This is a genomic window from uncultured Porphyromonas sp. (assembly GCF_938023125.1).
Classification (GTDB): domain Bacteria; phylum Bacteroidota; class Bacteroidia; order Bacteroidales; family Porphyromonadaceae; genus Porphyromonas.
In genome coordinates this window covers 57,672-115,342 of record NZ_CALHDW010000018.1, presented here as the reverse complement: position 1 = coordinate 115,342, position 57,671 = coordinate 57,672, and the positions used below count along the sequence as shown (strand labels likewise).

The 57,671-nt window shown below is 50.3% G+C and carries 37 protein-coding genes (2 of these 37 cut by a window edge); 28 read left to right on the top strand and 9 right to left on the bottom strand.

What is annotated here, in order from left to right; translation table 11 throughout:
* From Q0090_RS06610 to nifJ, 3 genes are all read left to right on the top strand, one after another.
* Positions 1-346: the 3' portion of a thioesterase family protein gene (locus Q0090_RS06610; protein ID WP_297948958.1), read on the top strand. The gene continues 29 nt to the left of window position 1, outside the view; only the last 346 of its 375 coding nucleotides appear in the window; the start codon falls outside the window, past its left edge; its stop codon occupies positions 344-346.
* A 262-nt stretch (positions 347-608) separates the two neighbouring features.
* On the top strand, positions 609-1,847 hold the full coding sequence (locus tag Q0090_RS06605; RefSeq protein ID WP_297948956.1) for an AAA family ATPase: 1,239 nt from the start codon (positions 609-611) through the stop codon (positions 1,845-1,847).
* A gap of 76 nt (positions 1,848-1,923) precedes the next feature.
* Positions 1,924-5,469 carry a pyruvate:ferredoxin (flavodoxin) oxidoreductase gene (nifJ, locus tag Q0090_RS06600; protein WP_297948954.1) on the top strand — a complete coding sequence of 1,182 codons (3,546 nt, stop codon included), beginning with the start codon at positions 1,924-1,926 and terminating at the stop codon, positions 5,467-5,469.
* Between the two features lie 209 nt (positions 5,470-5,678).
* Here the strand turns inward: nifJ and Q0090_RS06595 are convergent, their stop codons facing one another.
* Positions 5,679-6,809 (bottom strand): hypothetical protein, encoded by a 1,131-nt coding sequence (locus tag Q0090_RS06595; RefSeq protein ID WP_297948952.1) that lies wholly within the window; start codon positions 6,807-6,809, stop codon positions 5,679-5,681.
* 290 nt (positions 6,810-7,099) lie between these two features.
* Between Q0090_RS06595 and Q0090_RS06590 the strand changes: the two genes are divergently transcribed.
* Entirely contained in the window at positions 7,100-8,860 is a 1,761-nt protein-coding gene (locus Q0090_RS06590; protein WP_297948950.1) for a DEAD/DEAH box helicase, read from the top strand.
* Between the two features lie 181 nt (positions 8,861-9,041).
* Here Q0090_RS06590 and Q0090_RS06585 read toward each other — a convergent pair whose 3' ends face one another.
* Together Q0090_RS06585 and Q0090_RS06580 are read right to left on the bottom strand one after the other, a co-directional pair.
* Positions 9,042-9,737, bottom strand: a complete 696-nt coding sequence (locus Q0090_RS06585) for a hypothetical protein (protein ID WP_297948948.1) — start codon at positions 9,735-9,737, stop codon at positions 9,042-9,044.
* Between the two features lie 14 nt (positions 9,738-9,751).
* The gene (locus Q0090_RS06580) at positions 9,752-13,312 is read right to left on the bottom strand and encodes a leucine-rich repeat protein (protein ID WP_297948946.1); all 3,561 of its coding nucleotides are present in this window, start codon (positions 13,310-13,312) and stop codon (positions 9,752-9,754) included.
* A 350-nt stretch (positions 13,313-13,662) separates the two neighbouring features.
* Between Q0090_RS06580 and Q0090_RS06575 the strand changes: the two genes are divergently transcribed.
* From Q0090_RS06575 to polA, 23 genes are all read left to right on the top strand, one after another.
* Positions 13,663-14,649: a cation diffusion facilitator family transporter gene (locus Q0090_RS06575; protein ID WP_297948943.1), complete on the top strand. Its 987-nt coding sequence runs from the start codon at positions 13,663-13,665 to the stop codon at positions 14,647-14,649.
* Between the two features lie 7 nt (positions 14,650-14,656).
* A complete protein-coding gene (locus Q0090_RS06570) occupies positions 14,657-15,229 on the top strand; it encodes a hypothetical protein (protein WP_297948941.1) in 573 nt (190 codons plus the stop codon).
* A gap of 196 nt (positions 15,230-15,425) precedes the next feature.
* A complete protein-coding gene (locus tag Q0090_RS06565) occupies positions 15,426-15,986 on the top strand; it encodes a hypothetical protein (RefSeq protein ID WP_297948937.1) in 561 nt (186 codons plus the stop codon).
* 142 nt (positions 15,987-16,128) lie between these two features.
* A complete protein-coding gene (locus tag Q0090_RS06560; RefSeq protein WP_297948933.1) occupies positions 16,129-16,521 on the top strand; it encodes a hypothetical protein in 393 nt (130 codons plus the stop codon).
* A gap of 104 nt (positions 16,522-16,625) precedes the next feature.
* Positions 16,626-17,018, top strand: coding sequence for a hypothetical protein (locus Q0090_RS06555; RefSeq protein WP_297948930.1), 393 nt, complete (start codon positions 16,626-16,628; stop codon positions 17,016-17,018).
* Positions 17,019-17,242: 224 nt separating this feature from the next.
* Positions 17,243-18,055, top strand: a complete 813-nt coding sequence (locus Q0090_RS06550) for a glycogen/starch synthase (RefSeq protein WP_297948929.1) — start codon at positions 17,243-17,245, stop codon at positions 18,053-18,055.
* Between the two features lie 103 nt (positions 18,056-18,158).
* Complete coding sequence (locus Q0090_RS06545; protein WP_297948927.1) at positions 18,159-19,559, top strand: DUF4270 domain-containing protein; 1,401 nt, start codon at positions 18,159-18,161, stop codon at positions 19,557-19,559.
* Between the two features lie 150 nt (positions 19,560-19,709).
* On the top strand, positions 19,710-21,008 hold the full coding sequence (locus Q0090_RS06540) for an MFS transporter (protein ID WP_297948923.1): 1,299 nt from the start codon (positions 19,710-19,712) through the stop codon (positions 21,006-21,008).
* A 9-nt stretch (positions 21,009-21,017) separates the two neighbouring features.
* Positions 21,018-21,455: an NfeD family protein gene (locus Q0090_RS06535; RefSeq protein WP_297948921.1), complete on the top strand. Its 438-nt coding sequence runs from the start codon at positions 21,018-21,020 to the stop codon at positions 21,453-21,455.
* 28 nt (positions 21,456-21,483) lie between these two features.
* Positions 21,484-22,563, top strand: coding sequence for an SPFH domain-containing protein (locus Q0090_RS06530; RefSeq protein ID WP_297948919.1), 1,080 nt, complete (start codon positions 21,484-21,486; stop codon positions 22,561-22,563).
* A gap of 97 nt (positions 22,564-22,660) precedes the next feature.
* The gene (locus Q0090_RS06525) at positions 22,661-23,644 is read left to right on the top strand and encodes a glycosyltransferase family 2 protein (RefSeq protein ID WP_297948917.1); all 984 of its coding nucleotides are present in this window, start codon (positions 22,661-22,663) and stop codon (positions 23,642-23,644) included.
* Positions 23,641-24,684, top strand: coding sequence for an FAD:protein FMN transferase (locus Q0090_RS06520; RefSeq protein WP_297948914.1), 1,044 nt, complete (start codon positions 23,641-23,643; stop codon positions 24,682-24,684). Before Q0090_RS06525 ends, Q0090_RS06520 begins: the two co-directional genes overlap by 4 nt.
* A gap of 32 nt (positions 24,685-24,716) precedes the next feature.
* Complete coding sequence (locus Q0090_RS06515; protein ID WP_297948913.1) at positions 24,717-25,340, top strand: hypothetical protein; 624 nt, start codon at positions 24,717-24,719, stop codon at positions 25,338-25,340.
* Positions 25,341-25,357: 17 nt separating this feature from the next.
* On the top strand, positions 25,358-26,665 hold the full coding sequence (locus tag Q0090_RS06510; RefSeq protein WP_297948911.1) for an acetyl-CoA hydrolase/transferase C-terminal domain-containing protein: 1,308 nt from the start codon (positions 25,358-25,360) through the stop codon (positions 26,663-26,665).
* A 707-nt stretch (positions 26,666-27,372) separates the two neighbouring features.
* Complete coding sequence (locus Q0090_RS06505; RefSeq protein WP_297948909.1) at positions 27,373-28,560, top strand: fimbrial protein; 1,188 nt, start codon at positions 27,373-27,375, stop codon at positions 28,558-28,560.
* Positions 28,561-28,694: 134 nt separating this feature from the next.
* Complete coding sequence (locus tag Q0090_RS06500; RefSeq protein ID WP_297948906.1) at positions 28,695-29,630, top strand: FimB/Mfa2 family fimbrial subunit; 936 nt, start codon at positions 28,695-28,697, stop codon at positions 29,628-29,630.
* 53 nt (positions 29,631-29,683) lie between these two features.
* Positions 29,684-31,021, top strand: coding sequence for a FimB/Mfa2 family fimbrial subunit (locus tag Q0090_RS06495; RefSeq protein WP_297948904.1), 1,338 nt, complete (start codon positions 29,684-29,686; stop codon positions 31,019-31,021).
* Positions 31,022-31,032: 11 nt separating this feature from the next.
* Entirely contained in the window at positions 31,033-33,087 is a 2,055-nt protein-coding gene (locus Q0090_RS06490; protein WP_297948902.1) for a fimbrial protein, read from the top strand.
* A gap of 5 nt (positions 33,088-33,092) precedes the next feature.
* Positions 33,093-34,727 carry a hypothetical protein gene (locus Q0090_RS06485; RefSeq protein WP_297948900.1) on the top strand — a complete coding sequence of 545 codons (1,635 nt, stop codon included), beginning with the start codon at positions 33,093-33,095 and terminating at the stop codon, positions 34,725-34,727.
* A 269-nt stretch (positions 34,728-34,996) separates the two neighbouring features.
* Positions 34,997-36,994, top strand: coding sequence for a T9SS type A sorting domain-containing protein (locus Q0090_RS06480; RefSeq protein WP_297948898.1), 1,998 nt, complete (start codon positions 34,997-34,999; stop codon positions 36,992-36,994).
* 147 nt (positions 36,995-37,141) lie between these two features.
* A complete protein-coding gene (gene ruvA / locus Q0090_RS06475; RefSeq protein WP_297948896.1) occupies positions 37,142-37,741 on the top strand; it encodes a Holliday junction branch migration protein RuvA in 600 nt (199 codons plus the stop codon).
* Between the two features lie 29 nt (positions 37,742-37,770).
* A complete protein-coding gene (gene sprA / locus Q0090_RS06470) occupies positions 37,771-45,258 on the top strand; it encodes a cell surface protein SprA (RefSeq protein WP_297948894.1) in 7,488 nt (2,495 codons plus the stop codon).
* A gap of 52 nt (positions 45,259-45,310) precedes the next feature.
* Positions 45,311-48,124, top strand: coding sequence for a DNA polymerase I (gene polA, locus Q0090_RS06465; protein WP_297948892.1), 2,814 nt, complete (start codon positions 45,311-45,313; stop codon positions 48,122-48,124).
* A 287-nt stretch (positions 48,125-48,411) separates the two neighbouring features.
* Here the strand turns inward: polA and Q0090_RS06460 are convergent, their stop codons facing one another.
* From Q0090_RS06460 to Q0090_RS06435, 6 genes are all read right to left on the bottom strand, one after another.
* The gene (locus Q0090_RS06460; protein ID WP_297948890.1) at positions 48,412-49,011 is read right to left on the bottom strand and encodes a sugar transferase; all 600 of its coding nucleotides are present in this window, start codon (positions 49,009-49,011) and stop codon (positions 48,412-48,414) included.
* 795 nt (positions 49,012-49,806) lie between these two features.
* Positions 49,807-50,817 carry a hypothetical protein gene (locus Q0090_RS06455; protein ID WP_297948888.1) on the bottom strand — a complete coding sequence of 337 codons (1,011 nt, stop codon included), beginning with the start codon at positions 50,815-50,817 and terminating at the stop codon, positions 49,807-49,809.
* An 82-nt stretch (positions 50,818-50,899) separates the two neighbouring features.
* Complete coding sequence (locus Q0090_RS06450) at positions 50,900-51,877, bottom strand: hypothetical protein (RefSeq protein ID WP_297948876.1); 978 nt, start codon at positions 51,875-51,877, stop codon at positions 50,900-50,902.
* 36 nt (positions 51,878-51,913) lie between these two features.
* Positions 51,914-52,948, bottom strand: coding sequence for a hypothetical protein (locus Q0090_RS06445; RefSeq protein WP_297948874.1), 1,035 nt, complete (start codon positions 52,946-52,948; stop codon positions 51,914-51,916).
* A 22-nt stretch (positions 52,949-52,970) separates the two neighbouring features.
* Positions 52,971-54,506 carry a hypothetical protein gene (locus Q0090_RS06440; RefSeq protein ID WP_297948872.1) on the bottom strand — a complete coding sequence of 512 codons (1,536 nt, stop codon included), beginning with the start codon at positions 54,504-54,506 and terminating at the stop codon, positions 52,971-52,973.
* Between the two features lie 29 nt (positions 54,507-54,535).
* Positions 54,536-57,007, bottom strand: a complete 2,472-nt coding sequence (locus Q0090_RS06435; RefSeq protein ID WP_297948870.1) for a hypothetical protein — start codon at positions 57,005-57,007, stop codon at positions 54,536-54,538.
* Positions 57,008-57,509: 502 nt separating this feature from the next.
* Here Q0090_RS06435 and Q0090_RS06430 point away from each other — a divergent pair.
* A protein-coding gene (locus Q0090_RS06430) for a hypothetical protein (protein WP_297948868.1) crosses the window boundary here: on the top strand, positions 57,510-57,671 show its beginning. Its footprint extends 351 nt past the window's final position; 162 of the gene's 513 nt are visible here — the first part of the coding sequence; it begins with the start codon at positions 57,510-57,512; its stop codon lies off the right edge, out of view.

Genomic DNA, 57,671 nt, shown 5'->3' with positions numbered 1-57,671 from the left:
GGAGGTAACCCTCCAAGATCACCACTCGGCCATCCATGTAGGCTCGGGAGATTTGCCCGTTTTTGGCACACCGGCCATGATCGCTCTTATGGAAAAGGCCTCAGTGCAACTCGTGGCACCTCATCTAGAAGAAGGGACCTCTACCGTGGGGATTCATCTTGATGTACACCACACTCGTGCCACGGCAATAGGTCAGACGGTGCGTGTGATGGCTACCCTTACCGAGGTGGACGGGCGTAAGCTCATCTTCGATATTAGAGCCGAGGATGCTCAAGGCGAAATAGGACATGGCACGCTCGAGCGTTTCATCGTCTATCGGGAGAAATTCATGGCAAAGCTGGCTTGATAGGAGCTTCTCCCCGAGTGGGATGGCGTAGACCTCCCCTTTTATACTAAGAAGCTAAGGTGTCTATCCCCTCAAAGGGTAGGCACCTCTTTTATTGATTTTGCCTAATTATGGTGGGGATTTTGTCCAATTTTTGAGAGACAATCATGCAGGTTTTTTACATATTCTGCCTAATGGGAGAGCCTCTAATTACCTGCTCCCATACCTAGGAGTAGATCTTTTAGTCTTAATTTGTGCGTTATTGTCATTTGCTTATTGCAATATGGAAAGTATTCCCTATCTTTGTTACCGAAAAATTGGTATCAATGTAATGGAAAGTCTTTTTAGGACACACGATCATTTGTTACGGGCACGCGAAAATACGGTACGACGTACGTTGATGGATGAAATCGACCCCAAAGAGCGTCTGGTTGGGATTGTCGGTGCTCGGGGAGTGGGTAAGACCACTTTCTTACTAGATTGGGCTAATGAAAAATATGGGTCTCTTAATCGTAAGGTTCTCTATGTCAATCTAAACCAATTCCTATTTACGACAAAAACTCTTGTAGAGTTTGCCGGAGAATTTGTGGCGGAAGGGGGTGAAACGCTACTGCTCGACCAGATCTTTAAGTATCCCTCTTGGCGAGAAGAACTGCTCGAGTGCTACGAAAAGTATCCCTCCCTCAAAATCATCTATTCAGGCTCTCCTCTGATCGTGGGATCGGGTGCCAATGGATGGGACTCGGTGGGTAAAACTTATGAGTTGCGCGGCTTCTCTTTGCGCGAGTTTATCTATTCTCAGACGGGTGTAGAGCTGCCCGTTGTTCGGTGGGACGATATTCTTCATCGCCATATCGAGATCTCTCGGGAGATCCAAGGGAAGCTCAATCCGCTACATTGGCTCAACGAGTACTTTCAGTACGGCTACTATCCCTACTTCATGGAGCAGCACAGCTCCTCCGAAGATGTTCTTAAAAATATCAACATGACGCTAGAGGTCGATGTTATGTACATTCGTAATATCGATCAGCGTCTCCTCCCCAAGCTCCGTAAGCTTATCTATCTTATGGCCATGGAGGGCCCCTCTTTGCTCAATGTCTCTCGCCTTGCCAAAGGCATTGACACCTCTAGGGCAACAGTGACCAATTACGTGAATTTCTTACGTGATGCCCACCTCGTCAACTTGGTACACAAGAGTGGATCGGCAGAGGTGAAGGCGCCTACTGTATTCTATTTGCAGAACACCAATCTCGTCTATGCCCTATTGCCTCATACACCCATGGGTACCCATGTGGGTAGCGATGTGTGCCGTACCTTCTTCCTAAACCAGATAAGCCAAGGAAGAAATGTGGAGGCCTCGATACGGGCGAATGTCAATTTCATTATTGATGGTACGCAGGAGTTCCGTGTGGATCGCGAGATAACCGCTCGCTATCATCCCAAGCGTTTCTATGCCGTACATGGCATTAACGTAGGAAGTCGCAACGTGATTCCCTTGTGGCTTTTTGGCTTCCTCTACTAAGTCTTTTTAGAAGACTTCCTTCAAACAAAAAACAAAACGAAAGAGAGAAAATTCTATTATCAAAGTAATACAAGCTATGGCAAAACAAAAGAAAATGATGACGTGCGACGGTAACCAAGCCGCAGCACACATCGCCTATATGTTTAGCGAAGTAGCCGCTATTTACCCCATCACTCCATCATCTACGATGGCTGAGTTTGTGGATGAATGGGCTGCTCAGAAGCGTAAAAACATATTCGGAGAAATTGTAAATGTGGAAGAAATGCAGAGCGAAGGTGGTGCCGTTGCAGCTATGCACGGGGCATTGCAAGCAGGTGCTTTGGCCACTACCTTTACAGCGTCTCAGGGGCTTTTGCTCATGCTCCCCAACATGTACAAGATTGCCGGGGAGTTGCTCCCGGGCGTTTTCCACGTGTCGGCTCGTGCTATCGCAGCGCAAGCTCTTTCTATCTTTGGAGACCACCAAGACGTGATGAGTGCACGTATGACCGGTTTTGCCCAACTCTGTACAGGCTCTGTTCAGGAGGTAATGGACCTTGCAGCTGTAGCTCATCTTACGGCCATTAAGAGTCGAGTACCCTTTATTCACTTCTTCGATGGTTTCCGTACTTCTCACGAAATTCAGAAGATTGAAAGCCTCGACAACGAAGATGTAGCACCTCTAGTGGATCGCGATGCTTTGCTCGCTTTCCGCAACCGTGCACTTACTCCCAATAAGCCCGTAACTCGTGGTACGGCCCAGAATGGGGATATTTACTTCCAAAATAGAGAGGCTGCCAATCCCTTCTACCTCGCTGTGCCCGATATGGTGCAAGAGTATATGGATAAGATGGCAGAGGTTACGGGTCGCAGCTACCATCTCTTCGATTACTATGGAGCCCCCGATGCAGACCGCGTAATTATCGCTATGGGTTCGGTAACGGAAGCGATCCGCGAAACCGTCGATTACCTCCAAGCTAAGGGCGAAAAGGTAGGTCTTCTTGCCGTTCACCTCTATCGTCCGTTTAGCATCAAGCACTTCTTGAAAGCGTTGCCCACTTCGGTAAAACGTATTGCCGTGCTCGATCGTACCAAAGAACCCGGTGCATTGGGCGATCCCCTCTACATGGATGTATGCAACGTATTCAATGGAAAGGAAAACGCTCCTCTCATCGTAGGCGGTCGTTACGGGCTATCTTCTAAGGATACAACTCCTGCTCAGATTGCCTCGGTTTTCGAGAATTTGAGCCTCCCCACTCCCAAGAACCATTTTACCATCGGGATTGTGGATGACGTTACCTTCTCGTCTCTTCCTCAACACGAAGACCTTATCTTTGCGGATGGAACATTCGAAGCAAAGTTCTTCGGTCTTGGTGCCGATGGTACCGTAGGTGCCAATAAAAACTCGGTGAAGATCATCGGGGATAATACCAATAAGTACTGCCAAGCTTACTTCGCTTACGACTCGAAAAAGTCCGGCGGCTTCACAGCTTCGCACCTCCGCTTCGGCGATAAGCCCATTCGTTCTACCTATTTGGTGGTAACTCCGGACTTCGTAGCTTGTCACGTACCGGCCTACCTCCATATGTACGACGTGCTCAAGGGGCTCAAGAAGAACGGAACATTCCTTCTCAACTCTATCTGGGCTCCCGAAGATATTGAGCAACATCTCCCCAACAAGGTAAAGCGTTATCTAGCGAAAAACAATATCCGCTTCTATACGATCAACGCTACGGCTATTGCTCAGGAGATTGGTTTGGGCAACCGCACCAATACGATTTTGCAATCGGCATTCTTTAAGATTGCCAACGTAATCCCCTACGATCTCGCTGTAGAGCAGATGAAGAAATTCATCGTGAAGAGCTACGCTAAGAAGGGCGACGACGTGGTAAACAAGAACTATGCAGCCGTAGACCGTGGTAGTGAGATCATCGAAATCCCTGTAAAGGCTGAGTGGGCAAATCTCGAAGATGACGCTCCCGTTCGCCACACAGACGATACGGACTTTATCCACGATGTAGTGCGCAAGGTCAATGCACAAGCCGGAGACGACCTTCCCGTAAGTGCCTTTATCGGTCGCGAAGATGGTACATGGGATAATGGTACGGCAGCCAGCGAAAAGCGTGGTGTGGCTACCTTCGTTCCCGTTTGGAAGATGGAAAATTGTATCCAATGTAACCAGTGTGCGTTTGTTTGTCCTCACGCTACGATCCGTCCTTTCCTCCTCGATGCTGCCGAAAAGAACACAACCGGTGTTGCAACGCTTGAGGCGATGGGTAAGGGTCTCAAGGAAGCCGGCTTAGGATTCCGCATACAAGTGGATGTGCTCGACTGCTTGGGCTGTGGCAATTGTGCCAACGTTTGTCCGGGTAACAAGGGCGGTAAGGCACTAGAGATGGTGCCCCTTACCACACAATACGACGAGCAGGACAACTGGGATAAGATGGTTAAGCAGGTAACCAATAAGTCTAAATTGGTAGATGTATTGGCCAATGTAAAGAATAGCCAGTTCGCTCAACCTCTCTTTGAGTTCTCCGGAGCTTGTTCGGGTTGTGGTGAGACTCCCTATGTTAAGCTCATCTCACAACTCTTCGGTACCCGTCAGATGGTAGCCAATGCTACGGGTTGTTCGTCAATCTATTCGGCTTCGGCTCCTTCTACTCCTTATACTACAGATGCTTGCGGTCACGGACCTGCATGGGCTAACTCTCTTTTCGAAGACAATGCCGAGTTTGGCTTGGGTATGCGCATTGCAGCCAATACGATGAGAGATCGCTTGTCGCACGTGGTAGAAAAGGCGTTGGCAGACGGTGCGGTTGCAGGTGAGCTGAAAACCCTCCTCGAAGAGTGGACTGCTAACTTCGAAAACTCTGCAGAAACACGTCGTCTCAGCGATGCCATCCTACCTTTGCTAGAGGCTGATAAGGCTCCTGCTTTGGCCGAAATGCGTGAACTTAAGGACTACTTCCTCAAGCATTCGCAATGGATCATCGGTGGGGACGGTTGGGCATATGACATCGGCTTCGGTGGCCTTGACCATGTACTCGCTTCGGGCAAGAACGTGAATGTACTCGTACTCGATACTGAGGTATATTCTAATACAGGTGGACAAAGCTCTAAGAGTACACCATTGGGTGCTATTGCCAAGTTTGCTGCCGGCGGTAAGCGTGTTCGTAAAAAAGACCTCGGGCTTATTGTCACTACATACGGCTACGTATATGTAGCTCAGATCGCCATGGGTGCTAACCAAGCTCAGACGCTTAAGGTAATCCGTGAGGCTGAGGCTTATGATGGCCCCTCGCTCGTTATTGCTTACGCTCCCTGTATCTCTCACGGACTCAAGGGTGGTATGGGTAATGCTCAGAACGAAGAAAAGCGTGCCGTTGAGTGCGGTTACTGGCACCTCTGGCACTACGATCCTACGTTGGCCGAAGAGGGCAAGAACCCCTTCTCATTCGATAGTAAGGAACCGGATTGGAGTAAGTTTAAGGACTTCCTCAAGAGCGAAGTGCGTTACTCTTCTCTCTATAAGCAGTTCCCCGACGAAGCAGAAGAGCTTGCTGAGGCATCTCTCGAAGCTGCCAAGTATCGCTACAATAGCTATCAACGTCTCGTTAAGACCGATTGGAGTGTAGAGGAGTAATCACTCTCTCCTACTTGCTTTTAGCATTTCGTCTCTTTGCCCTCAAGGCAAAACCCTTAGGGCAGGAGGCGACTAATCAAATAGAAAGAGAGGCTGTGTCACGCACCCGGTTTGGGTAGCATGGCGCAGCCCCTCTCGTTGTTTTTTGGGATAAGGGCTCCCTCACTCTTGGGGGGAGCCCTTGTGTTTTTATCGCTGTTTTGGGGGGCTTATGGCACGAGTAGCTTGTGCGTTCTCCCGCCAATAGATACGATGTAAACACCGGTTGCCAAAGGGGTGTTGTGGAGTTGGGCAGCTCCGTTGGCATCCGTTTTCCCATAGGCCATTAGTTCGCCTTCTGTCGAGTAGATGCGTACCGAGGTGTGGGGGGTGGCGTTGTTGATAGAGAGAGTCTTGCTGGATGGGGTTACGTAAAGCTCCGGCGCGGGTTGCCCCATGGCCTCTAGCGAAGATGGCACACCCGGATAGGGAATCCAATCTTCGCCATCGTGCTGGCTTACTTCCCAGTTCTTCTTTCGGGCAATGGCTACATCGTCTGTGGTGCATTGGTTTTGTTCGTTAATATCCCAGCCCGCATACGCTCCAAAAGTTCCGGGAGTGGCGAGTCCTGTTCTGTCGGGCAGTGCATTTACCACATGCGTCATCGCTTCGCCTCTCAGGTGGTTTACGGTAGCCGATAGCGAGGTGAGTTGATCCACTTTCCCCAGTTTGAGTTCTGAGATTTGGTTGAGAGAGCAAATGATGTTTTGCAGATTGGGACTGTCTGTTAGGTCTAGGGTTTGAAGTTGATTCTCGTAGCAAGTCAAGAATGTTAGGAGGGGGCAATTCTTTAGCGAGAGTGTTTTTATAAAGTTCATGGAGCAATCCAAGGAGTTTAGCTGGGTCTGGTTGGATAGGTCTAGAGCCTTGATCTCATTCTCAACGCAGTAGAGTTCTTCGATGTTATTGGTGTTCTTGAGAACAATTTCCGTCAGGTCGTTTTGTCGGCAGTCGAGCTTATACAAGTCGGTGCAGTCCTCCAGCGTGATGGATGTTGCCTTTATGGCAATAAAGCAGAGCTCTTCTATCTTTCCCTTAATCGTGATGGTGGGCTCCGTCAAGGTGTAGGTGGCCCAGCCTTCTCCGTAGGGTTTGGGGTTGGCTTCGGTGCCGGTAATGGTGAATTCATCAAGAGCAACTACTTTGAGGTTGACCTTATCTCCCTTGACCTTGTTGGTCTTAAGGGTGATCGTGCCCTGAGCAAAGCTCTCTACCGAGAGGCTCGAGAATCCTAAAAATAGTGCAGCAGAAAGGAGTGAAAACAGCAACCTCTGCCCTCCAAGAGAAAGACGGGTCTTCATAAGCATATATTACTAAGTTGATACTATATTTCCTTTGATGGTCGCTTTATGTGGGCTCTAAATTTTCTAAATTAATGCTCTGTCGCAAAGATAGAAAACTTTTTGATTATCCGCCGGCTTATAGGTGGAGATACTTTTTTCTCTTTCTTGTTTTTTTTGTGCATCATGGGCCAATCCCTTGTGGAGGCTCTCTTGTAGGGCCTCTTCTCTCCCCTAAGTGGCGGCGAATCAGTACCTAAACTCCTCTCTTATGATGCTTTAGAGGATATTTTAGCGTACCTTTGTAGGCGATGACATTTGACGAACTCAAACTTAGTGCACCCCTGCTGGACGCAGTTAGTGCCTTGGGATTTACAGAGGCAATGCCGGTGCAGGCTGCCGTGATCCCCTATCTATTAGAAGATAATATAGACCTTATAGCATTGGCGCAGACGGGTACGGGCAAAACAGCCGCTTACGGCTTGCCCCTCCTAGAGAAGCTCCAGCCCCAACGCAATGTCCCCCAAGCGTTAGTACTCTCTCCCACACGAGAGCTTTGTTTGCAGATTGCAAGCGACCTGGAGTCTTTTGCCAAATTCTTGCCGGAGGTACGTGTATTGGCCGTCTACGGAGGTAGCTCCATAGAGACGCAGATACGCTCTCTCAAGCGGGGTGTAGACATCGTGGTAGCCACCCCCGGGCGTCTGCTCGACTTGATGCGCCGCCGTGCCATCTCTCTCGAAGAGATCCATACGGTAGTGCTCGATGAGGCAGATGAAATGCTCAATATGGGCTTCAGCGAAGACCTTAAGACTATCCTTTCGGAGATCCCCGAAGAGCGCAATTTGCTCCTTTTCTCGGCTACGATGTCTCGAGAGATCGCGACCATTGCCCACAGCTATCTGCACGACCCCAAAGAGATAACCATTGGGCGTAAGAACGAAGCCAACAGCAATATCCGCCATATCTACTACCTTGTGCCGGCTCGCCAGCGCTATCTTGCCCTCAAGCGGATTGTCGATTTCTATCCCTCTATCTATGGGATTGTCTTCTGCCGCACACGTATGGAGACCAAGGAGATAGCCGAGCATCTGATTGCCGACGGCTATAATGCCGATGCGCTCCATGGGGATTTGAGCCAGGAGCAGCGCGATCGTGTGATGCAACGCTTCCGTAGCGGCCACTTGCAACTGCTTGTGGCTACCGATGTGGCTGCCCGTGGTTTGGATGTGGACAACCTAACGCACGTGATTCACTACGGTCTCCCCGATGACGTAGAGAACTATACACACCGCTCGGGGCGCACCGCTCGTGCCGGCAAAACCGGGCTTTCCATTGCCCTTTGCCACCTCAGAGAGAAGAGCCGCATTCGCAGCATCGAGAAGTTGATTAGTGCCAAAATGGAAGTCGGTACACTCCCCTCGGGGCGTGAGATTTGTAGCAAGCATCTTTTCCATCTTGCCGATCGCTTGGAGCATGTAGACTCTACCCCCCATGCCGAAGAGATTGCTGCCATTTTGCCCGAAGTGAGTCAAAAACTCTCGTGGATTGACCGAGACGAACTGCTCCGCCGCCTCATGACGCTCGAGTTTGAGCGCTTCTTCGCCTACTATAGCACCGCAGAAGAGATAGAGCCCGAGAGCCTAAAGCGGGAGACAAGAGACGAGAAACGTGAGAGACGAAATAGTGCACCTCGTGTGGTCGAGGAGGGGATGACGCGTCTCTTTATCAACTTTGGTAAGACGGATCGCCTCTTCCCAAATAAACTTATCGAGCTGATCAATCGTTGTGTGCCGGGGCGAGTACGCATTGGCAAGATTGACCTGATGCAAAAGTTTTCTTTCTTCGAAGTGGATAGCCACGATGCCCATCGTCTGATCGAAGAGCTCTCTCAATACGAAGTGGAGGGGCGGCGCATTATCGTTGATTATGCCGATGCAGCCGAAGGCTCCGACTCTAAGAGAGAGCCCGCTCGTGGGAGAAAAGACTCGGCCCCTCGGGAGAGGCACTTCCGCAAAGACAAGGCTCCTCGTAAGCCTCTGCCCAAACCCAAAGAGAAGAAGAGACGATAGGCTCTAGTTGCGCCTAGTATGCTATTTCTTAGGAGGTAGTATCCTCCCTCTCGGGAGAGCCTCTCTACCATAAGAAACCCACGGTAGCCGATTGAGACTATCGTGGGTTTTCTCTGTTGGGGAGGCCTCTCTATGGCACTACGTGGGGTAGTTGTAGGCGAGTCTCCCCGGGAGGTGCCCTTTACCAGACTTCGTATTCATCCGAGGAGAAGTGGATGCCGGGAAAGTCGGTCTTGCTATACGGGGTGAAGTGGAGTAGGCACCATATGTTCGTCTTTTCGTTTTTGAAGATGAGGTCGCCATCGGTGCGAGCCTCGCGATACTCATACCCCATCGTTTTGAGCCACGAGCGGATCTGAGGACTCCGCACGAGAGCTGCATTCTCACTCTTGAGCACGGCTTCGTTTATCTTCATGTCCCAACCTCTCATGTATCCGGTCATAAAGAACATCTTTTTTTTCGTGAAAAACGTCCAAAACCCGGGCACTGAGCGAGGGTCTTTTTCGTGCCCCAAGCTTTTTTCGTAGGCCTCCAGGCCTGCAACGTCTTCGGTGCCAAGGGAGGCAATCATAGGTAAGAAGTATTGAGAGACATCGACTAGGAGCGGGTCTTTTGTTTCGCCAAAAATCGCCTCACTGAGGTCTATTTTTTCCAACTTGCCGGCGGAGGCCATGCTGTTAAGTAGGGCGATGTCGCTCTCGTTGATCTCGCCCGTTACTTTGATGGAGGTCAAGCCCTTTGCTTCCTCTAGGGAGAGCCCTTTTTGGAGAGAGCCTGTAGTTGAGAGGTGGATCTCCTTATGGAGCGCATTTTGTGCGGATAAGCTACCCATGCTTAGGATAATAGCGCTGAGTAGTGTAGGATATATCTTTTTCATTTGTCTTGAGTAGGTTAGGGGATGAATACTTTGGAGACCTCTCCTTGAATGGCGAGCACGTAACACCCGCTCTGGGGGAGCGTGAGGCGAATTGCACTATTGCCGGGAAGCGTAGTGCGTGCGATGGAGTGCCCTTGGAGGTCGTAGAGTGCTACCTCTTGGCTCTCTGCTGTGAGAGAAGAGAGTATAAGGGTTGCTCCTTCGAAGGTGAGGTTGTAGGCTCTGCCGGCTGTAATTGTATTGTTTGCCACGGGGGGATTACCTACTACTACCTTTGTTTTTTTGAAATTCCCTATCTTTTCGACGTCGCTCTTGACGGCTTCTGTGGGTACATAGATCACGAGCCCTTCTCTGTCTTCAAAGGCTTTTTCGGAGAGTTTATCCACTTGAGCACCAATCACCACAGCTTGGAGCTTGGGGCAATTGCTGAAGGCTTTGTGACGGATCTCTTTTGTGTTCTTGGGAAGTTTGATCTCGATGAGGTTCTTCGATTCGGCAAATGCATTTTCGTAGATGCCCTCAAACTTTGTGTCGAACTTCGAGGGGTCTAACGGTTCTTCCACATGAATGCGCTTCATGGTGATGAATCCGCTACGGAGCCCCTGGCTCTTTGTGTTAATATCGGGGAACGAAGGGTTTGTCATGAGCACGAAGATTTCGACCTTTTCGCTGCCCTGGGGGAAGAGCGTGTCGTTGAAGGTAAATACTCCATTTTGCTCGGTGTAGGCGGTTTGGGGCACCTCTACTTTCTCTGTCATTGTCTTCTGGATATACCACTTGTAGGAGGTCTGCTCGGGTTGGTCGGTAACGCCTTGTACCCTATACTCGGCAGAGAGGTCGATGGTATAGTCCTTGATCAATTCGCTCGGTATATCGTACCAATATTGGTTATATACATAGGTGGTCATGTTTTTGCGAGGAGGCAGCATTGAGAAGGGCAAGGTGTTGTTGGCAATATCCAAATCGGTCAGTTCGGTTAGCTCTTTGAGGCCGACCACCTTTTCCAATCCATTGAGATTTAGATTTATCTTCCTGAGTTTAGGGCAGGGGGTAAGGTCTATTTCCTTGAGTTTGTTGCTCGGGGCGCTGAGCACTTCGAGGGCACTCATCCCCTTCAGATCGAGCTCTCTTATGTCGTTGGTAGATAGCTTAAGTTCCTGGATTTTTGCACCCTCTTCGGGTAGGGTAATGGTGTTGAGTTTACATCCTGCTAGGTCGATATGAGTGAGGTCATTGTTCTTGCTCAAGTCGACGGATAGGAGGTCGTTGCCGTTGGGGACTGCAAGCTTTTGTAGCGTAGGACAATGCGTTACATCAAGGTTGGTTAGGCCAAGCACGTTGAAGAGGGTAGAGCTAAGGGTAGTAATACTTTTGCCGTAGATCTTTACTTCGTGCTGGGGAGTCGTTGTCTCAAAAGTGTGTTTGAGATTTTTCTGCATTCCCGGGGTTACGGTGGCTCTCTCTAGGTGTGAGCCATCGCCCCAATCAATAGATAGCGTTTCGCTTTGAGCCCCGATTACATTAAAGCTGATGGTCTTATTCGCTGTAAAGAAAGAGATGGCTTCTTGGGTGAGGTCGGGGGTGTCTGTGCCTGTTCCCTCCATATCGGCAACCCAATTTTTACCCTTGAGAAGGCCCGTGTTAGAGGTTTCTGCACCAGGATTGTTCTTGATATAGATCTTCGCCTCATCGGCAGCCTCTCGTTGGGGCAGTGCTTTGTAGATGGCATTGAGTTCGTCTGCCGAGAGCTTGTTGTCGTTGATAAAGACCTCTTTGAGGTCGGGGGCGGAGGGGAAGGTGAGGTGCTCGAGCTCGCACTTGGGGAGCATGATCACTTGTACCCGGGTGAGGGCGCTGAGATCGAGCGATTGTATCTTGGTCATGCTGAGGTCTAGCTCTGTGATTAGGGGCACCTTAGAGAGGTCCCAAGTTGAGAGCTTAGTTTGTGCCGCCTTGAGTGTCGTGAGTTTGGGAGTGGCGGAGAGATCGAGATTTTGGATCTTTTCGGCAAATGAGATGTCGAGGTAGGTCAGCTCGGGATTGTGGGATAGGTTGAGGATCTCTAGGAGTGCATTGTCGTAGATATTGAGCTGGCGCAGTTTAGGCATCTGCGAGAGATCCAACGAGGTGATCTGGCTACCGGTAAGCCAGAGGTAGTCGAGATCCGGAGCGTTAAAGGTGATCTGCTCTATGTCATTGCCATCGAGGTCGTTGATGATCAGGTCGCGTAGTGCGGAGGGCATGGATAGGAGTTCTACCGTTTTCCCTCCATTGGTGCAGTCTACTTGCTTTTTGGCGCTGCTGTATGTGCCGGGAGCTTTTTTGACGATAGAGCCATTGCCCAGATTAAAGGTGAGAGGGAGAGTGGTCCGGATGCCCACTTTGAGACTCTTGCTTGTGCCGCTCTTTTGGTAGATGGTGGCAACTTTTACGCCGTTGTCGCCCAAGGCGAGCTCCTTTACTTGGAAGTTTTTCCATTCATCATGGGCACTATATATGGCACTTTTGCCGTTGGGGATGAGAAGTTCTACGCTACTACAATTAACGCCAGCGAAAGCGGTTGCATTAACCGTAGGTGCCGAGGGGTTGTCTATGCGGAGCGTGGTGAGGGCTGTGCAGTTTTCGAAGGCTTCGGCCCCAACCTCTTTGAGGCCGCTACCCAGCCATACCTCTTTGAGGGCGCCACACCCCGAAAACATCCCCTTGGGGAGCGTCGTAAAGTCGTAGGGCGTGTTGATGTTGACGAGTTTGGGGCAATTGGCAAAGATGTATTCGCCCAATGTTGCAATATTTGCTTTGATGAAAATCATCGAAAGCGAGCTACAGCCATCGAAGGCGTGGTTGCCGAGGTAGGCAACGGTATTGGTAAGGTAAGCGATTTCGAGGCTTTCGCATCCTTGGAATGCCTTGTCGCCGATGTGAGTTACTCCGCCGGGAAGCGTGAATTTGAGGGCTTTACATCCCCGGAAGGCATTGTCTCCCACTTCGGTAATCTTGCTATTCTGCAGGGTGGTGAGCGCAGTACATCCCTCAAAAAGCCCATGGGCAATTTTAGAAAGTTTGGTGTGAAGTTTCGCCTTGGAGAGGGCAACGCATTCGGCAAAGGCTCGCTCTCCCACTGTGGTTACGCTTTCGGGGAGTTGTATGTAGGTGAGGCCACTTGCTCTAAAGGCTCCATCGCCAATCTCCACGAGTCGGGTAGGTAGCAGGATACTTTGGAGCGATTCTTTTCCGGCAAAGAGTGCTTTGGGGAGGGCGTTGGCCTTCTCTACCTGTAGCGTTTGGCCGGGATAGTAACCGGAGGTGTAGCCATCGCCTCCGGGTTCGATCGTGACCTCTCGCATGTCTAAGCGGCTCATTTGAGGGAGGGTGCGCAATACGCTAAGATCGCTGCTGTTGAGTGCCCCTTTTAGGGTTAGGTCGTGAACCTCGTTTTTGTTTGTTGGCAATTTGCTTGCCAGCTCTCCGGCTTGAATCTCTAAGGAGAAGCTTCCCTCATTTTGAGCGCGTAGCGAACTTGTCGATAGCGAATAGAGGAATAGAGCCACGAAGAGTAAGTGAATCTGCTTTCTCATGAATCCTAATATCTATAAATAATAAAACCTTGTCTCTCCTGCTTTGTGACAGCGAAGCCTGCCGAAAACAACGAGCCAAATATACGAGTATTTTCTATACATAGTGTCAAGGAAAGTTGATTTTTTTTGAAGCTTTTGTTGGAATTTGTGTTTTTGTGTACCAAGATGGGCTCTCTTCTCTCTCTCTCTCTCTCTCTCTCTGCCAAATCTCATCTCGCCATCTCTGGTTTTGAGCCTTGGGGAGGGCATTTGGGGGGTGTTTTTACCCAATAGTAGGTAAGAGAGGGGCACGGAGTCTCTAATATTTGTATATTTGTGCCCTATAGAAATCACAGAAAGGAGGATGTAGTATGGACGAACACAAACACATTCATCACGAGTGTCACGAGCATCATCACGAGCACGCTCATGAGCATAAGCACGGCGATCATCATGGGCATCACCATGCCCTCGGGCATCATCACCACTCTGCAACGGGTAACATCAAAGTCGCTTTTTGGCTTAATATATCTTTTGCTCTCTTCGAGCTCGTAGGCGGTTTCTTCACCTCGAGTATCGCGATTCTCTCCGATGCCTTGCACGACTTTGGGGATGCCCTCTCGCTGGGCGTTGCTTGGTATCTGCAGAAGTTGAGCGAGCGAGGACGCGATGCCCGTTTTAGCTATGGCTATAAACGTTTTTCACTTCTGGGTGCCCTCTTTATCTCGGTGGTACTGATTGTGGGCTCTATCTTTGTCTTGACGGCGGCAGCAAAACGCCTGATCGACCCCGGGGAGCCTAAGGCCGGATGGATGCTCCTTATCGCCATTGTTGGTTTGGTGGTAAACGGAGTTGCGGCACTGAGAGTAAGCAAAGGGCATTCGTTTAATGAGCGAGCCGTAATGCTTCACCTCCTAGAGGATGTATTGGGATGGGCTGCTGTCTTGATTGTCAGTGTGGTAATGGTTTTCGTTCACCTGCCGATTCTCGACCCTATTCTCTCTATCGCTATCTCTTGTTGGGTGCTGTTTAATGTGGTTCGCACCCTTATTGGTACGTTCAAAGTGTTCCTACAAGGCGTGCCCACGGACATAGATTTGCCGGCATTGGAGCAGGCTATTGCAGAGATGCCCGAGGTCTTGTCTATTCACGATGTACACCTTTGGAGTATCGATGGCGAGCTGCATGTGCTTACCATCCATGTGGTATTCAATCCCGAGAGCTGTGTCTCGCCTACTGAGATACTTGCCCTCAAAGAGCGTGTGCGTGCGATTGCCAAGGAGGCCGGAGTGCAGCATGCTACCATAGAGATGGACGCTCCGGATACCCCTTGCGGTATGGAGCATTGCTGCGATTGACGCCCGCATGATCACCCCCATAACGCCCAGTGCAACACAGCCTTTGGAGGAAGAAGAGGAGCAAGTGGGCTTCGGTTCGCACAATATATACGCTCCCAACTTTTCTCTCTTTTCGGCTTTGTCTTTCTTCCCATGGCAGGAGTTCTTCGTCGCAAATGGCTTCGACGGAGAGTTCCCTGCCATTATTTATAGTGATGATCGTGGGGAGCAACTGTACCAAGAGGTGATGGGGCAACTCGACCTGCTGGCACAAGACCCCTCGCTTCACTGCACCTTGGGTCTGACGTACCGGAGCGATGAGCAAAATATGGGGCAGGGATTAACCGGTTTGCTCGAGGTCGAATTAACGACCAAAACCCTGCCTGATTTCTTAACTTTTTCTGGGCAGAATGGAACCTCTATTCTGCCCTATATTTTCCAAACAATCAGCCTGTGGGTGGCCAACGAAATACGTGGTTTCGGAGAGCCTTTTCCGCTAGTTTCTGCCACGTCTCTCGCTCCACTTGAAATATCGGACGCCCAAGGCTACCGAGCCACCTACACCCTTCGCCTACCCTCCCTCCCCTCCGAGGAGAGATGAAAAGGCGAGCGAGAAGGTTCGTTCTTTTGCTGCTTTTTAGGGAAGAGTAGCCTCAAAATAATTCTCCTTTTTCTGTTTTTGTTTTTACTTTTGGGTGAAAATGTTTGCTCATTAGGCCGTTTTTTTTACATTTGCGCTGTGGTTGATTTTGAGAACCCGGCTGAAAGGGAGTACTTCTCTGAGGCTGCCAACGTGCGTGGATTCTCGCTTCAAAGAAGAAATAAACAGAATAAAAGATCCTGTGTCTATGGCGAGTTGTAAAAAACGATTCATTCTGCTCCTTTTGGGAGTTTTGTTGCTCTCCTCATGTGTAGACCTTGTGAGACGTCCTAAGGTCCAGAATGGACCTAAAGATCCTGCCCTCTTTGGCGAGTGGTATAATGATGGAGAACTAAAGTCGCTCCTAGAAGATCCCGAGAGTTTTGAGTCATTGGTAAAAACACATACTCGGATTTCTATTGGAACGTGTTATCACCCAAATGGGGTTATGGAAGATATTAGCGTCGTATATGAGAATGGGGAGCTTTATCCTAAGTTGGTGAGGTATAAAGATGGGGTTTATTATGCCAAGGATGGGTTTATATATATGCTTGTCCCCTCCGCCGGGTGGTCTTCTGATAATGCTATAAAGGAGTCCTATGAAGTTCGTGGAGATACGCTTCGGATCGGATTTTATGAAGAGCATCCCGAGGGGCATTTGTATTCCCGTCGAAAGATTCTCCCCTCCGAGTGTCCAAAAAATCCTTTTGTAAAATAATAGAATTGTTGTCCGCTCCTAGGAAAGTGTCTATGTGGATTGTCTTTCTGACAAGGGAGATGAGGCAACGAAATAGTAGCCTCTGACATATGGTAAGAATACGGAAGAATAGAAGAAATAAACAGAATAAAAGAATATAGTTATGGCACAGAAGAAAATTAATTACGAGCTGCTCACTTGGACGCTTATACCCTATTTTATCATTATCTTCTTTATTAAATTCTGGTGCGAGCTTCCCGCAGAAGGTGAGCCAAACCTAATGCCGATAGTGGTAGGGCTCTCTACGCTTCCTATAGTCGCATTCTTGGTGATGAGGCTCTTTGCTCTTATTGCCAAGAAAAGGAAGAAAGAGGTGATTCTTCCCCGTTGGATAGACTTGCTCTTTGTCTATCTGTTGGGCTTTGCTGGGGCGTTGACGTGCTTGTCTCATTCCACACGTGCGTTCTGGGTTGCAGTACCTATTCTGATGCTATTTGCTTGCATTTTCATGCTTATAAAAGCTTTTGTTGCTACTAGACCCGAGCCGAAAGAGTAACCTATTAAAAATAAAGAAGATAAAGAATCAAAAGCGATTTCTTCGTCAAGTAATAAGAATACCAAAGGAGAGTAGTAAAATAAATAGACCAAAAGAATATAGTTATGGCACAGAAGAAAATTAATTACGAGCTGCACACTTGGACATTTCTACCCTATTTCCTTATTGCCCTCTTTATCGGTTTATGGTACAAAGACTCCGCAGAAGGCGAGCCAAACCTAATGCCGATAGTGGTGGGGCTCTCCACGATTCCTATACTCATGTTCTTGGTAGTAAGGCTCTTTGCTCTCATTGATAAGAAAAGGAAGAAAGAGGTGATTCTCCCTCGTTGGAAAGACCTGTTTTTTGTCTATGTGTTGGCCTTTGCCGGGGCGTTCGTGTGCTTGTCTTATTCCACACGTGCGTTCTGGATTGCAGTACCTGTTCTGATGGTATTTGCTTGCATTTTCATGCTTATAAAAGCCTTTGTTGCTACTAGACCCGAGCCGAAAGAGTAACCTAGTAGTATATAAATCTCTGAGGGTGCAGTGTGAGGCAAAGAGAGCCTCCCTGCACCCTTTTTCTTGCTTAAAGGGGAAGGGCGAGGGCGGGGCTAGAATCCGCTTGAGCCGAGGTTTTGTGCTCCATTTTGCCTTTTGGCAGGAGGGGCTCCATGAGGAGGAGAAAGTTTTCCACGTAGGTTTTTCGTATCTTTGCAATAAATCAGATGAGCCTATAGCTTATGGAACAGAAAAAAATACTCTACATAGCTCAGGAGATTACCCCTTACTTAGACGAAACCCCAATGGGATCTTTTGCTCGCTTGCTCCCCCAAATAGTGCAAGAAGCAGGGGACGATGTGCGCGTTTTTATGCCTAAGTATGGAACGATTAATGAGCGTCGCCATCAGTTGCATGAGGTGATTCGGCTTTCGGGTATCAATATTATTGTCAACGATACAGACTGTCAGTTACTCATCAAGGTGGCATCGGTACCTCAAACTCGCATCCAAGTTTATTTCATAGATAATAAGGAGTTTTTCCAACGTAAGAGCCAGTTTGGGATAGAGGAAAAGTATGGCAACGACACCGCAGAGCGCTCTATATTCTTCTTCCGAGGGGTATTTGAGGCTATCAAGAGGTTGCGCTGGATCCCCGATATCATCCATTGTACGGGGTGGTTTGCCGCTCTTGCCCCCTTGTATCTGCACACGCTCTACAAAGACGACCCCGATATTGGCAAGGCTAAAGTGGTTTACACGCCCTTTGATACAGAGGTGACGGGAGATATTACGGAGAAGCTTTTTGAGATATTGGCCTTCGATAATCTCAAAGACGATTGGGTGGCTCCATTGCAGGGGGCCTACGACCCCGAGGCTCTCCGCCGCATTGCCATCCATTACAGCGATGGTGTGATATTACCTGCCGAGGAGGCCGGGAAATGGGCCTCCACCAAGTATGCCGAGCAGCTTGGTAAGCCAATATTGTCGTATCCCGGTATGCAGAAAGAGCAGGCCGATGACTATCGCCAGTTCTATAATAGCCTTTTGCAGTAAGAAATATCTTATCTTAGCAGCCGAAATAGTACCCTCTCTTGGGGTCAATCCCTCTTGTGAAGGGGTGTGCCCTAGGGGTGTGGGTCAGTGATCTATTATATAGATGAGGATAATAAAACAATCATTCTGGGCAGCCTTAGCAGCTGTCGCCATGGGAGCTTTTGTCTTTGCGGGTTGCAACGATAATGCCTCCAAAGTAGGTTTTACTACACAGCCGAAAGACGAAGTGCTTACGGCCAAGGCAGATACATTTCTATTAAGTGCCCAAACGGTGGAGGTGCCGAGCATCTACTCGCGCTCCACTTATACGCTTTTGGGTCAGCTCAGCGATCCTCTTTTTGGGGATCTGCGCTCGTCGTATGTTACGCGTTTGCGTCATGCTCCGGGCTTCAAGTTCGCACATGAGCCGGAGGGTAAGAAAATAGACTCTGCCTTTGTGGAGATTAGTTACTCCTCGTGGGCCGGCGATAGTACTTTGTGGGCAAAGGCCTCTATTTATGAGGTTACCAAGCCCCTTCCCGATAGTCACTACTCCGGAGATATTCGATCCTACCTACAGGGGGCTAAGCACCTCGGTAGTGGTAGCTATAAGGCCGAAAATAAAATGGGAGACCACTTTATTTATATCCCGGTGGATAAGGCAATCGGTCAGCGTTTTTACGATGCCTCGGTGCAGCATCCCGAGTATTTTGAGAGCCAGAAGGCTTTTGAAGAAAACCTCTTGAGGGGGATCTACGTAGAGTCTTCTACGGGGTCGGGATGCATGCTCAGCGTGTATAGTACGGCCTTGCTTATCTATTATACCTATACGGTAAATGGCAAAACGGCAGATGGTAAGGCCGACTCTGTAATTCATAGGCGGGCTTCGTATCGCTTTGCCAATACCAATCAGCTCTATCTCTCGCAGCAATTCGATCATGCCAATAGAGATGAGCTCTTGAAGCCCAATAGTAAATATAGTTTCATTACCTCCCCCCTGGGGTTGGCAACGGAGCTGACTCTCACCAAAGAAGACCTCAACAGAGTGGTGAGATCCGGCTGGAGCCCAAAGACCAAGAGGCTGTTTAATGAAGCCAAACTGACCCTCCCCGTAGACATCCCTGCCCATGGGCGTACCGTATTGCAGCCCCCGAAGTATCTCCTCTTGCTGCCTGCCGACTCGGTAAAGAACTTCTTTGAGACCGGGCAATCGCACCTCACGCAGCCTGATGTTGCCTTCCTATCGTCGGAGTACAGCATCCTATCTCGGGAGTACAACTTCAGTAATATCAGTAAACTTATAACTCAGCATATAGAGAACCATAAGTCGGAGACGAGCTCTTCGATAGAGATAAAGCAACCCCTTCGCTTGCTCCTCGTGCCCGTAAGTCTGGAGGGCGGGAAATCCGGATCTTCGTCTTCCGATGTTACCGGAGTGGCGCATTATCTATTCCCTTCCGGGGCACGTATCAAGTTGGATAATGGCAAGATACGTTTGGGGATTGTCCATACGACCTATGAGTGACCCACCTCTTTGACGAGTCTTCCCTCGATAGCCATTCTAGGCATCGAAGGGAGATTTGCATTTTAGAGAGAGGGGTGTCGCTACCCTTCTGAGTGTGGGAGTTTGAATACAAAAGAGAGTAGCATTTGACAAAATAAGAGATAAAGCACGATGAAAAACGGGACCCTTCGCCTCAAACTTATCGTTATGAATTTCCTCCAATTCGCCGTTTGGGGGGCTTATCTTATCTCTATGGGGCGTTACTTGGGTACGCATGGCCTGGGGGATAAAATCGGTATTTTCTATTCCATCCAAGGCATTGTTTCCCTCTTTATGCCGGCTCTTATGGGGATTGTGGCAGACCGCTGGATCCCTGCCCAACGCCTATTGGGGCTCTGTCACGTCATTGCCGGTGGTGCCATGATTGCCCTCTCTTATGTGGCACAATCGCAGGGGGATGCTCCTACTTTTTCTTCCCTTTTCCCCCTTTATACGCTCAGTGTTGCTTTTTATATGCCTACGTTGGCTCTGAGTAATTCGGTGGCTTACTCCGGTCTGGAGCAGGCGGGCGAAGATATTGTCAAGGCCTTCCCGCCCATTCGTATCTTTGGTACCATCGGTTTTATCGTGAGTATGCTGGCGGTGGACGCTCTCGGCTTCCAAGAGACGCCCCTACAATTCCTCCTCTCGGGCGGGATAGGGATTCTCTTTTTCCTCTATTCTTTCTTCTTGCCCCACTGCCCTACAGCTCCTCGAGGCGAGAAGAAAAGTCTCTCCGAGGCCTTTGGTCTCAAGGCTTTCACGCTCTTCCGTGAGCCTAAGATGGCGCTTTTCTTCCTCTTTTCGATGCTACTCGGGATCAATTTGCAGATCACCAATGGTTTTGCCAACCCCTATCTGGGTGCCTTTGGAGAGCTACCGCAGTATGCCGAGGCTTTTGGAGTAAAGCATTCTAACATGCTTATTTCCCTCTCTCAGATCTCCGAAACTCTTTGTATTCTGCTCATCCCGTTCCTCCTTCGTCGTCTCGGTATCAAGCGAGTGATGCTGATTGCCATGATTTGTTGGGTGCTTCGTTTCTCGCTCCTCGGTGCCGGGAATCCAAGCGGAGGGCTCTGGCTTTTCATCCTCAGTATGATTGTCTACGGGATGGCCTTCGACTTCTTCAACGTATCCGGCTCCCTCTTTGTGGATCGAGAGACGGATAGCAGTATGCGCTCAAGCGCACAGGGCTTGTTTATACTCATGACCAATGGTATTGGAGCCACCATCGGTACGTTGGGGGCGCAGTGGGTCGTTAATTATTTTGTGGAGAGTGAGCACGATGCCGTAGCACGTCTCGAAGGGTGGGCTACCAGCTGGTATTTCTTTGCTGCTTACGCTCTTGTAATCACGATTCTTTTCTGGATATTTTTCCGCTACGAGGGCGATCGCCAGGGAGCGCAGCCCAAGAAGCTAGAACACAAATAGGAGATAACAATGAATGCTGCACTTATTTGGCTTATAGCCTCTATCCTGCTTTTTGCAGCCGAGATCATTACTCCCGGCTTCGTATTGGCTTGCTTTGGTGCCGGTGCTTTGGTGGCGTGTATTCCGGCCTTGCTGGGGTTGGGGATTGTTTGGCAAGTCGTTGTCTTTGCGTTGGGTAGTTTGCTGGCACTTTTTCTGTTGCGTCCTTTGCTCCAGAGGCTATCCAAGAACAAGAAAGCCCCCACTACGGGGATGGATGCGCTTATCGGCAAAAAAGCAAGAGTGGTGCGAGTGGTTTCCGCTCGTCAGGGAGGGCGCGTTGCCATTGATGGAGACGAGTGGCCCGCGGTGGTGCTCGCCGAAGATCTAGAGATCCCCCAAGATGTTTTTGTAAAGGTGGTGAGCTACGATAGTATTGTGCTTGTCGTAGAACCTTTCGAGAGTTAGTTTCATATCCTAATAAATACACACATATATGAGTAGTACGCTTATAGTAGTAGGAGCTATTTTATTGCTCGTTATTTTCTTCATCTCTAAGGGGCTTACTATTGTCCAACAGAGTGAAACGGTGATTATTGAGCGGCTAGGGCGCTATCACAAAACGCTCTCTTCGGGGGTTAATATCATCATGCCTTTTATAGACAAGGCGCGCCCCATGACTTGGCGTTATACGCTACAAAGCTCTAAGGGTACTCCCGTAGTACGCTTTAGCAGCATCACCCATATCGATTTAAGAGAGACCGTGTACGACTTTGCTCGCCAGAGTGTGATCACTCGAGACAATGTGGTAACGGAGATCAATGCCATACTCTACTTCCAGATTGTAGATCCCATGCGAGCTATGTATGAGATTAGCAATTTGCCCGTGGCTATTGAGATGCTTACGCAGACGAGTTTGCGTAATGTTATCGGAGAAATGGACCTCGACGAGACTCTTACCAGTCGAGATACGATCAATAGTAAGCTACGCGATATTCTCGATGAGGCCACCAACAAGTGGGGCGTTAAGGTCAATCGTGTAGAGTTGCAGGATATCAATCCTCCCCGCGACATCCGCGACGCCATGGAGAAGCAGATGCGTGCGGAGCGTGATAAGCGTGCCCAAATCCTTACGGCCGAGGGGCAAAAGGAGGCAGTTATCCGTGAGTCGGAAGGTAAGATGCAGCAGTCTATCAACCATGCCGAGGGTGCTCGCCAAGCAGAGATACTTGCCGCTGAGGCCGAAAAGCAGGCAAAGATACTCCGGGCTGAGGGGGAAGCCGAAGCGATTCGCCGTATCACCTCTGCCGTAGGAGCCTCCGGAGCCGATCCTGCTCAGTATCTTATTGCCATGCGTTATCTCGAAGTCTTGGGCACGATGGGCACCAGCAAGAGCGACAAGGTGGTCTACCTCCCCTTCGAGGCTACGGGTATTCTCTCCGCCATTGGGGGGATTAAAGATATTGCCGGTGGGGTAAAAGGTCCCTTGGCTCCCCTTGCTCAGGAGCTCAGAAGTACGCCGCCTTCCACCCCTAGGACTACGCCTATGCCGGTATCAGACCCACTAGATTTCTAAAAGTATAACCCCATTGCCCACCTCCGAGGTTGGTCTCTTGGCTCTTGCTTGGGAGACCAAATACTCCGGGAGAGTGGGCCTCTTTTTGTTTCATCCTATGCCAGATAAGGAATATCCCGTAGAGGTCTCTTTGGTCATTCCTCTCTACAACGAAGAGGAGTCGCTGCGTGAGTTGCATAGCCGCATTCGCCAGGCGATGATCTCTGCGCACTACAGCTACGAAGTGATTTTTGTGGATGATGGGAGCACCGATGGTTCGTGGCGTGAGATTGAGAGCCTGGCGGCTGAGTTCCCCGAGGTGCGTGCCTTGCGTTTTGCTCGCAACTATGGCAAGTCGCCCGGCCTGCAGTGTGGTTTTGCTCGAGCTCGTGGACGGATTGTCTGCACTCTCGATGCCGATTTACAGGACCAGCCCGAAGAGCTACCCGAGATGTGCCGCCTCATCACCGAGGAGGGCTACGACCTCGTCAGCGGATGGAAGAAAAAACGCTACGACCCGGTGCTGAGCAAAAACCTCCCCAGCAAGTTGTTCAATGCTACGGCACGGCGCGTTTCGGGAATTCACAACCTGCACGACTTCAATTGTGGGCTCAAGGCTTACCGCCACGAGGTGGTAAAGAGTATCGAGCTCTACAACGATATGCACCGCTATATCCCCTATTTGGCAAAGAATGCCGGCTTTACACGCATTACCGAGAAGCCCGTGGTGCACACCAAACGCAAGTATGGGGTCTCTAAGTTCGGCTGGGATCGCTATTTCAATGGCTACCTAGACCTACTTACCCTTTGGTTTACTTCTCGTTTCGGTCGTAAGCCCATGCACTTCTTTGGCTTTTGGGGAAGTTTGGTCTTCTTGGTTGGGATGATTGCGCTCATTGTGGTGCTTGTGACTAAGTTTGTAGCCCTCTCGCGGGGGATCCCGGCACCTCTCGTGACCGATAGAGTCTACTTCTACATCGCCTTGGCTGCCATGATTATTGGTACACAACTCTTCTGCGCCGGCTTTTTGGGAGAGCTGCTAAGCCGGCAATATAGCAACCGCAACGAATACAATATAAGGGAAGAAATTGGTAAGGAATGAAAGCGAATCATTTGCGTTTTGCGCCCTTCCTGGGGCTTCTTTTATTGCTGCATTTACAGGCTTGTAAGCCCTCTCGCCCTGCCTACATCAGTGAGATGGGCGAGGTCTTTCATACACTCTACCACATGAAGTACGCAGCCGACTCCTCGGTGCACCTTGAGGTGGAGCAGGCTTTGAGCGAACTCAACTATGCCGCCAACCCTTTCGACTCCACCTCTTTGCTCTATGCCATTAACAACAACCGTACGGATCTTGTCAACGAGGGCTTTGTGGAATTGCTGACGGCTGCTCAGGAGTATGGACGCCTCTCGGGCGGATTTTATGATGTCACGGTGGCTCCCCTTGTTAATGCGTGGGGCTTTGGCTTTTCTCCTTCGCCTTGGAAGGATGGCAAGGTGCCGGATGCGGCTATCGATAGCATCCTCTCGTTTGTGGGATACGACAAGGTGACGCTCCAGGGGAATACCCTCAAGAAGGCCGATCCCAGAATGCAAATTGACTTCTCTTCCATTGCCAAAGGGATGGCTTCGGACTATGTGGCTCGTGCCCTGCGTGCCAAAGGAATTCGAGATTACATGGTAGAGATTGGGGGTGAGATCGCCTATGGTGGCGTCAATCCCGAGGGGAAGCCCTGGCGTATTGGGATCAATAAACCCATCCTCGATAGCACCGGGCTCGAGCACTACGAGGAGTACGAAATGATTATAGACCTGCCGGGAGAGAGAGGCGGAGTGGCTACTTCGGGTAATTACCGTAACTTCAAAGTGCGCGAAGATGGCTCTCTCTACGCCCATACCATAGACCCGCACACGGGGCGTCCTGCCGAGACCGATGTGCTGAGTGCCACCATCCTGCATCCCGATTGCTACCGAGCTGATGCTTTGGCCACAGCGGCTATGGCTCTAGGGGCAGAGCGTGCCGAGAAGATGCTGCGCACCATCCCCAACGTGGAGTACCTCCTGATTGTAGCCTCCCCCCGAGGGGCAAAGACGCCCTACGAGGTGCGTCGCAGTGCAAACTTCCCGCAGGATCAACAGTAATCCCGACCCTCATTTTTGCATCCATCATTCCTATGAAGAATAAAAAGAATCTATTGCTCCCGATGGCTATGCTCCTCTTGGGGGTAGCCTTGCTAGGGGCATGTTCTACAAAGAAAAAGCAAGAGATGAATCAAAAAGAATCGGAGTCTTCCTCCGCCATCCTCGTTGGGATGCCGCTCGGACCCGGGGAGGGCAATACCCCCGGAGAGGTCCGTCCCGATCGAATTGGTGCCGGACGCCCTATTGCGGCTGCCCTGGCTCCCATCATTATTTACAAAACCCGCGGAGACTATCGCGAGTTGGTCCCTATTCAGTTGTCTAACGATGGTAAAACTATCGTTAGTTACCCCTCTCGCTACGACTTGGGGGAACCCGGAGCTTTTTCTACCCCTTTGCTACTGGATGCCGGCTACCTGGTAGACCGCCGTGGCGTGGGGCCTCACTCCGCCTTCCTCAAGCTCACGTACGACGAGTACTATGCTCTCCCCAATGATCCCTCTATTACCGAATTGCTAGGGTGGGTGATCGATAGAGAGCCTTTTACCTTCTTTGCCGTATGCGATCAGCGCTATTTTAGCGCTAAGAGCAAAGAGGAATTCGAACGCTATATTGCCGAGGGGATGCCCGGAGCAAACGTACTTATCACAACGAAATAAATCTGTTTCCTAACGATATGAATTGGCAAAAACATTACAAAGAACACCTTGTCTCTGCCGAGGAGGCAGTGCGCCGCTCGCTTTTTGAGGGCGCAAATGTAGTAATTGGGAGTGGGGCCGCTCATGTAGACCTCTACATAGAGGCTATGTACGCACAGCGCGAAACCATGCCCCATATCAATCTCTTCCACGTCCTTTACTTTGGGAAGGCTCTCTATCTCCTACCCGAGATGAAAGAGAAGGTCCACCCCATGGTCAACTTTATGGACAAGCAATCGCGTGCAGCCTATAAAGAGGGGTTGCTCGACTTCTTGCCCTGTCACTTCCATGAGGTGCCGGCTCTGCTCAAAGAGGGTTTCTACCCCGTGGACGTAGCTGTGGTACAGCTCTCTCGCCCCAATGCTGAGGGCGTTTGCTCTCTAGGGGTATCGTGCGACTACTCTCGTGCTGCCGTAGATAAGGCACAGGTGGTAGTGGGGATTCTTAATAAACAGATGCCCTTCTTGGGCGGAGATACCGCCGTACCCGTAGAGCGTCTCGATTATATTATCGAAGAAGATGCGCCTCTCGTAACAGTGCCTGGGGGAGCCGTTGGCCCCGTGGAGGCTAAGATTGGGGAGTATTGTGCCTCTCTTATTGGCGATGGAGCTACCCTACAGCTCGGTATTGGAGCTATCCCCGATGCCGTTCTCAACAACCTGCACGACCGCAAAAACTTGGGTATCCACACCGAGATGTTTACCGATGGGGTGATGAGGCTCATGCAGAAGGGTATTATCAATGGTAAGGCAAAAACGCTCTTGCCCGGCAAGGTAGTCTCTTCCTTTACCTTTGGTTCTCAAGAGTTGTATCAGTTCCTCCAAGGGAACGAAGACGTTGCCATGTATCCGGTGGACTACACCAATGATCCCTATGTGATTGGCGAAAACGATAATATCGTCTCCATCAATTCTTGTATCGAAGTGGATCTTACGGGGCAGCTTACAGCGGAGAGCATCGGCTATTCTCTATTCAGTGGATCGGGAGGGCAGGTGGACTTCCTTCGCGGAGCCAAGCGCTCTAAGGGCGGTATCAGCATTATAGCCATGCCCTCAACAGCACGTGGCGGCGAATTGTCACGTATTGTTCCCGTCCTCAAAGAGGGTTCTGTGGTAACGACCGGCCGTAACGAAGTCGATTACATCGTAACGGAGTTTGGTATCGCCCGCCTGCGTGGTAAGACGGTGGCTGAGCGTGCTCTTGCTCTTATTTCCATAGCGCACCCCGACTTCCGTGAGGAGCTGGAAGAGGCTGCTCGTCGCATGTTCCCCTACCTCCGTAAGTAGTCCGCCCGTCGGGCTCTTTCGGTAGATTTGTTGGCTTAGAGCAGAGACGAGGGGCTAGCCGGCTAGGTCGCTTTGGAGTCTCTTGCTCCCGCCAATAAGTTCTTTTCCCCATAATTTATATTCTTGATTGCCCTGCGGCGGAGTCTCTTGTAGCTCTGTCGCAGGGTTCTTTTTGCCCCGTAAGTTGTTAAACCCGCGTCTGTGTGGGGGAAACGGGCCTAGTGACGTGCGAATTGCACACTGTCTGCTTTTTGAGAATTTACTGCCCTGTTTTTGTTCCGTTTTTGGCTGATTTCTCCACCTATTCCTGGGTGGAAAATCTATTTTTTCTGCCCGAAATTCGAAAAAAAATCACTCAAGAGCCGATTTTGTTTTTAGGCAAGAATATGAGGCTGTGACAAGCCGTTCCGAACTACCCTAGTAGTACACTTTGGCTGGAACAGTGAAGAATGTTCGAAAAAGTATCTGCTTATTGGGAATTTAGTTCTATCTTTGCCTCCGAAACAAGACGCCAAAGAGTAACTATTGGAAGAATCTCGGGAGTTATCACACTTCACTTGCTCTAGAAAGGGTGGCGGATAAGTTCTTCTTCGAAAATCGGAAGAATCTTACAAGTCGGCAAGGGGAGGTGATACAAAAAGTAGTTCAGACTACGCATATGACACACATAATCAAAGTTTAATAGTAAAATAAAAAGTATGGTTCAAATGAAAGCGAAAGTTTTAATGACAGGCCTTTTTGCACTTGCACTGATGGCTGTTGGCTGTAAGAGCAACAAGGAAAACGATCCCAAAGAAAACGGGACTGCAAAGATTAGCATCGCAGTAGGTGGTAACACAGAAATGCGTACCTATGGCGATCAAACAGAAGAAAAGAACATCCAAAAGCTTACTGCCATCATCTATAAGGGTGAAGTACAGGAAACAATCAAGGAAGGCGTTGCTGGTGCTTCTGAAGTAAAGGATATCGAGTGTACTGCCGGTGCTCGTACATTGGTGGTTCTTGCTAACGTTCCCGCTACCATGGATCTCGTGGGTAAGACTAAGACCGAACTCGAGAACATGACTTATGAGTTGGCTCAAGATGCTGATACGCACAACAAGCTTCTTATGACCTCTGAGTTTACTGCTGTAACTCTCAAGGCTGGTAAGAACTACTATGGTTATGCTTCTACTGTAGGGTCGGCTTCTGATGAACACATCGCTCCGGGTGCTCCCCTCAAGATTAAGCGCGTACACGCTGCTATCGGCTTCGAAGGTGTAACGGTAGCCTTTAAGCCCGAGTATAAGGACTATACAGTGAAGTTCGATAATGGTGCTGTTTTGGCTTTGATCGCAAAGAAGACCTCTAAGATCTTTGGTGCAAGCCTTTACAACGCTGCAGATCAAGCATTCCTCCGTGGTGAAACAGTTGCTTCTGGTGCATTGACCCCTACCTCTCCTGCTACATATACGGACGCTGCTTGGCTTAAAATTGCTGTTAGTCATGCAGACGTTAAGACTTCTGCTATGGGTAAGGGTTTCTATGTACTTGCAAATGAAAGTACAACGAATCCTACCATCCTCTGCCTCAAGGGTACGCTCCTTCAAAAGAATGGTACTGCTTTGACTCCTGCTCAGATGCAACAAGCTTTTGCTGCCGGATGGATTGTTTCTGCGACAGATGCTACTACCTACTATCCTGTAATCATTAACAGAACATCTAGCAACTACACCTATACCGGTGCTACAGTAGGTCGTGATAAGATCGAACGTAATACCAAGTACAACGTGACTCTCAAGATCACAGGTCCTGGTACGAACAAGCCCGAAGACATCCCCGATGAAAAGGCTAACCTCGACGTTCTTTGTGAGATCGTAGAGTGGGTTGTTGTAAACCAAAACGCTACTTGGTAATCAGAGTCTCTCTGGTTCCCTAATAACCAAAGGGAGAGAAGAGGGGCACTCCCCCTCTTCTCCTCCCATATCCCTCCCTCTCTGTAAAGCTGGAGACACCTTTGATAGATCTCCTTTATTAGTAAAACAATAGTATGCGCAACACAAAGATTTTATTACTAGCCTTCTTTAGTCTCTTTTTGGGTATGACTTGCTTGCTGAGTGGCTGTGTATATGAAGACCTCTCACACTGTCCTCGCCCCTTTTACCTCAAGGTGAAAGCAATAAATGTCGACAATGAAGATATAACCTCCGATGGAGCGGTGCAGAGTGTTGTGCTATTCTTTTTCGATGAGGCGGGTAATCTCCTCCGCACCGAAGAGTTAAATGCCGCACAAATTGCCGCCAGGGAGCCTATTTTGGTAAAGCCTAGTGGCGCATCGAAGATCACTTGTGTGGCTTGGGGTAATCCCTCAGAAAAGGATCGCAGAGATTTTGCTTCGATCACCAAAATAAATGACCTATACGTACGTCTTGTATCTCAGAATGGGATTGCACAATCCCCTACGGACCTATTTGCCGGTAGTATAGCACACGAGATAGAGTACGGCCTTGACAAAGAAAATAGCACCATCACGGTAGAAATCTCACGTCGCACGGGAGAGGTGACCATCACCGTCTTGGGTTATAGAGCTTGGGCAGAGCGCCTCAAGTCGTCTCCGCTACGCGCATCCCAGACCCTTACCGACGCCATTATATTGGGTCCTACGCCCGATACCTATATCATTCATGATAAATTGGACGGACAGCTCGTGTCTTACCAGCCCAAGGGTGAGCTCCAGAGCGATGGCAACCTAATCGTTGCACCGTTCCGTGTATTCCCGACTATAAATGCCCAGACTCCGTTGGTACTCGATTTGTATGCCAATGGCACTAAGCAGCTCTCCTTCACAGAGAGTCGCGACGGCAAAAAATATATACCCCAGGTGGGTCGCATGCTCAATATCCTTATCGACTTGCGCACAGCCGATCTCAATTGCTTGGTAGAGATTACCCCTTGGGATGTTGTGCATCAGTTTGCAATATACTAATGCATACGTAGTACAGACTGTCAAACCCTCATGTCAGAATCAAAACCTAAAAGATGAAACTAAATAGTCCCATAGCCTTCTTGAAGGTCCTGCTGTTGGCCTCAACCCTCTTGCTTGCTGCATGTTCTCGCAAAGGGGGAGGGGATGTTAATAGTGACCAGGAGGCGACCATCAGTTTGTCGCTGCCCGATGCTCAACTTCGTGGAGGTGTTCTTTTCACCGGAGATCAAGAGATTGCCAAAGTGCGTATCCTTGTTTTCAAGGGAGAAGGCCTTGATGTACAGAAGCTGTTTACGGCCAATACCACCGAATTTGTCAATCCGTTTTCTCTGGTAGCCCATGCCGGTCCTCGCAAGATCTACGTGATCGCCAACGAGAGTACAACCCTTGGTGCACGCCTTTCGTCCATCGTTTTTGAGCGTGATCTCAAGGCGGCTTTGTTGGATGATTTGTCGGCTTCGGCCACCTTGCCCCTTGTCTTTACGGGCGAGGCTCAGGCGACCCTCCGCTCCGATCAGACGGTGCAGGCTACAGTTCCACTCCAGAGGGTTGTGGCTAAGGTCACCCTCTCGCTCAAGCATCACTCTGCAGCGGCTTCAGATCAGGTGCAGATCCGCAAGGTGCTCATCAACCGATTGGCCAAAAAAGAGCCTCTTCTCCCCCGTACTACCGGCTTTACGCTAGGTACGCCTTGGGAATGGACGAAGACGGAGACCATGCCCCTCGTTAATAATGATGCCAACTACAAGCCCTATATAAAGGAGGATGCGCCTCTCTATATCTACGAGAATTTGGGTTCGGTGGCAGACACCGCAGGGCGCGCCCCCATCCTCATGGTTGAGGCTCTATACAATGGTATTGCTACGAATTATTACGCTTATGTTAATGACAATAGTAGCTCTGCTGATCACCATTACTCCATCAAACGTAACCACCACTATAAGCTCACGGGCGATATTACGAAGTTGGGAGAATACTCCTTCTTGAAGCTAACAACCCAAGTATTGCCTTGGGATGTGGAGAATTTATCGCACACGATTTTGGAGCCTATACAGAGCAAGCTAGAGCCCCATACGGTTTTTACGGGGCCCAACTACGCCTCTCAAGAAGAGCCTTTTAGGGTTACGATCCGTATTAAAGCTACCGAAGGAGCCCGCTGGAAGGCTACGCTTACCAATGGCTTGGAGTTTGCCCTCGAAGGGGATACCTCCGGAGATGCCAATGCGAATAGAGACTACACGGTGATCATTAAGCCTTTGAAGCGGATGGGTAATAAGCCCCGTAAGACCGAACTCTACTTTATGGTAGATGGAAAAGAGGTTGTTCTCAAAAAAGAGAGTGGGCAACGCTATACCCGTATTGAGATTATACAGAAACCAAGATTTATCTAGTACACGAAACGATGATCCGTAAATACATATTCCCTCTAGTCCTTACTACCATTGCCCTCTTCTGTGCAAGTGTAGGGTGTACCAGAGAGACTCTCAACGATAGAACGTCTCAAGCCGGAAGTGATGCACTATTGCTTCAGCTACAAGTTGCACAGCCCGAAGAGTTGCCTGCAGCGCAGTCGGCTCTGCGTGCCACAGAGGCCGGAGAAGATGCTTACAACGAGAATACGATATCTTCTGTCACAGTGCTTTTCTACAAAGGTGGTCAGCTCTTCTGGCAAAGCAGAGAGAGCGGGCAGGGTGGAATCACCCCAGATGCCGGCGTGACCACCCCAGGGCATCACTATATTATCCCGGTGCCCGATGACAAGAAGGCGCAACTCAACGGGGTAAACAGCTTCAATGTGTACGTTGTATGCAACAAGGGCTCCTTCTCGGCACCTACTACAGAGGTAGATCTTCTCAAGGTGCTCGTGACCAACGATGTTAGTGCAGTAGCTCCCACAAACTTTGTAATGCTAGGGAGCGCATCTAATAAGCAGATCGATATGTCTACCCAAGCCGGGCGGAATCTAGGGTCTATCTCCCTTAAGCGTGTGGCTTCGAAGGTGCGCATCCTACAGCCTGTTTTCGCCATAGAAAACTATGTGCAAGTGGGAGACGTTCAGGTCAAGCTTCGCAACTATGCAAATCAAGGTTACTTGGGCACGGGAGAGAATCTCTCTACAACCCAGTATAATGCAACAGACTATCGCTCCGTAAACGAAGTGATTGCCGGTGGCAAAAAGTCGGCACATTTCTACTCCTATTATAATGAGTGGACGCAGCCTACGGATCTAGCCCATCGCCCCGAATTCGTAGTGATGGCAAGATTGAAGAAGGTAGGCGAAGCCGATAGCCAGGCCAAGGCTTATTACTACAAGGCTCCGATAGAGCCTGCACAGAAAAAGCTCGAGTCTAACAAACTCTATGAACTATCGCTCCGAATCGAGGTTATTGGTTCGCCCACATCCGAAGATCCGGAACCCGTATCAGGGACTGTCTCAATAGAGCCTTGGACCCTCCACGACGATACCTACAACCTCCCCAAGACGGAGTTTCTCGTAGTGGATGAGCACAACATCGTGATGAAGAACGTCACTCAGTATAGCGTTCTCTATCGTTCCTCCAATTTGCCCGTAACCCTTACGATCAAAAAGGTATATTGCACGTTTGTGGATGACCAAGGGGTGCTACGCACTACTAATTATACCCCGGGCCAACCCGAGTATCCTACCATCACTAATGATGCTGAGCTGATCCATATCACCTCCTCTATTCCGGTAAATAATGTGCCTAAGTACATTGAGTTTGAAGTAACCAATGGGGTTGCCGGTCTTGTTGAGAAGGTAACGGTAAAGCAGGTGCCTGCCATTTATATTGAGCACACCATGGGGATAAAATCGAGTATGCGACCCAATGGGACTTTTAATCCGGGTTACGAGAGTCACCTCAATAATAAGGCTATGTATCGGATCCAGGTCTTAGTCCCCCCTGCAGGGATGGTCGTTGGCTACCCTATTATGGCTCCAAAGATTTTTTATGATGGATTGATCAATAAAGGAACCCACGACTTGACCGAGGATAATCTGGAGACTTCTAAGATGCTTTCTCCTTGCTTTGAGCTCGCTTCCCAGTTGGGGGCAAATTGGGCGCAACCCTATATCAGTCATAAAGGGAAATTGGGGATGAACTATCCCAATAAGCCTCAGATCTCCCACCCTAGTGCCATTTATCATTGTGCAACCTATACAGAAACAAGAAGAAGACCCGATGGTAGCGAAGAAGTCCTTGACGATTGGAGACTCCCTACCGAGGCTGAGATTAGGTTGATCGACCAGTTGCAGAATGATGCCCAGAGTGCCGTAAAACGAATCATGACCGGGAGGTACTATTGGGACTGTTATTCGGCAAACAATGCAACACTAATGAGTAATTCCGGAGGGCCGGGGGCTAATTTGACTACTGCAACGAATGCCAGCGTGCGCTGTGTGCGTGATGTAAAAGATAATACGGTTGATAGATGAAGGCAATGAAAAAAATACTCCTCTGCCTGGTGACCCTAGTGGCGCTCTCGGCATGTACATCTAAAGAGACTCCCTCTCTTGTGGGGCGGGAGCCGGTAAACTTCTCCATCGATATGCCCGACTTCTCCGCTATGCGTAGTGGCGCCATAGATGAGAGTGCGATCAACAACCTCGAGTTGTGGGTCTTCGATCAAGATGGGCACTTTGTAGAGAAATCGACAGCAGTCCTAGCCTCTGCTGCCGGGACAACGCGGGCTTATTCCGCTGCTATTGTGCCGAGCTCTGAGCCTCGTATCATCCATTTTGTGGCCAATGCCCCCTTGGGGAATGAGAGCGATTGGCTCGGAAAAGACGAGAAGGAGATGCTCCCCACGGTCAATGCCGCCGTTTCTACAGCCATCCCTATGTGGGCTCGTAAGACCTATCCGAGTGTACAGAAGAACTCCCATTTGGGTTCGGTATCGCTTCTTCGCAACATGGTAAAGTGCAATCTAATTGTACAGACTACCGATGTTAGAGAGGCTTCTTATAGCATCTATAATACGCTAGCGAAGGGTACATTGGCACCTTTCGATCCTACGGCAGCTACTCGAGATCTCACCTTTAGAACTCCCGTTACTACCCCCACCGAGCCCGGTGGTGTGGCTATTGACAACACTAAGCCCTGGCAAACGGCGGATGGAACGGAGCCCTTCTATGTGTACGAGCGTGACAATATGACCTCGTCTACAGTGCCCTGTATCATCCTAAAGGCGAAGTATAAAACAGATAGTTATTTCACCTATTACAAGGTAGACTTTGTAGATAAGAACGATAAAACCATTCGTCACCACCTCCTGCGTAACCACTATCTCAAGGTTACAATTACCGGTGCTATGGTGCGTGGGCATGCTACTCCCGAGTTGGCTCTTGCAGCTGCTGCTGGGAACAATGTTGCGCTCTCAGAGGAAGTACAAGCATACCCCTCTTTCTCCGATGGCGTAGGGCGCCTAGAAGTGGATAAAACCTTCTTTGCTTTTGCCAATGATGAGCGTACGGCTACCTTCAATGCCCGCTATTTCCCCAATCAGGCTTCTACAGTACAAGATAATGGCAAGCTCACGGTGAAGTTCGCCGGAGAGGCAGTGCAAGGTGCTACGGTGAATGCGAGTGGTTTGGTTTCTCTCCAGCTTGCTCCCCAGCCAGCCCTAGGAGACGGGGTACTTACCGGAGAGGTAATCGTAGGAACCACCGGCAATGCCAACCTCAAACGCATTGTGCGCATAGAGGTTCGTAGGAATTACGACTACAAGAACTTTACCGTAAATGGTCAGCTCAATCCCTCAACGCTCTATGTCGCTAACGTGCAAGGAGCTTCTTTGACGCTTGACTTTTACCTCCCCGAAGAGTTTAACGATGCTCTTCTCCCCACTAAATTTAGACTCTATACAGAGAACTTCTATCCGGTCAGTGGGCAAGGTTTCTCTTTCGAACGAGTTGGCGGAAAAACCTGCTATGTATGCACTCTCTCGAAGCCTCTACCTGCCGACCGACACATTACGTGGCAGTTTAAGTCCAATCGCGGAGCCTCGGCGGAGACTATAGAGCTACGTTCTCTCGATGGATGTTTTGCTCCAAGAGTAATTCAAATCACGAACTAATCCAGTTCGCTAAGAGAGTAATATCTAAAGCAACCCCCTCCCTTTTGTTTGATGCAAAGGAGAGGGGCCTCTTTTTTAGAGAAGAGCATTCTGTTCCCTTCTCCCAAGAAGCGAGCACTATCTTAGGGCATTTTGCACTGTAATTCGGTCTATATAGAATCTTTTTGTAACTTTGAGCGAAGGGAGGGATCTCTGTTTGAGGCTCTCTTCTCGAGTGGAAATCTCCCTCCTTATCGCTTTTTGAATATCTAAGAAGTTGCTAGACTCCTATGAAAAGAAGAACTACAATTATGGGCCTCATGGTTGTGATGATGGCTCTTTTTTCCTCTGCTTTTGGGCAGCCGCTTTCCCGGCAGTCTAAAGCCAAAACCCCATTTCTTGTTTCCCTTAGGACGAAGCATCTTCTCCCTACGGACGATAAGAATCTAGCCACTCAGCACACTACCTTACGAGCTTCGGAGCCGGGGGTTATTACGATGGAGCACAACAAGCCCACGGGGCAGACTGTCATTATCTCCACCTCCATCCCAGATAGTCAGATAGAAGGCCTGGAGTTTGATCACAATGAGTGGGATGAGTATCAAATAAACGAGACTCGTTACTACAAATTTACCTCCAATAAGGTCACCTTTAAGGGGTCAGAAGCCTATCCTCTTACCATGCTCTCTGTGGAGAATTGCGCCATCACCAAAATTGACCTTACGCAGTGCCCTGGGTTGGCAGAGCTTTTTATCAATAATAATCCGGAGTTGAAGGAACTAGATCTCAGCAAAAGTACTGAGCTTAGGACCATTGGTGCCGGATTCACCGGGCTTACTTCCGTAAGCGTTGCCAACCTAAAGAATCTGTCGGTAGCCTCTTTTGCCCCTTCGGCTCTTGTGGATGTGGATATTGCGGGCTGCGACGAATTGAAATTCCTTCTCCTCTTTGGAAATAAGATAAAGGGGGTGAAAATGACCAAACTGATGAACGACCTCCCCGATCGCAACAAGGATAGAATGGACGAGGGGTGGCTCTTTATTACGGGCGATAACCCCCGATATACCGAAGGAAATATCTGCTTGGTGAGCGATGTGAAAGTGGCAAGAAAGAAGCACTGGAGGATAAAGGATGAGGATCGCAAAGACTATAAGGGAGCAGACTATATGCCTTCTTATACAGAGGATAAGATCACCTTTACCACCGAGATCCCCGTCCGTAAAGAGATCCATATGCGTATTGAGGGCGTAGATGATGCCGATTTTAAAGTGGAAGGTGCCGAGTTTTGGCAGTATCACTATAGGCGTGATGAGTATATCCTGACAAGCCAGACTGTTACCATAACAGGTAAGGTGGGCTACCTTGATCTCTCCGAGTGCCGCATCTCTTCTCTCGATATCTCCGGTAACAAGGAGTTGGAAGTGTTTCTTTGTACGGATAATTTCAAGATCAAATCGCTCGACCTCTCTCAGCACGTCAAGCTAAAGCGGGTGGATATCTCTCGCTGTCCTATTCGGGAGTTGAACCTCCAGAATGCCAAAGACCTTGAGTCTTTTGTGGCTCTCTCTACTCGTCTCAATAAGATCGATATAGCCCCCTCGGATAAGCTTACAGAGCTACAGTGTAGCAATACCACGCTCTCGGGAGTAGAGCCGTCTAAGTGGAAAAACCTTGAAAACTTGACTTTGGCGGGCTGTGGTTTGACTGAGTTGGATCTCTCCAAGAACGAGAAATTGGAGATGGTGCAGCTACATGCCAATGAATTTGATAAGCTTGTATTTGCAAGCCCGATGCTGTATAGTGCTACTGTATTCCTCAATAAGATACAGGGGGCCGATATGACGCGCATGATGCAGTCGCTCCCTCGCCGTTACGAAGGAGCCCAGCCCCAAGCGGCTATCGTGGTATATGGTATGGGGCAAGAAGACGAGAAAAATGAATGCTTAGATACCGATGTAAAGATCGCTCTCGATGCATTCTGGAAAGTCTATCAGGTAGATGCGGACTTCAACGAGTCCCCCTACAGTGGTGTCCCCACGGCTAATGCTCCTACGATTTCGGGAGAGGCTGCTATTGCAGTTTACCCCAATCCGGCTAGTGATCTCATCTTTATCTCGGGGGTATCGGACCAAGAACCGGTACAATTGTACGGATTGGATGGGCAGATCTTGCTCCAGGTGATACCCATAGAGGGCTTGGCACGCTTAGACGTGAGAGCTATCCCCTCGGGAGCCTACGTTGTGCGTTGTGGCAAAGAGGCCTATCCGGTACAAATCTCACACCGCTAATTGCCTTCGGCTCGAAGACTCAATTGGAAATAGAGAGAGGGGGATGCCCTGTAGGGGAGTCTCCCTCTCTCCTATAAGGAGTGGGGGATGAATGCCTTCTCGTGAGCCTCATCACAATAGGCAGAGCCCCCCGTGCGTTATAATGATATGATTGCCTATATAGAAGGAAAAATAGACCGTCTTACCCCAACAAATGCCCTGCTTGATGTAGGGGGTGTGGGATACGATATAAACATAACACTCACAGACTACACCGCCCTGCAGGGAAAACCCTCTACTCGGCTGTGGATAACCGAGATCATTCGAGAGGATGCCCATCTCCTCTATGGCTTTGTGCGAGAGGAGAGTAGAGCATTTTTTGAGAAACTTTGTTCTGTCTCGGGAGTGGGACCCAGTACGGCCCGCCTCATCCTCTCCTCATATACGCCCAACGAATTGGCGAGCATTATTGGCAATGGAGCCGTAGATCTGCTCAAGAATGTAAAGGGGATTGGTCTCAAGACAGCGCAACGTATTGTAGTAGATCTCAAGGGAAAGATAGACCTGACAGCCTACGATTTTGTGGAGGGAATGCCCGAAGGGGGAGATCCCTCTCAGGTGGCCGCTGTGAGCGACGAGGCTCAACGTGCCCTCAAGATGTTGGGATTCCCCGATCCGGCTATCCGCAAGGCGGTAAAGGCTGTGCTCGATGCGGATGCTCATCTTCCCGTAGAGGAGGTGATCAAGCAGGCTCTAAAGCGTCTTTGATCTCCCCTTCCCTCTAGCCCTTTTCTGATATGTCGCAGCAACAGAGACGTTGGTTTTTGGCACTTCTGGCCGTGGCTCTTCTCGCCTTCTCTTCGTGGTGGGGAGGGGGAGCCTTGGTGCGTTCTTCTCGGGTGCCCTACCGCGTTGCCTCTGTGGCAGACACAACGCATCGTCCGAAAGTACAGAAGACGCATCCCCAAACGGCCGAAGATATTGCCCGTAAGCACCCGATGGATTTGCGTAATCCATCCCAGCTCAAGAGTGAATTTATCTACGATGGCGCCACGGGTTGCTATCTTTATGTGACCACACTCAACGGCAAGCGCATTGGTACTCCCATTATTTATACCACAGAGCAGTACCTGGCTTATCTCAAGAGACGCGATGCCACGAGTTACTTTGCTCAGCGCGACCGAGAGGGTGCCAAGGAGGCAGGGAAGCAGCAGTTCAATCCTTTCGATTTTGGCTTTGAGCTAGGGCCGGCCGAAAAGATCTTCGGTCCCGGAGGGGTAAAGTTGCGCACACAAGGATCGGCAGAGGTGCTCTTTGGAGTAAAGACCAACGCAACGGACAATCCCTCCCTCCCTCAGAATGCGCGCAGTCATACCTTCTTCGACTTCGACGAAAAGATACAAGCCAACGTACAAGCTTCGGTGGGAACCAAGCTTAACTTTGGTTTGAACTACAACACAGAGACAACCTTCGATACCGATGCTCGTAAGCTCAAACTCGCTTACGAAGGGGAGGAAGACGATATCATAAAACTGGTGGAGGCGGGGAGCGTTTCACTACAACCCAAAAACTCGCTCATCCAAGGCGGGGCCTCTCTCTTCGGGATTCATACCAAAATGCAGTTTGGTAAGCTCCAGCTTAGCATGGTGGTGAGCCAACAGGAGGCAGAGACCAAGCGGGTGAGCTCGGAGCGAGGAGCACAGACCACGCCCTTCGAGTTTTCTGCCAACAATTACGACGAAAACCGCCACTTCTTCCTCGGGCATTACTTCCGCGATGGCTACGACCATGCGCTCTCTACCCTCCCATTTATTTCGTCGGGGGTGGTGATCAATCGTGTAGAAGTCTGGATTACCAACAAACGTGCACGCTTTGAGGAGTCGCGCAACATTGTCGCATTTACCGATCTTGGGGAGCCCGATAAGCTCACGGCGCCCGGGGTTACGGCTACGCATCAGACGAACGGAGCCCCCGATAACACGGCCAATTCGCTCTATGCCACCCTTCTTACGATGCCGGATCTCCGCCGCATCGATCGTGTGGGTCAGCTATTGCAGGGGCTGTTTGCAGGAGGAACCGACTACGAGAAGCTCGAGAGTGCTCGCCGCCTGACGCCCAATGAGTACACGCTCAACGCTACGCTCGGTTACATCTCACTCAATACAAGACTGAATGCAGACGAAGTGCTTGGGGTTGCCTACGAGTATACCTACCAAGGGAAGGTCTACCAGGTGGGCGAGTTCAGTACAGACCGCACCGAAAACAGCAGCGACAACCTTTATGTAAAGCTTATCAAGGGGTCGGCCATGACCCCATCGGCCCCCTATTGGTACTTTATGATGCGCAACGTCTATACTCTAGGATCCAACGTGAGTGACCTGCAAAAAGATCGCTTTAAGCTCGATATCTATTATCGTAATGACGAGGCCGGTACCGCTCTTCCCTATCTTGATGAGGGGAATGCCAAGGGCAAACTCCTCCTACAATACCTCGGTATGGATCGTCTCGATAGCCGAGGAGAAGCCTATCCCGATGGGGTTTTCGACTTTGTGGAGGGCTACACCGTACAGGCACGCCGCGGATTGATTTTCTTTACTACGGTAGAGCCTTTTGGTAAGGCACTGCGGAAGCGACTCGGGGATGACGCCATTGCCGATAAGTATGTATACCAAGAGATCTACGACAATACCTCTGTGGTGGCGCGGCAGGCTGCCGAGCGCGATAAGTTTATCCTGCGAGGGGAGTACAAGGCGGCATCTTCGGGGCAGATTAGTCTTGGTGCCGGTATTGCCAACGTAACGCCCGGTTCGGTGCGAGTTACAGCTGGGGGGGCACTCCTTACGGAGAATGTAGATTACACCGTCAACTACGCCATGGGTACCGTGACTATCATCAACGAATCGATCTTGAATAGTGGTACACGCATTGATGTTTCCCTCGAAAATAAGGGACTCATGAACATGCAACGCAAAACGGTGGTGGGCTTCGATGCCAACTATAGCTTCAGCAAAGACCTCACCATTGGAGCCTCTTTTATGCACCTCTCGGAGCTACCTCTTACGACCAAGAGCGCCATAGGGGCGGAGTCGATGCGCAACACCCTCTGGGGAGCCAATCTAAGCTATCGCACCGAGTGGCAGGCGCTCACCAATTGGGTAGACAAATTGCCGTTCCTCGATCTTACAAAGCCGAGCGAACTGAGACTGAATGCCGAATTCGCCCACCTCATCCCGGGGCACTACGAAGGGCGGTATGCCAAGGGTTACAGCTACATAGACGACTTCGAATCCTCCCAAGGGTATATCGATTTGATGAACCCTTATGCTTGGATGCTGGCCTCCACTCCGTATCAAGATGGGGCGTCGGCGCTCTTCCCCGAGGCGGCCCTCAGCAACAACCTGCGCTACGGCAATAGGCGTGCCAGGCTGTCGTGGTTCTACATCGACCCTATGTTCAATCGCTCCAATTCCTCTTTAACGCCGAGTTATATCCGCAATAATCCCGAGTTCCTTAGCAACCACTATGTGCGAGAGGTGAGCATGCAAGAGCTCTTCCCCTACCGCGATTATGGGCAGAGTTACCTGAGCTATTTGCAGACTTTCAGTCTCTCGTACTATCCCCAAGAGCGTGGCCCCTACAACCTCAATGCCGATGCACTCTTGCCCGATGGCACACTCTCCAACCCCCAAGACAACTGGGGCGGGATCATGCGCAAGATAGATCAGAGCGACTTTGAGGCGGCAAACATTGAGTATGTAGAGTTTTGGATGCTCGATCCCTTCATCTATAATAAGACTGCCCAAGGGGGAGATTTGTACATCAACCTGGGAGAGGTGAGCGAAGAGGTGCTCAAAGACGAAAAGAAATTCTTTGAGAACGGGATGCCCATCAACGACGATCCGCAAGCTACGGAGAGTACCATTTGGGGGAAAGTGCCCGTGCGCCAGGGGGCCGGCTATGCCTTCGACAATTCGCCCGGGGCGCGTACAAAGCAGGATGTCGGCTTCAATGGGCTGAATGACGAAGAGGAGAAAACCTGGCCCGCCTACGTAGATTACCTCAATGCTCTCCGCAGTAAGGTGGGAGGCGCCGTATTGGCTCAATGGGAGAGAGACCCCATGAGCCCGCTATCCGACCCCGCAGGAGATAACTTTATGCACTTCCGCAATGCCGCCTTTGATGCCGTACAAGCCCCTATTCTCGACCGCTATAAGTACTATAATGGGGTGCAGGGCAATAGTGCCGAAGCTACCGACGAAAACGATCCCTACAGCACGGCTAGCCGCTCTATTCCCGATGTGGAAGACATAAATCAAGACAATACTCTCAACGAGAATGAGAAGTATTTCGAGTACAAGATTTCGCTCAAACCGGCCGATATGGTGGTGGGCAAAAACTATATTGTAGACGTGCGTCCGGCCACGGTTTCGCTGGCCAATGGCTCCAGAGAGACGGTCAATTGGTACCAGTTTAAGGTGCCGGTGCGTGGCTTCGATCGCAAGGTTGGGGGGATTGCAGACTTCAAGACGGTTCGCTTTATGCGTATGTACCTAACGGGTTTCCACGAAGCTACGTACCTTCGCTTCGGTACACTCAAATTGGTACGGGGGGATTGGCGCCAATACGATAGGGAGCTGCACGACCCCTCGCTACTGCCTGCTACCCGAGCCACGATGGAGGTCAGTGCCGTTAATATCGAAGAAAATGGGGACCGTCAGCCTATTAACTATGTGCTTCCTCCCGGCGTATTGCGCAGTATCGACCCCGCACAGTCCCAGGCTACGCAGCAAAATGAGCAGTCGCTGAGCCTAAAAGTCCGAGACCTCGCTCCCGGGGATGCACGTGCCGTGTACCGCAATACAGGCTTGGATCTTCGCCGATATAAAAAGCTGGAGCTCTTTACACATGCCGAGCGCATACAGGATGCTGTGGATGCTGTTGGGGATGGAGATCTCTCTGTGTTCATCCGATTGGGTAGCGACTATCGTAATAATTACTACGAGTATTCTGTGCCGCTCAAACTCTCTCCCTACGGGCTTTATAGCTCCGATGTAGCGGCAGATAGGCGCACCGTATGGCCGGACGAAAATAAAATGACCATTCTCTTCTCGCGCCTTACCGACCTTAAGGGCGAGCGCAATTTGGAGAAAAGCAAGGGCAATCCTAGGGCCGAGTTCTCCCTGCGGTATGCAACTCCCGACCCCGAGAACCCCCGTAATACCATCACGGTAGTGGGTAATCCCTCGCTCTCCAACGTAAAAACCATCATGATAGGGGTGCGCAACGGCGGCCAAGGTAGCAAGAGTGTGGAGGTATGGGTCAACGAATTGCGATTGAGCGACTACCTAGAGCAGGGCGGCTGGGCTGCCAATGCCGATATGCAGTTGCAGGTAAGCGACTGGGGGAGCGTGACGGCAAGAGGTATGATGCAGACGGCAGGGTTTGGAGCCTTAGACCAGTCTCTCTCTCAGCGTCGCCTCGAAGATTTACAGCAAATCAATATCTCTTCTAACTTCGAGATGGGGCGCTTCTTCCCCGAGAAGGCACACGTATCCATCCCTCTCTACTACGCTTATACCAACGAAGTGGTAACCCCGCGTTATAACCCTCTCGACCAAGATGTTTTGCTCTCGGATGCCCTCAAAGCCACTACCAACAAGGCGGAGCGCGACTCGATACGGCGCCTATCGGTAACGGAGACACACACGCACTCAATCTCTCTGAGCAACATGCGGGTGGACGTGAAGAGCAAAACACCAATGCCCTACGACCCTGCCAACTTCTCGTTTAGCTATAACTATAATCAACGGACTCACCGCACACCCGATCTCGTTTACGACTCAAGTCGAGACTGGCAAGCCGGCATTACCTACGATTATTCGCCCGTAGTGCCTCCGATCAAGCCTTTCGGTTGGATCAAGTCGGGGAGCAATATCCTGGCTCCGCTCAAGAGCTATCAGATCAATTGGTTGCCTTCGAAGATCGCTTTCTCCTCCCAGATGGTGCGCAACTATAGCGAGCAGCAAGTGCGCAACTACATTCCCGGGGTGGCTAATGCCCCCTCTTTGCCGGCTACGTTTGTGCAAAACTTCTTGTGGAATAGAGCCCTTACGCTCAATTGGGCCCCTACTACCAATATTCAGTTCTCCTTCCGCTCGGGTACCAATGCACGCATCGAAGAACCCCATGTACAGGTCAATCGTCAGTTGGAACCCGATCTGTACAAGATTTGGCGCGACTCTGTCAGTCGCAGCATTGCCGAGCTGGGCCGTCCTCTAAGATACGACCAAACAGCTACCCTTACCTGGAAGCTCCCCTTCGCTCTTATCCCATATATGAGCTGGATTAACGGCTCTGTGAGTTATACCGGCACCTACAATTGGGATCTGGGAGCGCAGCGAGCCGATGGCGTTTCCTTTGGTAATATAATTCGCAATGAGGCACGTATCGATGGATCTCTGGCTCTTGGCTTCTTGCAGCTCTATAGACAAATTCCCTTCTTAGCCCAGGCCGAGAAGGCGCTCAACGCTACGCCTACCAATACCGCAACTCGTAGGCGACAGCCCGAGGCCCAAAGGCCCGCAAAGGCTTCGGCTCCCCTTCGTTATACTCAGGATATTACGCTCCGTAGTGATAGTACCATTGTGGTACGCCACAACCTGGGAAGCCGCAACCTCAAGGTATCCGCTCGTACCACTGCCGGCAAAACGTACAAGCTCAAGACGCGTACAATAGACAACAATTCGCTGGAGATCCAAAACCTCGATACCGTACAACTTGCCCTCACGGTAGAGAACGAAAAGGTGCGTAAGAAGGCGGCGGATCCATCCGAAGAGCCCTCTCGCTTTGTACAGCATCTGGCCTATACGCTTATGATGGTGCGCGATGTAAACATCACCTATAACCATACCAATAACCTCAATCTACCGGGCTTCATGCCTCAGATAGGTAGTATCGGGGGGCAGGCACGCCAGGGCGATGTCCTTGCTCCGGGGCTTGCCTTTGCCTTTGGGCTTACCGACAATAGTTTTGTAGAGGAGGCAGCTCAGCGTGGCTGGCTTACCCAATTGCAGGAGAATGTAAGACCCTCGGCCTACTCGCAAACCGATAACCTAGGGGTGCGGGTTACGCTAGAGCCGATCAAAGATCTCCGTGTTACCCTCACCGCCAATCGCAACAGCACGCAGCGTGAGGAGACCCAATTCGTTTTCGATGGTATGCCACGCACTTGGGGCGGCTCCTTTATGATGACAACCATCGGGCTTGGAGACTTTTTTGCCACTCCCAACGCCAATGATGGATATGCCTCTGCAGCCTTTACCCAATTCCTCGCCTTCCGCTCTATTATTGCAGATCGACTACGTGAGCGCTACGGAGCCCATGCCGCCTCTTCCTCCTTTGTGGTGCGAGAGAATAGCGCAGATGTACTCATCCCGGCCTTCCTTGCTGCCTATACGGCGAGCGCTCCGGGTTCTGTCTCTCTCTCCCCCTTCCCCTCCCTCAAGAGCCTGCTCCCCAACTGGAGTATCACCTATACGGGGCTGAATAAAACTCCACTCTTCTCGGAACTCTTCCGCAACTTCTCCCTCTCGCATACCTATACCTCTACCTACACCGTGGGCAACTATGCCTCCCTCCTTGGTTGGAGTGCGGTGGGGGAAGATGAGACTCCCCTCGGATTTTTGCGGAAAACACCGGCCGACGACCCCTCTTCGGGAGTCATTACTGCGGGGCAACGGATTGCCGCCATGCCCTACGATATTCCCTCCGTTGCCATACAAGAGGGCTTTAATCCGCTTATCGGCTTGGAGATTACCTTCAAGAGTGGGATGACGCTCTCCTCACGTTGGAATAAGCGCCGAGCTCTTAACCTTAATATCACGGCCTTCCAGCTAATTGAGTCTGCCTCCGACGAGATCTCGGCAGGGGTTGGTTACAAGGTTGATGACTTCTTTAAGTGGCTAGGGGTTAAGCGCAAGAAACCCTCAGGTCGTAAGGCTAAAGATGCCCTCTTGACCTCGGGCGGCTCTATGACGTTGCGACTAGACTACAGCTATAGCCGTACCTCTATGCTCATTCGTAAGATACAAGAGAACTTCTCGCAAGCCACCAATGGCAATATCGCTCACACCCTCAAGTTTAGTGCGGACTATGCCCTCAGCCGTATGCTTACCCTGCGTGCCTTCTATGATTGGAACATGAATTATCCGCTCGTAAGCACGGCCTCGTTCCCCACTCGCAATAGAAACTTTGGGGTCTCGCTCCGCATCAATCTAACGCAATAGCCCGGTATAATCTCCCCTTCTCCTCGGAGAAGCACAAAAAAAGATCGCCCATATGAATCCCACCTCTAGCGGCAAGAGACTTTTTCTTCTCGATGCCAGTATGCTCATTTATCGAGCTTACTTTGCCTTTATCCGCACCCCCCGATTCGATAGTAAGGGGAACAATACAAGTGCCCTTCTGGGTTTTGCCAATAGCCTCATAGAGATCATTAAAAAGGAGAATCCCGACTATTTGGCTGTAGTTTTTGACCCCCCCGGAGGCTCTTTTCGACACCGAGAGTACGCAGCCTATAAGGCGCAACGCGATGCCACTCCGGAGGGTATCCTCTGGGCTTTCCCCCAGGTGAAACGCCTGCTCGAAGCCCTACGAATCCCTGCCGTTGAGGTGCCGGACTACGAGGCAGACGACGTGGTAGGCACCCTCTCTCAGCGTGCCGAGAAAGAGGGTTTTGAGGTCTATATGGTTACTGCGGACAAGGATTACGGGCAGCTTGTTACCAAGCATTCTCTCATGTATCGCCCGGGGACCAACGGGGCTGAGGTATGGGGCGAGGCCGAAGTCTGCGAGAAGTTTGGCCTTGTGCACTGCTCGCAAATGGTCGATTACCTTGCCTTGGTGGGGGATGCCAGCGACAATATCCCCGGATGTAAGGGGATAGGGCCGAAAAAAGCCTCGGAGCTACTCACGCAGTTTGGCTCTATTGATGGCATTTATGAGCACCTCGAAGAGCTATCCCCTTCCCTCAAAAAGAAACTCGAGGAGGGGCGGGAGAATACCCTTTTATCGCGCTATCTGGCCAAGATTTGTACCGAAGTGCCCATGGAGGTGAAGTGGGAGACCTTCCGCCACTTAGAGCCGAATGTGCCCCAGCTCCAGGCCCTGCTCGCAGAGTTTGAGATGCACACCCTAGCCAAGCGTTTGCTCCCAAGCGAGGGTGAGGCAGCCGATTGGGGAGGGGGGCTCTTCTCCTCTAGCTCTACCAGTCAAGACGAGGGGAAGGAGCCATCAGAGGCTAATTCTCTTTTCTCTCCCAAGCAAACAGCCTCTCTACAAGGGCTTACAACATTGAAGGATACAGCGCACACCTACCACGTGGTACGCACAAAGGAGGAGCAGGAGCAGCTTTGGGCCCGCCTTGCCGAGAGCAAACAATTTGCCTTCGATACTGAGACGGACGGACTTAACCCCCTTACCGCCTCCATTGTGGCAGCCTCCTTTGCCCCCGAAGAGGGCGAAGCCTACTATCTGCCCCTGCCCCAAGACTTTGACAAGGCTTGCGCCATCCTCCAGCCTCTTGATGCCCTCATGCGCAATACCGAGATACTCAAGATGGCTCAGAATGCGAAATTCGACCAAAAACTTTTGGCTCGCTATGGAGTTTCGTCTGCCACTCCACTTTTCGATACGCTTGTGGCGCATTATCTCATCGCTCCCGACCAGAGGCATAATCTAGATACCCTAGCGGAGCAGTACCTAGGCTACCGCACCATTGCGTATAGCGACCTATCGGAGAAAAAGAACTTCGACCTGCGCCGGGATGTCGCAGAGGAGTTTTTGGCAGACTATGCCGCCGAAGATGCCGATGTGGTGCGCAGGCTCTACCCCCTTCTTCGGGAGAAGCTAGAGCAAGAGCAGCAAGAAAAACTCTTTTGGGAGGTGGAGATGCCCCTTGTTGGGGTGCTAGAGAGCATGGAACGTGAGGGCGTACAATTGGATGTACAGCGACTGCATGAGGTCTCCGAGAAGCTCTCGAACGACCTCCGCGAGACGGAGGAGCAGATATTCCACTGGGCAGGGCATCCCTTTAATGTGAGTAGCCCTAAGCAAGTGGGGGTAGTTTTGTTTGAGGAGCTGGGCTTGCAGGCCAAGGGCAAGAAAACAAAGACAAACACCTACTCTACGAGCGAAGAAGTGCTCTCCAAGTGCCTCGATCAGCACCCTATTGTACAGAAGGTGCTGGATTACAGGGGGCTCAAAAAGCTCATTGGTACCTATACGGAGGCTCTTCCTGAATTGGTCTACCCCGATGGCCGCTTGCGTACCTCGTACAACCAAGCCGTGACCGTGACGGGGCGGCTCTCCTCGAGTGACCCTAATCTCCAAAATATCCCCATTCGCTCCTCTATGGGGCAGGAGATCCGCTCCGCTTTCGTGCCTCGCAGCTCGGAGTTTACCTTTTTGAGTGCCGATTATTCGCAAATAGAGCTTCGCCTGATGGCACACTTTAGTCAAGACGAGCATTTGATAAAGGCTTTTGTGGAGGGGGAGGATGTACACCGCTCTACCGCCGCACGGATCTACAACGTGGCTCCCGAGGAGGTGACCTCTCTGCAGCGCTCTCATGCCAAGACTGCCAATTTTGGAATTATCTATGGCATATCGGCCTATGGACTGAGTCAGCGCCTCAATATCGATGCCTCCGAGGCGTCCGCCCTTATTTCTAGCTATTTTGAGAGTTACCCCTCCGTGCGTGCCTATATGGATGAGTGCGTGCAGAAGGCAAGGAAGTTGGGCTATACCGAAACGCTCTTGGGGCGTAGACGCTACCTGCCCGACATCAATAGCCGCTCGGCCACTGTGCGCCAATTCGCAGAGCGCAACGCAGTAAATGCCCCTATCCAAGGGACGGCTGCCGACCTTATTAAGGTGGCTATGATACGTATAGATGCTAAAATGCGTGAGCGAAATATGAGGAGTAAAATGATCATGCAGGTGCACGACGAACTCAACTTCGATGCCTATCTGCCCGAAGTTGACGAGTTGCGAGCCTTAGTGCACCAAGAGATGTGCCAAGCTCTTCCCGGCCTAAGAGTCCCCCTAGAGGTGGAAATCGGAGTGGGGAGTAGTTGGCTCGAAGCTCACTAAAAACTTGTTTTGTATCAGAAAATAGGGAGGAGGGTGCCATGTAGAGGGTGCTCTCCTCTTTTTTGTACCTATCGGCTCCCTTCATTGCCGGCTGGAAAAGAAAAATCTTTAGGGTGGAAATGCTCCCGTTTTAGGGCAAGAAATTTTTTGCCGCTGCCCAAGAAATGAAAAAAAATAGGCTGCCATTCTTTTTATTTCCAGGCAGCCTTTGGGCGAGGGGTTTGCAGAAAAAAAATATCCCCTCCAGCTCTAGGCGGAAGGGAATATATAGGGTCTAAAAAAGGGGCTTAGCGATCGAAGAGGGTGAGGTAGGCTGTGCGGAAAAGAATCTTGATGTCGCCCATAAAAGAATGATGCTTGACGTACTCAAGGTTGAGCTCAATTTTCTTGGGCATGATCACATCCTTGAAGTATTCTTCCGGGTGCTCTTGCTCCCCCAGAATGGCATTCTCGTTGCGGAAGTAAATGGAGGCCGGGCTTGTGATGCCGGGGCGCACGGCTAGGATGGGTAGGTATAGATCGGGGTACAACTCCACCTGCTGGCGAACGAGAGGTCGAGGGCCCACAAGGCTCATATCTCCCTTTAGTACATTGATTAGCTGGGGTATCTCGTCAATCTTTAGTTGGCGAAGCCTGCGACCTAAGCGCGTAATACGTGGGTCATCGTCCCCTACGGTGAGAAGTTGGTCTTTGCCCCAGTCCTGATGGTGCATGGAGCGGAATTTGTAGAGTACGAAGTCTTTGTTGTTGCGCCCTACACGTGCTTGGCGAAAAAAAACCGCCCCCCGAGAGTCGCATTTAATAAGAATGGCTACAATGACGAAAAGGGGGGACAAAAGAATTATCCCAATCAAACTTACGAGTACATCGAGCAGCCTTTTTGCCATGCGTGGGGTGTGTCTCTTATTGTGTGTTGCCTATTTACCTTTCTGCAAAGGTAATAAACCCGAGGGATATTTTAGCTCTTGAGAAAATCTTATTAGGGTGCAGATCCCAGTATCAAGTGCAACGGTATGACAAAAGTAGTGCTAAGACTTCATTCGGAAATTTAAAGTCCAACTTTTTCCTAGGTCTGTTGTTTAGCAGTATCCTGATATTTCGTATTTGCTTGTCATCAATGTCTTTGAAGGAAGTTCCTTTGGATATGTATTGTCGAATGAGTTTGTTGAGCAATTCAACATGGGGCTTGTCGGTCGAACAATAGGGTTTAGCAAAAAAGACAGGAATACGGAGCGCCCTCTCAATAGATCTAAAGCCATAAATTCCGATCCGTTGTCCGTGGTTATGGAATGCAACAACCCACCCTCTTGAAGTAAGCCAAACTCCGATTAACGCCCCAAGCCTGTATTTCCCAGTTGTAAGTGCTAGATGAGCTATAGGGGTACTTCACCAACCATTTTGACCTTTACGCCAAAAAACACGTAAGAGGAGTTGTTCCCAGATCCTCAATTCTGTTAAGTCGCTACCTGTATTGTCTGTTTTATTGTACTGAACGTGTGGTGGATACGAGTTTCAAAAATAGTCTCACTCTTGGAGCTTTTTAGTTCCAAGGGAGGAACTTTCCAATCCCCACGTGGAGAATGAAAAATGGCCACGTAGGAATTTCGAGTTTCCTACGTGGCTATCATCTGTAAGAGCTATTTAACGGTGCAGCCTTTGCAATCAGTGGATCGCTATGCGGGTTAGAGCTTGACGCTCACTCGCTGCCCCTCAGGCGACTGGATCGTGAGGAGGTAGGGTGTAGCAAACTGCTCGGCTGATAGAGGAATCGTAACTGTGCTCGTGGACGTAGAGAACTCTTGCAGCGTGCGACCCTCCATATCGTAGAGTGTGATGGTGCTGTGAGGCTCTAGCGAGTCTAGTCTGATAGCTCCAAACATACGGCTGCAGGTCGGCATGTGAGACGAGATAGATGTGATGCCCACGGGCGACCCTTCGTAATGCTCTCCAATCCAGTCTTTCGTGTCTCCTGCTAGATCGTATACGGCCCAGCCGAGGCTCCTGGCATGAGCTACAGCATCTACATTGCATACGTTGCCCTCATGGTCGCTATGCGTATCGATCACCTGAATGGTCGGCTCGGGGATGTCTAGTTCGGGATCAGCAACGGGTGCTGCGCGCTGCAAGGTGTTAAAGGCCTTGGTCATAGCCTGCTCAAAGATCTGATTGTTGTAGAGCTCGATGAACCATAGCTTGCTACAGTTGGAGAAGTCTATCTCCTGCAACTTGTTGTCTGCCAGCCAGAGATCTTCTAGTGGTAGCCCAGCTGGTATTGTGATCGAGGATATCTCATTGCGGTACGCCTCTAGAGTCTTGAGTGCTGTGGCGTGTGTTAGATCTATATTGGTTATTTTGCGGTCTTGGATGATGAGTTGGTCTATCTTGCCATAGATCGTGATCTGAGGTGATGTAACCTGAAAGGCTACTAGGAATTGTCCTAGCTCATCGAAGTCATCTTCAGGGTTGCTGGCCATCTCTTCTCGCTGAAATTGACCATCGCCATTCTGATCGACCCAGACACCATGCTCTATAGGACGTATGACGAATGTGATTTCATCAGCACGCTCTATGGCGGTGGTTAGGACGATGCGATCGCCATCGGTAGATACGGGTTTGAAGGGATTCTGCCCGAGAGCAGGTAGTGCCAGTAGCGGGAAGAGGCAGATGAGATATGTGATATAATGTCGAGACATAGTTGATATATTAGTGTGTGTAGTGGATGGAGTGGCGTGTCTCCTTGAGGGGAAACGCCACCACGTAGATTACAGCTCTGACCTAGATGTGGTAGATCTTGAAGCTTTCGCCTCCGAGGTTGAGTATATAGGCACCATCGGGATAGGAGGTCATCGCTATCAGGCACTGACCGCTAGCGTCTAGTACCCCCGAGGTCAGCAGCAAGCCGGCCTCTGAGTATAGAGCGTAAGGCGCACCACTGTTTCCAGCCAAGACGAGCGCATGAGTAGCCCCGTCGTAGTAGACGATGGGTGTGTCTGGAAGCAATTCTTGGATTGCTGAGGGTGAGCCTTTGTAAGGTACACCTGTCCAGGACTGCCTGTCCCTGTGGAAGTCGTTGACCTCCCAGTTCTTATCTAGAGCGACCTTGACGGCATCTACAGAGCAGACGTTTTTCTCCTCAGGAATGGTCGTGTCGAGTGCTATGACGAGTCCTTTCTTCTTTGCCGCACGGTCGGGAAGGCTCTTCATCAGCGCATTCATCTGTTCCTCTCCGATTTGATTGTAGAAGCAACGTATGTCGTTTATCTCCTTACATGCAGAGAGGTCTAGCGAGGTGATTTTATTTTGAAAGCAAAAGAGCGTTTGTAGTCCTGTGCTGCCAGAGAGGTCTAGATGGTCTATCCGGTTATTGAAGCACTGGATCTCTTTTAGCTTAGGCATCTTACTGACCTCGAGCCCTGCGAGATCTAGGCCTCCAAAGCGGATCGCATCTATGGGACCATAGATTGTGACGCTCGGCTTGACAAGGACGACGATCATGATGTTTGTCTTGCCGATGTTGCCCTTGGCTCTGCCCTCGCCTCTGTCGCAGATGCCATTGCCATTGACATCTACCCAGACGGTCTCATCGTGTGGTACAAAAGCTATACCTAGACTAGAGCCGGCGGGTAGGTCGGTCGTCAAGGTAACACGAGGTCCATCGATAGGTGCCGGTGTCACTTGGGCACGCAGATGGGTGCTGAGTGGCAGCAGCAAGAGTAGTATGAGGGGTATGAATCGTGTAGCTCGTTTGTTCATAGCTTAGTATATGCTTGATTGTTGTGAGAGATAAACTTATAGTACTTGCAGTGTGGTTGTCGCTCCGCAGTGGGTGATGATGTAGCTACCTGCAGGTAGAGCAATGGGGTATGTGGTGGTCTCCAGATCCCCGGCGAAGGTGGCTAGGAGGGCTCCCGAATAGTCGTAGATCCGCACCGGCTCATCGAGGGTGGTACCTATGAGGACGAGTGCCGAGCCTGAGTAGAGAGCTCTAAGCTCCGTCTGAGTCGTAGCTACCTCTGTGATTGCCGTGGGCTCTCCTAGGTACTTGACCCAGTCATTACGAGACTTGTCCCAGGCCTGCACGTTCCAATACTTACCGTCAGCTATGGCGGCCTGTCGGTCGGTTACGTAGTTCTTTTCGGTAGGCTCATTGAGCGTGTAGATATATAGCTGGCCTTCGTTGAACTCGCCCTCGCTACGCATTGGTAGTGCATTGACAAGGAGGTCCATCGCTTCATCTCGTATCGCGTTGTGTGCGACACCGACGAAGTAGAGATGCGGCTTCTTGGTGATGTCTAGACGAGTCAGATCGTTGGAGATGACCTCTACCAGCTCCAGGTTGGGCTGATGCGACAGGTCTAACTCTGTAAACCGATTGTTGCGCCCCTCGAAGCTCTTGAGCTTGGTCAGTGCCGACAGATCGATCTCATCCAGCTTACTATAAGGTACGCCTAGGTAGGTGAGCTGTGTCATACGACTGACGTCGATCTTGGAGAGTCTCCACTTACGTAGTATGATCTCGTTAAAGTTGCCATAGATCCTAAAAGTCTGTGCCGATAGGGTTACGGTAAAGTTCTGTATGCCTTGATCAGGCTGACCGTCCATGGACTTTAATCTAACCACTTCGCCTTCGTCTTGCTGACCATTGGCGTTGAGGTCGATCCAAGCATCTTTACTGATTGCGATCTCTACCTTCTCCCCTGCATTGAGCGTCGTGGTGAGCCCTAGGTAGCGGTTGGGGTCAAACTCCTCTTGCCCATAGCTGGTCGTGGCTATGAGGGGTAAGATCAGGCATAGGAGTAGTGCCTTGTGTGTAATTGTCTTCATCGTTGGTCTACTTACTAGGTGATTAGGGTATGATGACGAGACGTGTCATCTTGCCGACTCTAAGCAGGTAACACCCAGAGGGTAGTGTGAGGCGTGTGGGACGTGCCACCTGAGCTGCAAAATGATAGAGCGTCTCGCCCCCTATAGTATACAGAGCTACCTCAGCCTGTGCACTCTCAGGGAGCAGGGTGATGCCTGTCTTGTCAACAAGGCAGAGGCTCTCGGTGCTACCTACAGACTCTATGCCGACATTGATGCTACAGCCAGTGCCATCGCCGAGGATGTCTATCGTCCAGCCCTTGTCAGCAGCGAAGTTGGACTTACTCGTCGGAGCTCCCGGGTTGGCTGCGATGCGGAGCTGCCCGCCTTGCACCTTCTCAGGGAGAGCTACGCAGAGGCTGTCGATGGCGCAGGCCGAGAGGTTGTTCTTGACAACGGAGACTAGCTCTAGCATTGGCATAGAGGAGGCTAGCTGTAGAGACTGCAGCTGATTGTTGTCGCACTGTAGCTCACGGAGGTTGGGAGCTCCAGAGAAGTCTAGTGCGACGAGCTTGTTGTCGAAGCTGTAGAACTCTTGGAGGCTAGGCAGATCACCGATCTTGAGCTCTTTTAGTCCGCAGTCAGAGCAGAGTAGCGTGACGAGACTTGAGAGGGTGGTGATGTCTAGAAGGCCGAGGTTAGGGTTGTGCTGTAGAGTCAGCTTGTCCAGACGTTCGCACCCCTTGAGATCTATGTTGTAGAGATCGTTTTGATAGCAGTTGAGCGTCTTGAGACTCTTACAGCCACGCGCCTTGAGTCGCTGTACGGGAGAGAAGGAGGTGTCTATGAAGGTGAGCTTCTCGCATCCAGAGACATCAATGCCTGTGATCCCGGTACTAGCGCAGGTCAATCCCATCAGTGCTTTGCAAGAGGAGAGATCGAGTGCGGTGAGCTTCTTATTCATCTGTACGTTTATCTCGTAGAGCTTAGTGCAACCAGAGATGTTGACCTTGGTGAGATCGTTTTTACCACAGACGAGCTTGAGCAGGTTAGGACAGGGCGAGCAGTCTAGCTCACGGAGTACGTTGTACCCGACATTGAGCTCTTGGAGTGCTGGCGTCTCAGCCAGAGATAGCTCGGAGAGATTGTTTTGCATTAGGGAGAGAGACTTAAGACGATCGCATCCCTTGAGGGATAAATCGTTAAGTCCGCATGAAAAAGCCGATAGCTCCTCTAGAGACTTCATGCCATCGATATTTATCTGGAAAACCTTTTGGGATATTATCTTGGCCGATACAAGCTCCCCATAGATTGTCGTCTCATTAGTTGCCGAGGATACGGAGAGGGTGTAGTCCTCGCCCGCAGGTACTTTGTGCGGGACGAGAGCTCCTCGGTGCTCGTCGACATATATGGTTGCCTCCTTGTCGCCTACCGTGATGACCATCGATAGAGCGTTTTGAGGGATGACCAGTAGCTCCATCTTAGGAAGACTCTGCACGTCCTGCGAGAAGGCTCTCTGTGGCAGGAGAGCCACAGAGAGTAGTAGGGCTAATGCCCAGAAGTTGTGTGCTGTATTCATTGTATTTATATTTAGTAGACAGCGTTGTGTTATTCCTTGACAAACGTCATAGCGGTGCTTGCACCCGTGCTATCGGCAGCAATGCTCGTCACGATATATAGTCCAGCAGGTAGCTCAGAGAGGTCTGCACGACCAGTGCCTTCTAGAGAGCGGATGAGTGTACCCGTGGCGTCGTATATAGCTACGCTTGTGTAGGATGTCGGGATCAGTAGCTTCTGAGAGTTGCTGAGGTAAATGATCTGCTCAGCGTGAGCTACTGGCGAGTCAACAGCTACATCGCCAGAGCCTGCGTACTCGTTCTTACCACCGTTGGCACCATTCTGGAAGTCGTAGCAAATCCAGCCCTTCTCGGCGAGCGTTGCTACAGCCTTCTTGGTGACTACGTTGCCGTCCTTAGGCTCGAGGGTCGTATTGATACCATAGAACTCCTTCTTCTCAGCCTTCTCATTTTGTGGCAGAGAGCTGACAGTCTGTAGCATCTCCTTGCTCTGTATCTGATTACCAAAGAGGCTTACCTCTCTAATGGCTTTACAGTTGGTGAAGTCAATAGCAGAGGCGATCTTGTTATTGTAGCAGGTCAGCTCCTCAAGACCGGCGCATGCCTTTAAGTCTAGAGATGTGAGCTGGTTGTCTGCGCAAAGGAGGTTGGTCAAGTCCTCTGAGTGCGTCAAGTCAAGCCTCGTAAGCTTATTGCCCGTACAGTCGAAGTACTTGAGCTGCGTAAGCATCGAGACGTCTAGCTGGGTCAGCTCGTTTCTGGCGCATCTGACCTGTACCAGATCAGGAGTCTTGGAGAGGTCTATCTGGGTGAGCTTGTTTTTGTTGCAGTAGAATCGGAAGAGGTGTGGTGTGTGCGACAGATCCACCTCCGTGAGCATGTTACCATGTAGTGTGAGCGCTCTGAGCTTGCCATTTTTGCTGAGGTCTATCGCTGCGAGCTTGTTGTCAGATGCGTCCAGTACCTCTAGGTCTGGGCACTGAGATATGTCGAGAGCTGTGAGGCTATTGGCATAGCAGAACAAGTTCTGTACATTACCATATATCGTGATGACCTTCGCCTCGTGCGGGAAGTGCAGGCTCTTGTTGAAGTCCGTGACCTCCTCGTCTTCGTCGTACTTTCCATTCTCATTTCGATCGATCCAGACGGACTTCTTGTCGTCATTGTTTCTCATCTCGATCTGCAGATCCCACCGGCCTGATGTAGCGTCACTCGTTAGGACGATCTTAGGCTGGTCTGTGACGTATGGAGAGAGCGGCATATCAGATGGACTGAGAGGATTGAGCCCATCCTTCTCACCAGCTTTGTAGTCGTAGGGAGCCCAGTTCTTGTCCATGAGAGCGTGTAGCGTCTCGTCGTCGTAGGGGTTGAGCTCGCTCTTTTCGTAGCTATCGATTAGGATGAGAGTGCCCTCAGATAGACCCTTGCGGTCATTGAGCTCCTGGACAACCTTCTTGACCCCTTGGAGTAGCAAGTGGTTGTTGTGTATGTCGATGTACTCTAGCTGCGGAGCTGTAGGCATTGTTAGCTTCTTAAGCTGAGTCTTGTTGCAGACGAGCTTCTTGAGGTTGTTGTTTTTAGATATGTCTAGCGTCAGGATCATAGAGCCACTGGCGTAGAGCTCCTCAAGGTTGGGGAAGCCAGCCACATTGAAGATATCTAGCTTGGTATTGCTACAGTTGAAGATCTTCATGCTCTCAGACTGTGGACACTCTACATAGGTAAACGTAGATCCTGAGAAGTCAAGCTCTACCAGGTTGGTTAAGTTAGATATCTTTAGTCCACCCTCGAATTGAAGTATCTGGTCTAGACCCCGTAGGTAGAGGTTCTGAAGTGCGGTGTTTTGAGACAGATCTATAGACTGAAGCAGGTTTGCCGAGCAGTCTAGGAATGTGAGCTGAGAGAGTGAGGAGAGGGATAGGGAGGAGAGGGCTCCGTTGTTGCATCTGAGCTCCTTGAGTCCACCAGGTAGCTCTAGCCCACTCAGATTCTCATTGTAGCTACAGTCTAGAGAGGTAAGCTCCTCATTAGAAGAGAAGTCGAACCACTCGCACTTATTGTAGCTCATGTTGACCACGGAGAGGCTTTCACACACTGACGCATCAATCTCCTCTAGGTTGTTGTGAGACAGGTCAATCTCGGTGAGCGAAGTGGCCTGCTCGAGGTTTACCTCCTGAATGTTGTTGTTCGGGGCACTGAGCCTCTTGACTGCTCCATATATAGTGAGCGTGGTCACAGCGGTCGTCTGCTCAGCTAGCTGCCCGGAGGTGAGTAGCTCGTTGTCGTCCTTCTGTCCGTTGCCATTCCAGTCGGCCCAGACCTCGGTGCCGGCCTCCACGGTGATCTTCCACTGATTTTGTTCAGCGGTTGCAACGAGCGTGATCTGTTCCTGAGCCTTGAGAGCCCCCATAGATAGGATGAGCGCAAGTGGTGTCAGTAAGCTCCCGATGAGCATTCGTCGAGCTTTGATTAATGATTGCCAAGTAGTAGTTCTCAAACCCATAGCGTTGTTATTATTTAGTGTTTATAGATCCGTTGTTGTCGTTCTTTTTCAAGGCTATAAAGTTCTGTCTAAGGGCACTTCCTTTAGGTGGAGAACGGTATCGCAAATATAGAGAATAATTTTTTGAAGTGCAATAGTTTTAGAATTTTGCATAGGGTGATTTTTGTTTATCTAAGCGTTGCACTTACAACTGGAAAATACAGGGGCATGGTTGGAGAGAGGGGCTAGAGAGGGGGTGGATGTCCGAAGAAATGCGTTAATTTCTCGGCAAAAATATCCCAACATTGCGCCTTGTATTGCATTTTTGCCGAGAGCTCACCTTTAATCAAAACATTTTGTTATATTTGCAGCGTATATAAGAATAAATAATCCAGATCTCTCTGCCTTGTGGAGTCGTATAGGCACAAGGCAAACAACGTACCAAGGAAAGTGAGAAGGAAGAGAGATGAGAAAGAGGCCCTATACGGAGAGTTCTTATTATTTACAATAAATACGAATTGAGATGAAAAAACAAGCTGTACTATGGATGGCTGTGCTCCTCTTTACGACTTGGATTGCACGTGGGCAAACTGTCTACCCCATGTCGATGGTTATAGAGCGTCAGTCGCCTGCCGAGCGTGAGGTGATCGAGCTATCCAAAATTGCTAAGATTACCTTTTCCGAT

Coding starts and splice junctions, on each gene's coding strand:
- Q0090_RS06595 (WP_297948952.1), bottom strand. CDS start 6,809: ATGAAGACCCGTCTTTCTCTTGGAGGGCAGAGGTTGCTGTTTTCACTC.
- sprA (WP_297948894.1), top strand. CDS start 37,771: ATGTCGCAGCAACAGAGACGTTGGTTTTTGGCACTTCTGGCCGTGGCT.
- Q0090_RS06585 (WP_297948948.1), bottom strand. CDS start 9,737: ATGAAAAAGATATATCCTACACTACTCAGCGCTATTATCCTAAGCATG.
- Q0090_RS06450 (WP_297948876.1), bottom strand. CDS start 51,877: ATGAACAAACGAGCTACACGATTCATACCCCTCATACTACTCTTGCTG.
- nifJ (WP_297948954.1), top strand. CDS start 1,924: ATGGCAAAACAAAAGAAAATGATGACGTGCGACGGTAACCAAGCCGCA.
- Q0090_RS06605 (WP_297948956.1), top strand. CDS start 609: ATGGAAAGTATTCCCTATCTTTGTTACCGAAAAATTGGTATCAATGTA.
- Q0090_RS06445 (WP_297948874.1), bottom strand. CDS start 52,948: ATGAAGACAATTACACACAAGGCACTACTCCTATGCCTGATCTTACCC.
- Q0090_RS06490 (WP_297948902.1), top strand. CDS start 31,033: ATGATCCGTAAATACATATTCCCTCTAGTCCTTACTACCATTGCCCTC.
- Q0090_RS06435 (WP_297948870.1), bottom strand. CDS start 57,007: ATGGGTTTGAGAACTACTACTTGGCAATCATTAATCAAAGCTCGACGA.
- Q0090_RS06540 (WP_297948923.1), top strand. CDS start 19,710: ATGAAAAACGGGACCCTTCGCCTCAAACTTATCGTTATGAATTTCCTC.
- Q0090_RS06555 (WP_297948930.1), top strand. CDS start 16,626: ATGGCACAGAAGAAAATTAATTACGAGCTGCACACTTGGACATTTCTA.
- ruvA (WP_297948896.1), top strand. CDS start 37,142: ATGATTGCCTATATAGAAGGAAAAATAGACCGTCTTACCCCAACAAAT.
- Q0090_RS06510 (WP_297948911.1), top strand. CDS start 25,358: ATGAATTGGCAAAAACATTACAAAGAACACCTTGTCTCTGCCGAGGAG.
- Q0090_RS06575 (WP_297948943.1), top strand. CDS start 13,663: ATGGACGAACACAAACACATTCATCACGAGTGTCACGAGCATCATCAC.
- Q0090_RS06570 (WP_297948941.1), top strand. CDS start 14,657: ATGATCACCCCCATAACGCCCAGTGCAACACAGCCTTTGGAGGAAGAA.
- Q0090_RS06535 (WP_297948921.1), top strand. CDS start 21,018: ATGAATGCTGCACTTATTTGGCTTATAGCCTCTATCCTGCTTTTTGCA.
- Q0090_RS06440 (WP_297948872.1), bottom strand. CDS start 54,506: ATGAATACAGCACACAACTTCTGGGCATTAGCCCTACTACTCTCTGTG.
- Q0090_RS06515 (WP_297948913.1), top strand. CDS start 24,717: ATGAAGAATAAAAAGAATCTATTGCTCCCGATGGCTATGCTCCTCTTG.
- Q0090_RS06455 (WP_297948888.1), bottom strand. CDS start 50,817: ATGTCTCGACATTATATCACATATCTCATCTGCCTCTTCCCGCTACTG.
- Q0090_RS06505 (WP_297948909.1), top strand. CDS start 27,373: ATGAAAGCGAAAGTTTTAATGACAGGCCTTTTTGCACTTGCACTGATG.
- Q0090_RS06545 (WP_297948927.1), top strand. CDS start 18,159: ATGAGGATAATAAAACAATCATTCTGGGCAGCCTTAGCAGCTGTCGCC.
- Q0090_RS06560 (WP_297948933.1), top strand. CDS start 16,129: ATGGCACAGAAGAAAATTAATTACGAGCTGCTCACTTGGACGCTTATA.
- Q0090_RS06550 (WP_297948929.1), top strand. CDS start 17,243: ATGGAACAGAAAAAAATACTCTACATAGCTCAGGAGATTACCCCTTAC.
- Q0090_RS06520 (WP_297948914.1), top strand. CDS start 23,641: ATGAAAGCGAATCATTTGCGTTTTGCGCCCTTCCTGGGGCTTCTTTTA.
- Q0090_RS06525 (WP_297948917.1), top strand. CDS start 22,661: ATGCCAGATAAGGAATATCCCGTAGAGGTCTCTTTGGTCATTCCTCTC.
- Q0090_RS06485 (WP_297948900.1), top strand. CDS start 33,093: ATGAAAAAAATACTCCTCTGCCTGGTGACCCTAGTGGCGCTCTCGGCA.
- polA (WP_297948892.1), top strand. CDS start 45,311: ATGAATCCCACCTCTAGCGGCAAGAGACTTTTTCTTCTCGATGCCAGT.
- Q0090_RS06590 (WP_297948950.1), top strand. CDS start 7,100: ATGACATTTGACGAACTCAAACTTAGTGCACCCCTGCTGGACGCAGTT.
- Q0090_RS06480 (WP_297948898.1), top strand. CDS start 34,997: ATGAAAAGAAGAACTACAATTATGGGCCTCATGGTTGTGATGATGGCT.
- Q0090_RS06580 (WP_297948946.1), bottom strand. CDS start 13,312: ATGAGAAAGCAGATTCACTTACTCTTCGTGGCTCTATTCCTCTATTCG.
- Q0090_RS06530 (WP_297948919.1), top strand. CDS start 21,484: ATGAGTAGTACGCTTATAGTAGTAGGAGCTATTTTATTGCTCGTTATT.
- Q0090_RS06495 (WP_297948904.1), top strand. CDS start 29,684: ATGAAACTAAATAGTCCCATAGCCTTCTTGAAGGTCCTGCTGTTGGCC.
- Q0090_RS06460 (WP_297948890.1), bottom strand. CDS start 49,011: ATGGCAAAAAGGCTGCTCGATGTACTCGTAAGTTTGATTGGGATAATT.
- Q0090_RS06500 (WP_297948906.1), top strand. CDS start 28,695: ATGCGCAACACAAAGATTTTATTACTAGCCTTCTTTAGTCTCTTTTTG.